The 53328-nt window shown below is 65.8% G+C and carries 62 protein-coding genes (2 of these 62 only partly in view); 26 read left to right on the top strand and 36 right to left on the bottom strand.

The features are described 5' to 3' along the window. The 3 genes from F7P65_RS14645 to tsaD form a co-directional block, all read right to left on the bottom strand. On the bottom strand, positions 1-211 hold the 5' end (the start) of the coding sequence (locus F7P65_RS14645; RefSeq protein ID WP_150292983.1) for a lipopolysaccharide biosynthesis protein. 1310 nt of this gene lie to the left of the window's left edge; 211 of the gene's 1521 nt are visible here — the first part of the coding sequence; it begins with the start codon at positions 209-211; the stop codon falls past the left edge of the window. 63 nt (positions 212-274) lie between these two features. Further along, positions 275-1246 (bottom strand): NAD(P)H-dependent glycerol-3-phosphate dehydrogenase, encoded by a 972-nt coding sequence (locus tag F7P65_RS14650; protein ID WP_150292986.1) that lies wholly within the window; start codon positions 1244-1246, stop codon positions 275-277. Further along, complete coding sequence (tsaD, locus tag F7P65_RS14655) at positions 1243-2277, bottom strand: tRNA (adenosine(37)-N6)-threonylcarbamoyltransferase complex transferase subunit TsaD (protein ID WP_150292988.1); 1035 nt, start codon at positions 2275-2277, stop codon at positions 1243-1245. The genes F7P65_RS14650 and tsaD overlap by 4 nt, the downstream gene beginning before the upstream one ends. Positions 2278-2322: 45 nt before the next feature. On the opposite strand from tsaD, the gene hemC reads away from it, so the two are divergent. From hemC to F7P65_RS14675, 4 genes are all read left to right on the top strand, one after another. Further along, positions 2323-3261: a hydroxymethylbilane synthase gene (gene hemC / locus F7P65_RS14660; RefSeq protein ID WP_150292990.1), complete on the top strand. Its 939-nt coding sequence runs from the start codon at positions 2323-2325 to the stop codon at positions 3259-3261. Next, positions 3258-3926, top strand: coding sequence for a uroporphyrinogen-III synthase (locus F7P65_RS14665; protein ID WP_150292992.1), 669 nt, complete (start codon positions 3258-3260; stop codon positions 3924-3926). The genes hemC and F7P65_RS14665 overlap by 4 nt, the downstream gene beginning before the upstream one ends. 10 nt (positions 3927-3936) lie before the next feature. After that, positions 3937-4824, top strand: a complete 888-nt coding sequence (locus tag F7P65_RS14670; protein ID WP_150292993.1) for a hypothetical protein — start codon at positions 3937-3939, stop codon at positions 4822-4824. 112 nt (positions 4825-4936) lie between these two features. Continuing rightward, a complete protein-coding gene (locus F7P65_RS14675) occupies positions 4937-5686 on the top strand; it encodes an esterase/lipase family protein (protein WP_150292995.1) in 750 nt (249 codons plus the stop codon). On the opposite strand, the gene gltX is transcribed toward F7P65_RS14675, so the two are convergent. Together gltX and F7P65_RS14685 are read right to left on the bottom strand one after the other, a co-directional pair. Next, a complete protein-coding gene (gene gltX / locus F7P65_RS14680; protein ID WP_150292997.1) occupies positions 5673-7004 on the bottom strand; it encodes a glutamate--tRNA ligase in 1332 nt (443 codons plus the stop codon). The two genes, F7P65_RS14675 and gltX, sit on opposite strands and share 14 nt — an antisense overlap. A gap of 5 nt (positions 7005-7009) precedes the next feature. Further along, positions 7010-8671, bottom strand: a complete 1662-nt coding sequence (locus F7P65_RS14685) for an NAD+ synthase (protein ID WP_150292999.1) — start codon at positions 8669-8671, stop codon at positions 7010-7012. 211 nt (positions 8672-8882) lie between these two features. Here F7P65_RS14685 and F7P65_RS14690 point away from each other — a divergent pair, with 211 nt between their 5' ends. Continuing rightward, positions 8883-9818 carry a ribose-phosphate pyrophosphokinase gene (locus F7P65_RS14690; protein WP_150293001.1) on the top strand — a complete coding sequence of 312 codons (936 nt, stop codon included), beginning with the start codon at positions 8883-8885 and terminating at the stop codon, positions 9816-9818. Between the two features lie 130 nt (positions 9819-9948). Here F7P65_RS14690 and F7P65_RS14695 read toward each other — a convergent pair whose 3' ends face one another. Together F7P65_RS14695 and F7P65_RS14700 are read right to left on the bottom strand one after the other, a co-directional pair. After that, entirely contained in the window at positions 9949-10185 is a 237-nt protein-coding gene (locus F7P65_RS14695) for a hypothetical protein (protein WP_150293003.1), read from the bottom strand. Between the two features lie 51 nt (positions 10186-10236). Then, entirely contained in the window at positions 10237-10659 is a 423-nt protein-coding gene (locus F7P65_RS14700) for a VOC family protein (RefSeq protein ID WP_150293005.1), read from the bottom strand. A gap of 80 nt (positions 10660-10739) precedes the next feature. On the opposite strand from F7P65_RS14700, the gene hisN reads away from it, so the two are divergent. Then, positions 10740-11525 carry a histidinol-phosphatase gene (gene hisN, locus F7P65_RS14705; protein WP_150293007.1) on the top strand — a complete coding sequence of 262 codons (786 nt, stop codon included), beginning with the start codon at positions 10740-10742 and terminating at the stop codon, positions 11523-11525. 26 nt (positions 11526-11551) lie between these two features. On the opposite strand, the gene F7P65_RS14710 is transcribed toward hisN, so the two are convergent. Next, positions 11552-12256, bottom strand: coding sequence for an SIMPL domain-containing protein (locus F7P65_RS14710; protein WP_150293009.1), 705 nt, complete (start codon positions 12254-12256; stop codon positions 11552-11554). A gap of 101 nt (positions 12257-12357) precedes the next feature. On the opposite strand from F7P65_RS14710, the gene F7P65_RS14715 reads away from it, so the two are divergent. Genes F7P65_RS14715 through F7P65_RS14725 form a run of 3 tightly spaced genes read left to right on the top strand, consistent with a single transcriptional unit; the run spans position 12358 to position 13977 of the window. Beyond that, positions 12358-12792 (top strand): VOC family protein, encoded by a 435-nt coding sequence (locus F7P65_RS14715; protein ID WP_150293011.1) that lies wholly within the window; start codon positions 12358-12360, stop codon positions 12790-12792. A 5-nt stretch (positions 12793-12797) separates the two neighbouring features. Next, the gene (gene gloB / locus F7P65_RS14720) at positions 12798-13520 is read left to right on the top strand and encodes a hydroxyacylglutathione hydrolase (protein WP_150293110.1); all 723 of its coding nucleotides are present in this window, start codon (positions 12798-12800) and stop codon (positions 13518-13520) included. A gap of 55 nt (positions 13521-13575) precedes the next feature. Further along, complete coding sequence (locus tag F7P65_RS14725) at positions 13576-13977, top strand: hypothetical protein (protein ID WP_150293014.1); 402 nt, start codon at positions 13576-13578, stop codon at positions 13975-13977. Positions 13978-13983: 6 nt separating this feature from the next. Here the strand turns inward: F7P65_RS14725 and F7P65_RS14730 are convergent, their stop codons facing one another. From F7P65_RS14730 to ruvA, 3 genes are all read right to left on the bottom strand, one after another. Next, positions 13984-15762, bottom strand: a complete 1779-nt coding sequence (locus F7P65_RS14730; protein WP_205452082.1) for an AMP-dependent synthetase/ligase — start codon at positions 15760-15762, stop codon at positions 13984-13986. Positions 15763-15868: 106 nt separating this feature from the next. Then, positions 15869-16888, bottom strand: coding sequence for a Holliday junction branch migration DNA helicase RuvB (gene ruvB, locus F7P65_RS14735; protein ID WP_150293016.1), 1020 nt, complete (start codon positions 16886-16888; stop codon positions 15869-15871). After that, positions 16885-17493 carry a Holliday junction branch migration protein RuvA gene (ruvA, locus tag F7P65_RS14740; protein ID WP_150293018.1) on the bottom strand — a complete coding sequence of 203 codons (609 nt, stop codon included), beginning with the start codon at positions 17491-17493 and terminating at the stop codon, positions 16885-16887. The genes ruvB and ruvA overlap by 4 nt, the downstream gene beginning before the upstream one ends. Positions 17494-17636: 143 nt before the next feature. Between ruvA and F7P65_RS14745 the strand changes: the two genes are divergently transcribed. Then, the gene (locus tag F7P65_RS14745) at positions 17637-18263 is read left to right on the top strand and encodes a DUF1345 domain-containing protein (RefSeq protein ID WP_150293020.1); all 627 of its coding nucleotides are present in this window, start codon (positions 17637-17639) and stop codon (positions 18261-18263) included. Positions 18264-18411: 148 nt separating this feature from the next. Here F7P65_RS14745 and pgeF read toward each other — a convergent pair whose 3' ends face one another. Then, positions 18412-19167 (bottom strand): peptidoglycan editing factor PgeF, encoded by a 756-nt coding sequence (gene pgeF / locus F7P65_RS14750; protein ID WP_150293022.1) that lies wholly within the window; start codon positions 19165-19167, stop codon positions 18412-18414. Positions 19168-19333: 166 nt separating this feature from the next. Between pgeF and F7P65_RS14755 the strand changes: the two genes are divergently transcribed. Continuing rightward, positions 19334-20950 (top strand): amino acid permease, encoded by a 1617-nt coding sequence (locus F7P65_RS14755; protein WP_150293024.1) that lies wholly within the window; start codon positions 19334-19336, stop codon positions 20948-20950. Positions 20951-20990: 40 nt separating this feature from the next. Here F7P65_RS14755 and F7P65_RS14760 read toward each other — a convergent pair whose 3' ends face one another. Further along, entirely contained in the window at positions 20991-22259 is a 1269-nt protein-coding gene (locus F7P65_RS14760) for a multidrug effflux MFS transporter (protein ID WP_150293026.1), read from the bottom strand. A gap of 199 nt (positions 22260-22458) precedes the next feature. Between F7P65_RS14760 and F7P65_RS14765 the strand changes: the two genes are divergently transcribed. Next, positions 22459-22755: an SEL1-like repeat protein gene (locus F7P65_RS14765; protein WP_150293028.1), complete on the top strand. Its 297-nt coding sequence runs from the start codon at positions 22459-22461 to the stop codon at positions 22753-22755. Positions 22756-22804: 49 nt separating this feature from the next. Here the strand turns inward: F7P65_RS14765 and F7P65_RS14770 are convergent, their stop codons facing one another. From F7P65_RS14770 to F7P65_RS14790, 5 genes are read right to left on the bottom strand one after another with little or no spacing between them, the layout of a single operon-like run. Beyond that, complete coding sequence (locus F7P65_RS14770) at positions 22805-23950, bottom strand: GNAT family N-acetyltransferase (RefSeq protein WP_150293030.1); 1146 nt, start codon at positions 23948-23950, stop codon at positions 22805-22807. Further along, positions 23947-24669 carry a glycerophosphodiester phosphodiesterase family protein gene (locus F7P65_RS14775; RefSeq protein WP_150293032.1) on the bottom strand — a complete coding sequence of 241 codons (723 nt, stop codon included), beginning with the start codon at positions 24667-24669 and terminating at the stop codon, positions 23947-23949. Before F7P65_RS14775 ends, F7P65_RS14770 begins: the two co-directional genes overlap by 4 nt. Then, complete coding sequence (locus tag F7P65_RS14780; protein WP_150293034.1) at positions 24653-25114, bottom strand: RidA family protein; 462 nt, start codon at positions 25112-25114, stop codon at positions 24653-24655. Before F7P65_RS14780 ends, F7P65_RS14775 begins: the two co-directional genes overlap by 17 nt. Beyond that, entirely contained in the window at positions 25111-25767 is a 657-nt protein-coding gene (locus F7P65_RS14785) for an HAD family hydrolase (RefSeq protein ID WP_150293036.1), read from the bottom strand. Before F7P65_RS14785 ends, F7P65_RS14780 begins: the two co-directional genes overlap by 4 nt. Continuing rightward, entirely contained in the window at positions 25764-26060 is a 297-nt protein-coding gene (locus F7P65_RS14790; RefSeq protein ID WP_150293038.1) for a DUF3572 domain-containing protein, read from the bottom strand. The genes F7P65_RS14785 and F7P65_RS14790 overlap by 4 nt, the downstream gene beginning before the upstream one ends. A 76-nt stretch (positions 26061-26136) precedes the next feature. Here F7P65_RS14790 and F7P65_RS14795 point away from each other — a divergent pair, with 76 nt between their 5' ends. Continuing rightward, positions 26137-26499 (top strand): response regulator, encoded by a 363-nt coding sequence (locus tag F7P65_RS14795; RefSeq protein ID WP_205452084.1) that lies wholly within the window; start codon positions 26137-26139, stop codon positions 26497-26499. A gap of 66 nt (positions 26500-26565) precedes the next feature. Beyond that, positions 26566-26763, top strand: coding sequence for a hypothetical protein (locus F7P65_RS14800; RefSeq protein ID WP_150293040.1), 198 nt, complete (start codon positions 26566-26568; stop codon positions 26761-26763). Between the two features lie 135 nt (positions 26764-26898). Here the strand turns inward: F7P65_RS14800 and rpmG are convergent, their stop codons facing one another. Further along, a complete protein-coding gene (gene rpmG, locus F7P65_RS14805) occupies positions 26899-27066 on the bottom strand; it encodes a 50S ribosomal protein L33 (protein WP_007687342.1) in 168 nt (55 codons plus the stop codon). Positions 27067-27284: 218 nt separating this feature from the next. On the opposite strand from rpmG, the gene F7P65_RS14810 reads away from it, so the two are divergent. From F7P65_RS14810 to F7P65_RS14820, 3 genes are all read left to right on the top strand, one after another. Continuing rightward, entirely contained in the window at positions 27285-27602 is a 318-nt protein-coding gene (locus F7P65_RS14810; RefSeq protein ID WP_150293042.1) for a hypothetical protein, read from the top strand. A 25-nt stretch (positions 27603-27627) separates the two neighbouring features. Next, positions 27628-28194 carry a TMEM165/GDT1 family protein gene (locus F7P65_RS14815; RefSeq protein WP_150293044.1) on the top strand — a complete coding sequence of 189 codons (567 nt, stop codon included), beginning with the start codon at positions 27628-27630 and terminating at the stop codon, positions 28192-28194. 119 nt (positions 28195-28313) lie between these two features. Then, positions 28314-28805, top strand: coding sequence for a Dps family protein (locus tag F7P65_RS14820; protein ID WP_150293046.1), 492 nt, complete (start codon positions 28314-28316; stop codon positions 28803-28805). Positions 28806-28860: 55 nt separating this feature from the next. On the opposite strand, the gene F7P65_RS14825 is transcribed toward F7P65_RS14820, so the two are convergent. The 7 genes from F7P65_RS14825 to F7P65_RS14855 form a co-directional block, all read right to left on the bottom strand. Further along, positions 28861-29331, bottom strand: coding sequence for a GreA/GreB family elongation factor (locus tag F7P65_RS14825; protein ID WP_150293048.1), 471 nt, complete (start codon positions 29329-29331; stop codon positions 28861-28863). Positions 29332-29444: 113 nt separating this feature from the next. After that, entirely contained in the window at positions 29445-31271 is a 1827-nt protein-coding gene (gene cobT / locus F7P65_RS14830; protein ID WP_150293050.1) for a cobaltochelatase subunit CobT, read from the bottom strand. Next, entirely contained in the window at positions 31271-32053 is a 783-nt protein-coding gene (locus tag F7P65_RS14835; RefSeq protein ID WP_150293052.1) for a tyrosine-protein phosphatase, read from the bottom strand. The genes cobT and F7P65_RS14835 overlap by 1 nt, the downstream gene beginning before the upstream one ends. Beyond that, positions 32050-32472 carry an OsmC family protein gene (locus F7P65_RS14840; protein ID WP_150293054.1) on the bottom strand — a complete coding sequence of 141 codons (423 nt, stop codon included), beginning with the start codon at positions 32470-32472 and terminating at the stop codon, positions 32050-32052. The genes F7P65_RS14835 and F7P65_RS14840 overlap by 4 nt, the downstream gene beginning before the upstream one ends. Before the next feature lie 21 nt (positions 32473-32493). Beyond that, positions 32494-33501, bottom strand: coding sequence for a cobaltochelatase subunit CobS (gene cobS, locus F7P65_RS14845; RefSeq protein ID WP_150293056.1), 1008 nt, complete (start codon positions 33499-33501; stop codon positions 32494-32496). Between the two features lie 88 nt (positions 33502-33589). Then, positions 33590-34879 (bottom strand): Hsp70 family protein, encoded by a 1290-nt coding sequence (locus tag F7P65_RS14850; RefSeq protein WP_150293058.1) that lies wholly within the window; start codon positions 34877-34879, stop codon positions 33590-33592. Positions 34880-34972: 93 nt separating this feature from the next. Continuing rightward, the gene (locus tag F7P65_RS14855) at positions 34973-35590 is read right to left on the bottom strand and encodes a J domain-containing protein (protein ID WP_150293060.1); all 618 of its coding nucleotides are present in this window, start codon (positions 35588-35590) and stop codon (positions 34973-34975) included. Between the two features lie 44 nt (positions 35591-35634). Between F7P65_RS14855 and F7P65_RS14860 the strand changes: the two genes are divergently transcribed. From F7P65_RS14860 to F7P65_RS14870, 3 genes are read left to right on the top strand one after another with little or no spacing between them, the layout of a single operon-like run. Further along, complete coding sequence (locus F7P65_RS14860) at positions 35635-35919, top strand: BolA family protein (RefSeq protein WP_150293062.1); 285 nt, start codon at positions 35635-35637, stop codon at positions 35917-35919. Between the two features lie 50 nt (positions 35920-35969). Continuing rightward, positions 35970-36677: a glutathione S-transferase gene (locus F7P65_RS14865; RefSeq protein WP_150293063.1), complete on the top strand. Its 708-nt coding sequence runs from the start codon at positions 35970-35972 to the stop codon at positions 36675-36677. Continuing rightward, a complete protein-coding gene (locus tag F7P65_RS14870) occupies positions 36674-37579 on the top strand; it encodes a pirin family protein (RefSeq protein ID WP_150293064.1) in 906 nt (301 codons plus the stop codon). Before F7P65_RS14865 ends, F7P65_RS14870 begins: the two co-directional genes overlap by 4 nt. A gap of 19 nt (positions 37580-37598) precedes the next feature. Here F7P65_RS14870 and F7P65_RS14875 read toward each other — a convergent pair whose 3' ends face one another. Next, the gene (locus F7P65_RS14875) at positions 37599-38423 is read right to left on the bottom strand and encodes an MJ0042-type zinc finger domain-containing protein (RefSeq protein ID WP_150293065.1); all 825 of its coding nucleotides are present in this window, start codon (positions 38421-38423) and stop codon (positions 37599-37601) included. Positions 38424-38591: 168 nt separating this feature from the next. Between F7P65_RS14875 and ftsE the strand changes: the two genes are divergently transcribed. Genes ftsE through F7P65_RS14895 form a run of 4 tightly spaced genes read left to right on the top strand, consistent with a single transcriptional unit; the run spans position 38592 to position 41463 of the window. After that, a complete protein-coding gene (gene ftsE / locus F7P65_RS14880; RefSeq protein WP_150293066.1) occupies positions 38592-39302 on the top strand; it encodes a cell division ATP-binding protein FtsE in 711 nt (236 codons plus the stop codon). Continuing rightward, positions 39302-40228 (top strand): cell division protein FtsX, encoded by a 927-nt coding sequence (locus F7P65_RS14885; RefSeq protein WP_150293067.1) that lies wholly within the window; start codon positions 39302-39304, stop codon positions 40226-40228. The genes ftsE and F7P65_RS14885 overlap by 1 nt, the downstream gene beginning before the upstream one ends. After that, a complete protein-coding gene (locus tag F7P65_RS14890) occupies positions 40225-40755 on the top strand; it encodes a YdcF family protein (RefSeq protein ID WP_150293068.1) in 531 nt (176 codons plus the stop codon). Before F7P65_RS14885 ends, F7P65_RS14890 begins: the two co-directional genes overlap by 4 nt. Before the next feature lie 12 nt (positions 40756-40767). Then, on the top strand, positions 40768-41463 hold the full coding sequence (locus tag F7P65_RS14895; protein ID WP_150293069.1) for a lysophospholipid acyltransferase family protein: 696 nt from the start codon (positions 40768-40770) through the stop codon (positions 41461-41463). On the opposite strand, the gene F7P65_RS14900 is transcribed toward F7P65_RS14895, so the two are convergent. From F7P65_RS14900 to F7P65_RS14920, 5 genes are read right to left on the bottom strand one after another with little or no spacing between them, the layout of a single operon-like run. After that, on the bottom strand, positions 41460-42365 hold the full coding sequence (locus F7P65_RS14900) for a prephenate/arogenate dehydrogenase family protein (protein ID WP_150293071.1): 906 nt from the start codon (positions 42363-42365) through the stop codon (positions 41460-41462). The genes F7P65_RS14895 and F7P65_RS14900 overlap by 4 nt on opposite strands. Continuing rightward, positions 42365-43462, bottom strand: coding sequence for a histidinol-phosphate transaminase (gene hisC / locus F7P65_RS14905; RefSeq protein WP_150293073.1), 1098 nt, complete (start codon positions 43460-43462; stop codon positions 42365-42367). Before hisC ends, F7P65_RS14900 begins: the two co-directional genes overlap by 1 nt. A gap of 50 nt (positions 43463-43512) precedes the next feature. Further along, positions 43513-44463 (bottom strand): 2-hydroxyacid dehydrogenase, encoded by a 951-nt coding sequence (locus F7P65_RS14910; RefSeq protein WP_150293075.1) that lies wholly within the window; start codon positions 44461-44463, stop codon positions 43513-43515. Between the two features lie 55 nt (positions 44464-44518). Beyond that, positions 44519-46096 carry a peptide chain release factor 3 gene (locus F7P65_RS14915; RefSeq protein ID WP_150293077.1) on the bottom strand — a complete coding sequence of 526 codons (1578 nt, stop codon included), beginning with the start codon at positions 46094-46096 and terminating at the stop codon, positions 44519-44521. Positions 46097-46140: 44 nt separating this feature from the next. After that, entirely contained in the window at positions 46141-47022 is an 882-nt protein-coding gene (locus tag F7P65_RS14920; protein ID WP_150293079.1) for an aldose 1-epimerase family protein, read from the bottom strand. A gap of 96 nt (positions 47023-47118) precedes the next feature. On the opposite strand from F7P65_RS14920, the gene F7P65_RS14925 reads away from it, so the two are divergent. Next, on the top strand, positions 47119-47646 hold the full coding sequence (locus tag F7P65_RS14925; RefSeq protein WP_150293081.1) for a hypothetical protein: 528 nt from the start codon (positions 47119-47121) through the stop codon (positions 47644-47646). Between the two features lie 13 nt (positions 47647-47659). Here the strand turns inward: F7P65_RS14925 and pheT are convergent, their stop codons facing one another. From pheT to rpmI, 4 genes are all read right to left on the bottom strand, one after another. Continuing rightward, positions 47660-50050, bottom strand: a complete 2391-nt coding sequence (gene pheT, locus F7P65_RS14930; RefSeq protein WP_150293083.1) for a phenylalanine--tRNA ligase subunit beta — start codon at positions 50048-50050, stop codon at positions 47660-47662. Continuing rightward, entirely contained in the window at positions 50047-51138 is a 1092-nt protein-coding gene (gene pheS / locus F7P65_RS14935; RefSeq protein WP_150293085.1) for a phenylalanine--tRNA ligase subunit alpha, read from the bottom strand. Before pheS ends, pheT begins: the two co-directional genes overlap by 4 nt. A 178-nt stretch (positions 51139-51316) precedes the next feature. Beyond that, positions 51317-51679 carry a 50S ribosomal protein L20 gene (rplT, locus tag F7P65_RS14940; protein ID WP_007689504.1) on the bottom strand — a complete coding sequence of 121 codons (363 nt, stop codon included), beginning with the start codon at positions 51677-51679 and terminating at the stop codon, positions 51317-51319. 13 nt (positions 51680-51692) lie between these two features. Further along, entirely contained in the window at positions 51693-51896 is a 204-nt protein-coding gene (rpmI, locus tag F7P65_RS14945) for a 50S ribosomal protein L35 (RefSeq protein ID WP_007689506.1), read from the bottom strand. A gap of 157 nt (positions 51897-52053) precedes the next feature. Here rpmI and F7P65_RS14950 point away from each other — a divergent pair, with 157 nt between their 5' ends. Beyond that, positions 52054-53328: the 5' portion of an AsmA family protein gene (locus F7P65_RS14950; protein WP_150293088.1), read on the top strand. The gene runs 894 nt beyond the window's last position; only the first 1275 of its 2169 coding nucleotides appear in the window; the start codon lies at positions 52054-52056; the stop codon falls past the right edge of the window.

Raw genomic sequence — 53328 nt, forward strand, 5'->3', positions numbered from 1 at the left:
ATTCCACCACCAGCACCGCATAGGCGAAACGGCCGAGCGCATCGGCGCCGTACCAGCGACCGGCGATGAACAGGAAGGGCAGGCGCGCGGCAAGGCGGAGCAGGAAGCCGAACACATTGGTCCGTCCACCCTTGGCAAGCGCCGCAATATCATCCTGCTGCGCGGGAGAGGCCCCTTCAACCGGCAACGAATTAAGATCCCCCTGTGGCATCAATGCTGTGGCGTCATTTTTACGGAGCCGGACTGTAGCAATATCTGGAAAGAGCGCGAGTTTTTATTCGGCGCGCAGCGGTCGGGCGAGCAGCGCGTCGATGACATCCGCCAGGGGCGCAGCGTCCTCGAGCAGGGCGCAGACGGCTTCGACCACCGGCATTTCGACCTTGGCGGCGCGGGCGGCTTCGCGCAGGACGGGGGCGGTAAAGGCCCCTTCCGCTACGGTTCGGCGGTTGGCGAGGAGGGCCTTGGCCGATTGGCCTTCGCCCAGCCCCTTGCCCAGCGAGAAGTTGCGGCTGTTGGTCGAGGAGCAGGTGAGGACGAGATCGCCCAGGCCCGAAAGCCCGCCAAGGGTTTCGGCGCGGGCGCCTCTTGCCAGGCCGAAGCGGGTCATTTCGGCGAAGCCCCGGCTGATGAGCGAGGCGCGGGCATTGAGGCCCAGGCCCGCGCCATCCGCAACGCCGCAGGCGATGGCGAGGACGTTTTTCACCGCGCCGCCAATCTCCGCACCGACCACATCGTCGGAAAGATAGGGGCGGAAGGCCGGGCGCGCGATGCGGGCGGCGATCTTCGCGGCGAGATCGGCATCGGCGCAGGCGAGCGTGATGGCAGTGGGGAGGCCCTTGGCCACCTCATGGGCGAAGGTCGGGCCGGAGAGGACGGCGATGGGGGAATGCGGCTGCGCCTGCGCCGCGACCTCGGACATGAGCAGGCTAGTGCCCGCTTCAATGCCCTTGGAGCAGAGGATGAGCGGGGTGCCTGCCGGGGCCTGCGAGACGACAGAACGGAGATGCTGGGCGGGGCTGACGATCAGCAGCAGGTCGCGGTCGGCCATGGCGGCCATCGCGCCCGTGGCTTCGATCGAGCCGCTCAAGGGGATATTGGGGAGGTACAGGGGATTTTGACGGTCCGTATTGACCGCCTCCACCACGTCGGGTTCCAGCGCCCAGAGGCGGACATGCTGGCCGCCCGCCGCGAGGGTTTGCGCCAGCGCGGTACCCCATGCCCCCGCTCCGATCACGCCAGCCTTCATGCTTTCACTCCTGCTCCACGCGCCTTTTCCGCGCTCGGGTCGAGCGGCCAGCGCGGGCGGGCCGGTACAGTCAAATCGTCGATCAGACCCGCCGCATAGCGCTCCGCGCCTGCCCAGGCGATCATCGCCGCATTGTCCGTGCACAGCCACAGCGGCGGAGCGACGAAGGGCAGGTCGTGCCGGGCAGCCAACGCTTCGAGCGCGGCGCGGATCGACTGGTTGGCGGCGACGCCCCCCGCGCCGACCAGGGCGGTGATGTCGGTGAGGTGGGACAGTTGCCGCTCTGTGCGATCGATCAGGCAGTCGATCACCGCTTGCTGGAAGCTGGCGGCGATGTCCTCGGTCGAATATTGGCCGGATTGGGCCGCACGCATGACGGCGCTTTTCAGACCCGCGAAGGAGAAATGCGGTTCCGCCGTGCCGACCAGCGGGCGCGGCAGGGGGACAGCCTTGGGATTGCCCTGCGCCGCGGCCTTTTCGACCGCCGGACCGCCGGGATAGCCGAGACCGAGCAGCTTGGCCGTCTTGTCGAAGGCTTCGCCGCTGGCATCGTCGATGGTGGTGGCGAGGCGGGCATAGTCGCCGGGGCCGCGCACATGAAGAAGCTGGCAATGACCGCCCGACACCAGCAGCAGCAGATAGGGGAATTTGAGACTGGGGTCTGCAAGGCGCGGCGAGAGGGCATGCCCTTCGAGATGGTTGACCGCGATCAGGGGCTTGTTCGCCGCATGGGCCAGCGCCTTGCCGGTGACAAGGCCGACCATCACCCCGCCGATCAGGCCGGGACCGGCAGTGGCGGCGATCACGTCGACGTCGCTAAGGGTCAGGTCCGCGTCCCTGAGCGCTGCCGCGATCAGGGGGGCAAGCGCCTCCACATGGGCGCGGGCGGCGATTTCGGGGACGACGCCGCCATAGGGGCGGTGCGCCTCCTCCTGCGTGGCGAGGCGATGGGCCAATATCCGACCCTCCGCCGTCACCAGCGCCGCCGCGGTTTCGTCGCAGCTTGATTCCAGGCCGAGGATGATCGTCATTGCTGCTTCCATCTAATGTCCGCGACCATTAGAGCAAGCGGGATCATGCAAAAGCCTTCCCGTCCCCCCCACACTCCTTTGCGCCTTGGCACCCGTGCTTCCCCTCTCGCGCTGGCGCAGGCGCATATGACGATGGCGGCGCTGCGCGCCCGCCATGGCTGGGACGAAAGCGCCATCGAGATCGTCACCGTGCAGACCAGCGGGGACCGGATACAGGACCGGGCGCTGGCCGAGATCGGCGGCAAGGCGCTGTGGACCAAGGAGCTGGACCGGGCGTTGCTGGCCGGCGAGATCGATTTCGCGGTCCATTCGTCCAAGGATGTGGAGACGATCCGTCCGGCCGAAATCCGGATCGCCGCCATGCTGCCGCGCGCCGACGTGCGGGATCGGCTGGTTGGCGCGGCGAGTTTCGAAGCTCTCCCGGAAAATCCGGTGATAGGGACCAGTTCGCCCCGGCGCGCCGCACAAGTGAAGCGCGTGCGTCCGGATGCCGAGACCGTGCTGTTTCGCGGCAATGTCGCGACGCGGCTGGCGAAGCTGGCGGCGGGAGAGGTTCACGCGACGCTGCTCGCGGCGGCGGGGCTGGACCGGCTGGGTCAGGGAGATGTGGGCGTCGCCATTCCGGTCGAGATCATGCTGCCCGCTCCGTCGCAGGGCGCGGTGGGCATCGAAACGTTGAGCGGCAATGCCGCGATGCTGGAATTGCTGGCGTCGATCAACGACGCAGACACATATGATTGCGTCCTGGCGGAGCGGGCCGTGCTGGTCGGGCTGGGCGGGACCTGCCATTCGCCCATCGCTGCGCTGGCGCGGCTGGAGGATGGGCAGATTTTTCTGCGTGCCGAGATCATCAGTCCTGACGGGCAGGAAACGGTCGGGGATGCGTTGCGGATCGCGCGGGGTGATGTTGCCGCCGCCGAGGCCATGGGACGCGGCCTGCTGGAGCGGGCAAGCCCGGCGCTACGCATACTGTTCGAGGCGTGAGGCCGCTTGTCATCCTGCGGCCCGAGCCGGGCGCGGGCAAGACGGCGGACCGGGCGACGCGACTGGGGCTGGAGGCGCAAATCATCCCGCTGTTCGCGCCGCAAGCGCTGCATTGGGAAGCCCCTGCCCCTGACCGATACGACGCGCTGCTGCTGACCAGCGCCCATGCCGCGCGGCTGGCCGGGGAGCGACTGGCCGATTATCGGGGCCTGCCCGCTTATGCCGTCGGGCGGGCCACCGCAAAGGCCATGCGGGAGGCCGGCTTCGCGCAGGTCGTGGCTGGGGACAGCGACGGGACGGCAATTGCCCGGCGGATAGCGGCGGACGGACATGGCACCGTGCTGCATCTTGGCGGGCGAACGGTTGCGTCGATCGATGCAGGGCCGCTGCGGATCGAGCGGATCGCCGTTTATGAGATGGTGCGCGCCGCCGATAACGGGTTGGCGGAACGACTGGAGGCAGGCAGCGTCCTGTTGATACACTCGCCCCGCGCCGGGGAAGTGCTGGCGCAGCTTGTGGGTCTGGAGCAGCGCGCAAGTCTGCATCTGATCGCAATCAGTCCCACCGCGCTGGCCGCCTGCGGCCCCGGCTGGGCCAGCGCCCAGGCGCCCGACAAGCCCGACGATGAGAGGATGCTGGCTCTTGCCGTCCGATTATGCGAATGAGTCGCCCACGATGGATGACAGGCCCTTGATAACCGACACGGACGGCGCGGCGAACGGCATGGCGACACCGGCACCCGCGCGTCGGCGGGGCCTCTGGCTGATGGTCGTGCTGGTGCTGCTCGCCTTTGCGGTCGGCGTCGTCATCACCGTGCTGGCGCTGCCCCGTATCCAGCGCTGGAACGCGCCGCAGCGGCAGGCGGCGATGACCGACCCGCTGCTGAACGGCATGCGACCGGGGACCGCAATGCGGCCGCTGACCGCCGATGCCGCGCAAATGCTGGATGCGCGGGTGGTGCAGCTGGAAGAACGGCTCAACCGCATCACCGTGGAGGCGCAGGCCGCGTCAGGCAATGCGGCGCGGGCCGAGGGCTTGCTGGTGGCTTTCGCGGCGCGCCGGGCGCTCGATAGCGGGGTGCCGCTTGGCTATATCGAGGGGCAGTTGCGGCTGCGCTTCGGTCAGGCGCAGCCGCGCGCCGTGGCGACGATCATCAATGCCGCGCGCGAGCCGGTGACGCTGGCCGATCTGCGCGCGGGGCTGACGGCGGTGGCCGACCGGGTGACGGTGCCGCCCGCCGACGCCAGCTGGTGGGATGCGCTGGAGCATGAGGCGCGCGAGATCATCACCATTCACAAGGCGTCCACCCCCTCCCCCCGGCCGCAGGCGGCGCTGGATCGGGCGCTCCGCTATATTGACGGATCGCGGGTCGGCGCGGCGCTGGCGGAGGTGGAGCAGATGCCGGGACGGGCGGCGGCGGACCGCTGGATGCAATATGCGCGGCGCTATCTGGAGGCGCGACGGGCGCTCGACCTCATCGAAACGGCAGCGATCCTGGAACCGCGCCCGGTCCGCGCGGCCGATGGCGGCGGCATGGCGCAGACGTCGCCTCTGGCGCCCTGAACCCCTGTCACAAACGACGAACCGTTGGCTCTGATGGATGAATGTCCATGGACTTGGCAACCGCTGTCATGAGAATGTCATTTTTCCATCTGGAAAGAGGAAAGACATTTTCGTGCCGCCTTATGCCGACGCCATTGCCAGCTTCTGGAAAGGCCGTTTAGCCAGCGGTCCACGCGCGGCCGAGCGGCCGTCGCTCCAGCATCTGCTGGGCAATGCATCGGTACCGTTCGACCTGGTGCGGACGCGGGCGCAGGCGCCTGCCCTCGCAAAGGCGATCAGGGGTGACGGGCGGCCGGTCTTGCTGATCCCGGGCCTGATGGCCTCCGAGCAGCGCATGGAGCCCTTGCGCGCGGTGCTGACCGCGGCGGGCTATGATGCCTTTGGCTGGGGCATGGGGCGCAATTTCGGGCCGAAGCCCGACAGCCTGGAGCAGATCGACCGGCGGGTGGACGCCATTCGCCGCAAGACCGGTGCTCCGGTAACATTGGTGGGCTGGAGCCTGGGTGGGCTGTTCGCGCGGGAATATGCCAAATTCGCGACGGAGAAGGTCGGCGGGGTGGTGACGATGGGCACGCCCTTTTCCGGCGATCCTCGCGCCAATCATGCCTGGCGGCTCTATCAGCTGATTTCCGGTTTTCCGGTGGATCGGCCGCCCTTCACGTGCCATCGCGAAGAAAAGCCGCCGGTGCCGACCGTCGCCCTGTGGTCGCAGCGCGACGGCGTGATCCTGCCGCAATGCGCCAAGGGGCGCGCGGGGGAGCGCGACCGGGCGATTGAGGTCGATTGCACCCATATGGGCTTTGCCGCATCGCCGGAGGGGATATTGGCGGTGGGCAAGGCGCTGGACGCTATCCGGCGCTGAGGCGCTTCAACGCTTCCTCTTTTCCGATCAAGGGAAGCATCTGGCCCATGTCGGGGCCGTGATCCATGCCGGTCAGCGCGCGGCGCAGGGGCAGGAACAGCGCCCTGCCCTTGCGGCCGGTTTGCGCCTTCAGCGCTTCCGTGAGGGTACGCCAGATGGCGGGGTCGAAATCCGCTTCCGACAAAAGGTCGTGGGCGCGGACGAGAAAGTCGCGGTCCTCTTCCGCCGGAGCGGGGGCGTCGATCGGGCCGGTGACGATTTGCCACCATTCTTCTGCGCCCGCGACGGTTTCCAGATTGGGGCGGATGGCGTCCCAGGCGGCTTCGTCCATGGCTTCGGGCAGGCGGTCGGACACCGCGCTGTACGGGAGGAGGTGGACGATCTTCTGGTTGAGGGTCGCCAGTTCCGCCTCATCGAAGCGCGCGGGGGCACGGCCGAAATGGGCAAAGTCGAAGCTGTCGATCAGCGGCTGCCTATCCGCGAACGGTTCGATGGGCATGGAACTGCCAAGGCGGGCGAGCAGCGAGGCGATGGCGGCGGGTTCAAGGCCGATTTCGCGGAAATGGGCGACGCCGAGGGAGCCGAGACGCTTGGAAAGCTTGCCTTCGCTGCCGGTCAGCAGGGCTTCGTGAGCGAAAGCGGGTAGATTCGCGCCGAGCGCGGTGAACATCTGAATCTGGGTCGCGGTATTGGACACATGATCCTCCCCGCGCAGGACATGGGTGACGCCCATGGCGATGTCGTCGATCACCGAGGGGAGCATGTAGAGCCAGCTTCCATCCGCGCGTCGGATCACCGGGTCGGAGAGCAGCTTCGGGTCGAAGCGCTGCTCGCCGCGGATAAGGTCGGTCCAGGCGATGGGCTGGTCGTGATCGAGCTTGAAGCGCCAATGGGGCCGGCGGCCTTCCGACTCATAGGCGGCGATCTGGTCCGGGGTCAGGGACAGGGCGGCGCGGTCGTAGACCGGGGGGAGGCCCCTCCCCAACAGGACCTTGCGGCGGAGGTCGAGTTCCTGCGCCGTTTCATAGGCGGGATAGACATGGCCCGAGGCTTTGAGGGCTTCGAACCGCGTTTCGTAGAGGGCGAAGCGATCGGACTGCTTCTCCTCCCCGTCCCATGGGAGGCCCAGCCATTGCAGGTCGGCCTTGATCGCCTCCGCATATTCGGGTCGCGAACGTTCGAGGTCGGTATCGTCGAGGCGCAGCAGGAACTGGCCGCCGCTCTTCCTCGCCCACAGCCAGTTGTGGAGCGCGGCGCGGATATTGCCGACATGCAGGTGGCCGGTCGGCGACGGGGCGAAGCGGGTGATGACGGTCATGGGGCTTACAACGTGCGGAAGGCGTTGGTGATCGGATAGCGGCGGTCGCGACCGAAATTGCGGATGCCGAGTTTCACGCCCGGAGGCGACTGGCGGCGCTTATATTCGGCGATGTAGAGCAGGCGCTCGATGCGGGCGACGGTGTCCTTGTCGAAACCGCGGGCGACCAGTTGCTCGACCGAAAGCTCCTCTTCCACCAGGCCGTAGAGGATGGGGTCCAGCACCTCATAGGGGGGCAGGCTGTCCTCATCCTTCTGATTGTCGCGCAGTTCGGCGCTCGGCGGCTTGGTGATGACGCGTTCGGGCATGACCGGGCCTCTGGGGCCGAATGCCTCGCCCAGCGACGGAACATTCTCGTTCCGCCAGCGGCAGAGGTCGAACACCGTCGTTTTATAGGCGTCCTTCAGCACCGAATAGCCGCCCGCCATGTCACCGTAGATGGTGGCGTAGCCCACCGACATCTCGCTCTTGTTGCCGGTGGTGAGCAGCATATGGCCGAATTTGTTGGAAAGGCCCATCAGCGTCACGCCCCGGATGCGCGACTGGATATTTTCTTCGGTGAGATCGCGCTGACGGCCGATGAAAACCTCCCCCAGCATGGAATCGAAAGCCTCAACCGCCGGTTCGATGGGGATGGTGTCGTAGCGGACGCCGAGCAGGCGGGCACATTCGACGGCATCGTCCAGACTCTCGTGACTGGTGAAGCGCGAAGGCATCATCACGCACCAGACGCGGTCGGCGCCCAGCGCATCGACGGCGACGGCGGCGGACAGGGCGGAATCGATGCCGCCCGACAGGCCCAGCACTACGCCGGGGAAGCGGTTCTTGTTCACATAATCGCGCAGGCCCAGCACCATGGCATTGTAGATGTCGGCCGGGCGCGGATCGAGTTCGTGGCGCTCGCCGGGCAGGCAGACCCACTGGCCGTCCCATTTCTCCCAACTCGTCAGCACCAGCGATTCTTCCCAGTCGGGGAGCTGCTGGGCGATGCTGAGGTCGGGGTTCATCACGAAGGAGGCGCCGTCGAACACCAGTTCATCCTGCCCGCCGACGCGGTTCAGATAGATGAGCGGCAGGCCGGTTTCGCGAACGCGGGTGCCGGCGACGGCGTTGATGCGGCGGTCGTCCTTGTCGACCTCGAACGGGCTGCCATTGGGGCTGATGAGGATTTCCGCGCCTTCCGCCCGCAGATGCGCGGTGACGAACGGGAACCAGATATCCTCGCAGATCGGGACGCCGATCTTCACGCCCCGGAAATCGATGGGCGCGGGCAGCGGTCCGGGAGCGAACAGGCGTTTTTCGTCGAAGGTGCCGTAATTGGGCAGTTCGCGCTTCTGGCGGATCGCGGTGACGGCGCCGTCTTCCAGCAGGGCGACGACGTTGAAGAGAACGCCCTGCGACGCGACGACCGTGCCGACCAGCATCGCCGGGCCGCCGTCCGCCGTGGCCTGGGCCAGACGGTCCAGTTCGTGATTGGCGCGGTCGACCAGCGCGGGCTTCAGCACCAGATCCTCGGGCGGATAGCCGATCAGCTGCAATTCGGGATAGACGATAAGGTCGGCATCCACGGCCCGCGCGCGCCATTCCAGCATCGCGTCGGCATTGGCCTGAAGATCGCCCACGCTCTGCGTCATCTGGGCAAGGGCTATCACGAGTTTGTCGGTCATAAGCTGCGCCCCTAGAGCATTTTGGCTGCGAGCCAAAATGCTCTATTATCTGTTGCCGCATTTTCAAACCGGAGACCCTTTTCACAGCCGTTCCGAAAATGCGTCGGTCGATTTTGTCCCAAGGCGCAAAAGCGCCTTTTCAGCGAAGGGTTGCGTCGCTAAAGGGGCCGCGTTCTCGCATCGTCATCAATTCGTCACGGGGGTTTTGGCCATGAAACTCATGACCGGCAATTCCAACAAGCCGCTTGCGGCCGCCATCGCCGACTATATCGAAATCCCCCTGACCGACGCCAGCGTCCGTCGCTTCGCGGATGAGGAAGTTTTCGTGGAAATCCATGAGAATGTCCGCGGTGAAGACGTGTTCGTGCTGCAATCGACCAGCTATCCGACGAACGACAATCTGATGGAGCTGCTGATCATGATCGATGCGCTGAAGCGCGCATCGGCCAAGCGAATCACAGCGGTCGTCCCTTATTTCGGCTATGCCCGACAGGACCGGAAGCCCGGCCCCCGCACCCCGATCTCGGCCAAGCTGGTCGCGAACCTGATCACCACGGCGGGCGCCGACCGCGTCCTGTCGGTCGATCTGCACGCCGGGCAGATCCAGGGCTTCTTCGACATTCCGACCGACAATCTGTTCGGGGCGCCGGTGATGTCGGCGGATATTCAGGCCCGCTTCGGCGACAAGAACATCATGGTGGTGTCGCCCGACGTCGGCGGCGTGGTGCGCGCCCGGGCGCTGGCCAAGCGGCTGGACAACGCCCCGCTCGCCATCGTCGATAAGCGGCGTGAGCGCGCCGGCGAATCGGAAGTCATGAACATCATCGGCGATGTGAAGGGCCGGTTCTGCGTGCTGATCGACGATATCGTCGATTCGGCGGGCACGCTCTGCAACGCCGCCGCCGCGCTGAAGGCGGCAGGCGCCGAGGACGTCGTCGCCTATGTCAGCCATGGCGTGCTGTCAGGCGGCGCGGTCGCGCGCGTCGAGGCGTCGGAACTGCGCGAGCTGGTCATCACCGACTCGATCCAGGGCACCGATGCGGTGAACGGCGCGAAGAGCATCCGTCATCTCCCCATCGCGCCGCTGCTGGGCGAAGCGATCAAGCGCATCGCGGACGAAAGCTCGGTGTCGAGCCTGTTCGACTGAGGCGAGCCGACCATAGTTTTCAAGAAACGCTGCCGGTGACATCACTGGCAGCGTTTTTTTTGGAAGTGGCGTAAAAACGGGCCTTCCGGACCGAAGTCGCGCGGCGCGACTTTCGGTCACAGGCGGGCGATCAGGCGGCGGGCAGCAGGATCAGAGGCGCGCAGAGCACGAGAATCAGGGCGACCATGATTCGCTGGCCGCGCGAAACACCCAGCGGTTTTTCGCGCCAGATCATCGGGCAACTCAGCAGCGCGAACAGGATCAGCAGGTTGGACAGCATCGCGGAACCGCCGACCGGCATGTCCTGCCGCAGCGCCAGGGCCGCGAACAGCGCCATGAAACTCAGTATCCAGCCGACCAGTGCCATGTGTAACTCCCGCGATTTCCAGGGAGAATAGACGGCGGGCGTTGCCGAAACTTAAACTTTCCAGGGGTCGTAGGTGCCGAAGCTCCAGACATTGCCCTCCGGGTCGAGCGCGTCATAACCGCGACCGGGATAGCCGATATTGTCATGCGGCTCATTGACCACGACCGCGCCCTCATTGCGGGCGTGCAGGCAATGGGCGTCGACATCGGGCACCACGACATAGATGCAGGTCGTGACCCCGCCCAGTTCGCGTGGCGTGGCCCAGGTGTAAAGCGATTCCCCCTCCCCGTCGCGACGGCTGCCGAGCATCACCATGCCCTCACCCAGCACCAGTTGCGCGTGATGAACGATATGGGGGTCCGCCTCATCCTCATAGGAAGCATGCACTTCAAAACCGAAAGCGTCGCAGAGAAATCGGATGGCGGCAGGCGCATCGACATAACGCAGGCCGGGGATGACGGGTGAGCCGGGCATCGGGTCCCTCCTTGTGGGATCGCGGAATCGGGATGGCGCAGCCTAGCGCGATCCCCGCTTTACCGCTAGGCGGGTAGATTATGACGACCCGCGACGATCTGGCCCTTGCCAACCGCCTAGCCGATGCCGCCGGCGCGGCGATCCGCCCCTTCTTCCGTGCCCGCTACGACATGGAATTCAAATCCGACAAGTCGCCCGTGACCGAAGCCGACCGCGCAGCGGAAGCGGCGATCCGGGCGATATTGGAAAAGGAACGACCGCAGGATGGCATTATCGGCGAGGAATATGGCGCGACCCGCGAGGATGCCGAGCGGGTGTGGATCCTCGACCCCATTGATGGCACCCGCAGCTTCATCGCCGGGCGGCCGATTTTCGGAACGCTGATCGCGCTGACGCAGGCGGGCTGGCCGACGGTCGGGATCATCGACCAACCGATTGCCAAGGAACGCTGGGCCGGGATGATGGGGCAGCCGACGACCTTCAACGGCAAGCCGGTGACGACACGGGCCTGCCGCGATCTGGACGAGGCTATTCTGGCGTCGACCGCGCCCCAGCTCTTCCCCGGCTGCACCGGTGAGCATTTCTCCCGGCTGGCCGGTCAGTGCCGCGATACGGTGTGGGGCGGCGACTGCTATAATTACGCACTCGTGGCGTCAGGCCATGTGGATATCGTGGTCGAGGCGGGGTTGAAGCTGCACGATCTCGCCGCGCTGGTGCCAGTGGTCGAGGGCGCGGGCGGGCGCATGTGCGACTGGACGGGCGAACCGATCACGGCGGACAGCGACGGGCGGGTGATCGCGCTGGGCGATCCGGCGCGGCTCGACGACGTGCTGGAGGCTCTGTCCGAAGGACATGACCATCATTAGGCTGCTTATTATTTCATCGATCAGGCTTAATTGAGGTAAAAGTCGACGGTCGTGACGACGCGGACCTTTTTGTAGGGCGTGTCGCTGGCGCCATCGGCTTCTCCGTCGCGCGGTTCGATCGAGAAATAGCCCTGGGTTGCACTCTTGATGCCGCCGACGCTGGCGCCGCTGTCGCGGGCGAACTGTTCGGCGGCAGCGCGGGCGTCTTTGGTGGCGGAGGCGACCATCGGCGGCTTCACATCATTGAGTTTGGTGAAGCTGTAGCGCATGCCCGATCCCTCCTGCAGCGTGACGCCGCGCCGGACGAGGTCGAATTGCTGCGCGACCGCGCGCTGGGCGCGGGCGATGTCGGTGGTGCGCAGCAGCATGCGCTGGGTGATGGTGATCGTGTTGACGCCATTGTTGATATATTGATTGACCCCCGCCCCGGTCGCGGTCAGCGCGTCGGGCCCGAATCCCAGACCGGCGAAATAGGCGCGCAATTCCTTCGTATTATCGTCGATCTGGGCGCGGACGGCGGGCAGGTCGAAACCCGTGGCGGAATAGCTGATCGACCAGGTGGCGAGGTCGGCGGTCACATCCTTTTCGGCAAGGCCGCGCACGGTCACGGATCGGTCGGCCGCCTTGGCGCGTTTCAGTCCGTCCCCCAGCAGATAGCCGCCGCCGAGTATCCCGACCGCCAGCAGGCCCGCGCAAGCCAGCAGGATTTTGTCACGATCGGCCAAAGCCATGGCAGTCCCCTTCCTTCCGGAGCCAACGCATCTTATCTTGGAAAGGTTCCTGCCATGGATGAGATGAACCGTTGCTTTATGGCGACGAATGGAGTGGAGAATTGCCCAAATATCTGCACACGATGATCCGCGTCGCGGATGTCGACAAGACGATCGCCTTTTTTGAGCTTCTGGGCGTGAAAGAGGTAAAGCGTTTCGACAGCGAACAGGGGCGCTTCACGCTGGTCTATCTGGCCGCGCCGGGGGACGAGGATGCGCAGGTCGAACTGACCTACAACTGGCCCCCCGCCGATGGCGGCCCAGCCGAAACCTATGATGGCGGGCGCAATTTCGGTCATATCGCCTATCAGGTCGAGAATATCTACGAAAGCTGCCAGCGGCTGATGGATGCGGGTGTGACCATCAACCGCCCGCCGCGCGACGGGCACATGGCCTTCATCCGGACGCCCGACAATATCTCCATCGAACTGTTGCAGGATGGGCGGCTGGACCCCGCCGAACCCTGGGCGTCCATGCCCAATGTCGGCGTCTGGTGAGCGCCATGCTGGAGGTGGTCCGCATCCCCGTCCTCAACGACAATTATGTCTGGCTGCTGCACGACGGGGCGAGCGGCGAGACGGTCGCTGTCGATCCCGCCGTCGCCGATCCGGTGCTGGAGGCGGCGGCGGCGCGGGGCTGGACGATCAGCCAGATCTGGAACACCCATTGGCATGGCGATCATGTCGGCGGCAATGCCGCGATCAAGGCGGCGACAGGCTGTGCCATCACCGGCCCCGCGGCGGAGGCGGAGAAGATCGGCACGCTCGACCGGACGGTGGCGGAGGGCGACAGGGTCAGGATCGGCGATCATGCGGCCGTGGTGCTGGAAGTGCCCGCGCATACCGCCGGGCACATCGCCTATCATCTGGCGCAGGATCGCATCCTGTTCGTGGGCGACACGCTGTTCGCCATGGGGTGCGGCCGGCTGTTCGAAGGGACGCCCGCGCAGATGTTCGCCAATATGCAGCGCCTTGCCGCGCTGCCGGACGATACGGCGGTCTATTGCGCGCATGAATATACGCAATCCAATGGCCGCTTCGCGCTGACCGTGGAGCCGGACAATGCAGCACTGCGCAGCCGCATGGCGCAGGTCGACGCGGCGCGCGCGCGCGGCGAGCCGACCGTCCCGACCAGCATCGGGTTGGAGCGGGCGACCAATATCTTCATGCGCGCGCGGGACGTCGCCCAACTGGCCGAGCGGCGGGCGGCCAAGGATGCCGCATGACGGACCGCGCGGCCTGTGGCCGTCTTATCAGCGGGGACGAATGAGGAGAGAGGTCATGCGTCCATGGATAGTTCTGGCGCCGCTGCTGATCGCGGGATGTTCGGGCAGCTATGAACCGCCCCGGCTGACCGAAAAGCAGACCGGCGAGCTGGAAAGGGCGCTGGCCGGCAAGGTCGCGGGCGAAAAGACGAGCTGCGTCAGCCGCCCGTCCCAGGCGACTCTGACCGCGATCAGCGGCAGCGTCCTGCTCTACCGGGTCAACGGACGGCTGGTGTACCGCAACGACCTGATCGGAAGCTGTCCCGGCCTGACGCGCGGCGACACGCTGATCATCAAGAGCTGGGGCTCGCAATATTGCCGGGGCGACATCGCGACCAGCGCCGACCTGCCGAGCGGCATGGTGACGGGCAGTTGCGCGCTGGGCGACTTCACACCCTATCGCACGCCGGGGAAATAGCCGCGATTAGCCCTTGTACAGCGCGTCCAGGCGATCCTGATAACGGGCGCGGATGACGTGGCGGCGAATCTTCATCGACGGCGTCATCTCGCTATTGTCGATGGTGAAAGGATCGTCGGCCAGCGCGAAGCGCCGCACCCGCTCGATCACCGAGAGATCGTCATTCACCCGGTCGACCGCCGCGCGGAGCGCCGCCTGATAGGCGGAATCGGCTTCGATCCCCTCGACCGGCCGCCCCTGCGCCTCCGCCCATTCCCGCGTCCATTCGGCATCGGGCACCAGCAGCCCGACCAGATGAGGACGGCGGTCGCCATAGACCATCGCCTGACCGATCTCCGGCTGGAGCGTCAGCATCCCCTCCACCTTCTGGGGCGAGACATTGTCGCCCTTGTCGTTGACGATCAGGTCCTTCTTGCGGTCGGTGATGCGGATGCGGCCCCTGTCATCGATCTCGCCAATGTCGCCGGTGTGCAGCCAGCCGTCTTGCAGCGCCTTCTCCGTTTCCGCCGGATTGCGCCAATAGCCGTGCATCACCAATTCCCCGCGCACGAGGATCTCGCCATCCTCGGCAATGCGGACCTCCACGCCGTCGAGCGGCGGACCGACCGTGTCCATCGCAATGCCGGCGCGCGGGCGGTTGCAACTGATCACCGGCCCGGCCTCGGTCTGGCCATAGCCCTGAAGCAGGGTCAGCCCCATCGCATCGAAGAACAGGCCGACGTCGGGATTGAGCGGCGCGCCGCCCGACACCAGCGCCTTCATCCGCCCGCCGAAGCGCGCCGCGATCTTGGGCTTCAGCGTCCGCGCCAGCAGCGCCTTCATCGGCAGGTCGAGCAGGGATTTGCGCCCGTCCTGTTCCTTCGCAGCGATGCGCATCGACTGGCCCAGCAGCCAGGTCGGGAATTTGCCCTGTTTCTCGATCGACTTGATGATGCGGGTGCGCAGCACTTCGAACAGGCGGGGGACCACGACCATGATCGTCGGCCGGGTTTCCTCGATATTGCTGGCGAGCTTTTCCAGCCCCTCCGCATAATAGATTTGCGCTGCCAGCATGATCGGCATGAACTGGCCGCCACTATGTTCATAGGCATGGGACAGGGGCAGGAAGGACAGGAACACTTCCTCGTCCCAGCCGAAATCCTGCTCAAGCAGCCGGCCCGCCCCCTCGATATTGCAGAGGATGGAACCATGGTGCTGCATCACCCCGCGCGGCGCGCCGCCGGTGCCGCTGGTGTAGATGATGCAGGCCAGATCGTCGCGCCGGGCCGTCTGGCCGGCGGCGCAGGCGTCGATGTCAGTGGGATAATGGGCGATCAGGTCGCTCCATACATGGCAGGCGATATGGCCCTGCGTGCCGCGCAAGGGCTCCATGCCGATCACGAAGCTCGCCTGCGACCGCAGCACCGCGGGCATCAGGGTCTGCGCCAGCTTGGCGGTGGAAACGATGACCGCGCGGGCGCCGCTGTCGGTCAGGATATGCTGGTGATCGCGGGTGGTGTTGGTGGTGTAGGTCGGCACCGTGACGCAGCCCGCCGCCATGATGGCGAGGTCCGCGATGCAGAATTCCGGCCGGTTTTCGCTGACCAGCATCACCGGATCGCCGGGCTTCAATCCCTGCGCCTGGAGCGCGCTGGCGAGCGAGGCGACTTCAAGGGCCACTTCGGTCCAGCTCAGCGACTGCCACTGGCCCGCCGTCTTGCGCCACAGGAAGGGCGTGTCGCCCATCGCCTTGGCACGGGCGAAGAACATGGTCACCAGATTGGGAAAACGCTCAATCGCCCTCAAAACGGCATCTCCTCACTTGTGGCGGGTCTGTATCGCCTGCCCGGCAGCCTATAGCCGGGCCATGCCGTAACGGCCACGGTTTTTCGGGGTTTTGCCGAGATTTGCCTTAGTCGAACAGCCCGTCCTGGACATTGGACGGCGGGTTGAGGCCAAGATGCTTCCAGCCCGGTCCATTGAGGCAACGGCCCCGCGCGGTGCGGGCGATCAGGCCGAGCTGGATGAGATAGGGTTCGATCACTTCCTCGATCGTGTCGCGGGCTTCGGACAGGCCCGCCGCCAGCGTTTCGACCCCCACCGGCCCGCCGCGATAAATATCCGCGATCATCATGAGGTAACGCCGGTCCATCAGGTCGAGGCCGAGATGGTCGACCTCCAGCCGGGTGAGCGCGGCGTCCGCCACCTTGGCGTCGACCGCCGGCGCGCCCGCGACATTGGCGAAATCACGCACCCGCCGCAGCAGGCGGCCGGAGATGCGCGGCGTGCCGCGCGACCGCCGGGCGATTTCAATGGCGCCGTCGGAGGTGATGGCAAGGTCGAGCAGCCGCGCGGCGCGGCGGACGACCAGTTCCAGTTCCTCGACGGTGTAGAATTGCAACCGCACCGGAATGCCGAAGCGGTCGCGCAACGGCGTGGTCAGCAGGCCCTGCCGCGTGGTCGCGCCGACCAGGGTGAAGGGCGGCAGGTCGATGCGCACCGACCGGGCGGAAGGCCCCTCGCCGATCATCAGGTCGAGCGCGCGGTCCTCCATGGCGGGATAGAGCACTTCCTCGACAGCGGGATTCAGGCGATGAATCTCATCGACGAAGAGCACGTCGCCTTCATCCAGATTGGTGAGCAGGGCGGCCAGATCGCCCGACTTGGCGATCACCGGGCCGGAAGTGGCACGGAACCCCACGCCCATTTCGCGGGCGACGATCTGGGCCAGTGTCGTCTTGCCGAGGCCGGGAGGGCCGAAGAAAAGGACATGGTCCAGCGCCTCGCCGCGCCCCTTGGCGGCCTCAATGAAGATGCGCAGATTTTCGCGCGCCGCCTGCTGACCGACAAATTCAGCCAGCGACTTGGGGCGCAGCGCGGCGTCGGCATCCTCGACCCGGCGGGTGGACGCAATCAGGCGGTCCTCGCTCACTTGGCGGCTTTCCGCAGGGCGAGACGGACAAGGGCATCCAGCGATGCGCCGTCACCCAGTTCCTCTTCGGCGGCGGCCACGGCCGAACTGGCTTCGGCAGGCCTGAAGCCGAGATTCTGGAGCGCCGACAGGGCATCGGCGCTAAAGCCGCCGCTGGGGACCGCCGTCAGCCCAATGCCGACCGCGCCGGCGGACGTGGGTACAGCGCCGATCTTGTCCTTCAGTTCATTGACGATGCGCTGGGCGAGTTTCGGGCCGACGCCATTGGCGCGCGCCACCATCGCCTTGTCGCCGGTCGCAACCGCGCGATGCAGTTCCGCCGGTTCCAGCGCGGAGAGAATGGCCAGCGCCACGCGCGATCCCACGCCCTGCACGCCGGTCAGCAGGCGGAACCAGTCCCTCTCCTCCGCCCGCGAGAAACCGACCAGCCGGATCGCATCGTCCGACACCAGCATTTCGGTGTGGACCGTCACCGCCTCCCCCACAGGCCCCAGCGCCGCCAGGGTGCGGGACGAGGCGCCGACCAGATAGCCGACCCCGCCGACATCGATGATGGCATGGTCCAGCCCCGTGCTGTCCAGCCGCCCTTTCAGTTTCGCGATCATGCCCCACGCCCTTTGGTCATGGTCTGTTCTTTAGGGGGCTTGTTCCGGGGGCGCCAGTCAAAAGCGATGCCCTTTGGCCTCATCGGTCGAAGGAGATGGGAAATGCCTTGTGAAAAGCCGATTTTGCCTTTTCTATGCACAGGATGAGCCGCCCGCAAATCTTCCCCTGGCGCTACGCCATGTTCCTGGCGTTGCTGGCCAGCATGGCGCCCTTTGCCCTGTTGCTGCCCTGGCATGAGGCGGTGATGGCGGGGTTCGACATAGCAGCGCTGGCCTTTTTGCTGTCGGCCTGGCCGCTGCTGGATTCCGACCCGGATTCGATGCGGCGCAAGGCGGCGGACAATGACGCCAACCGGCAATTGATGTTGCTGCTGACCGGGATTGTATCTCTGGTGATCCTGGTCGCTGTCGGCGTGGCGGTCAGCCAGCACGGCGGGCCTGGCGCGGCTTCGATCGCCCTGTTGCTGGCGACGCTAGCCCTGGCCTGGCTGTTCTCCAACCTCGTCTATGCCATGCATTATGCCCATATCTTCTATCTGGCGAACGAGGGGGGCGGGGACAGCGGCGGACTGGATTTTCCCGAAACGGATGAGCCGGGCTATTGGGATTTCGTCTATTTCGCCTTCACCCTGGGCATGACCTTTCAAACCTCCGACACAGCCGTGACGTCAACGGCGGTGCGGCAGACGGTGGTGTTCCATTGCCTGGCGGCCTTCGTCTTCAACCTCGGCATCCTCGCTTTCACGATCAACGTGCTGGGCGGGAGCTAATATCTTGGGGCGTGTAGGGATTTAGCCCATGGCGGGCTGCAAATGGCGGCTTTCTGCGCTTCCGGTGCTCACGTACTTTAAGTACGCTGCGCGCCGGTTCTCGAACGCCACCATTTTCGCCTCACCCTGAACTCAATCCCCACACACCCTAGAGCACGATCATCGAGATTTGCCGGCCATAATCCGGCTCGCTGCGATGGCATGAGCGCCGGTAGCTGTAAAAGCGATCAGGCTGGCTGTACGTGTCCTCATCCAGCATTTCGATCCGCCCGATGCCCGCCCCGGCCAACCGGGCCGCGACATAAGCGGCGATGTCGAACTGGCAATGGCCTTCTCGCCCCGCGGTGAAGAAGCGGTCATTTTCTCCATCTTCCGCCGTGAAGCGGGCGACGAAATCCAGCGTCACTTCATAAGAGGAGCGGCCGATGCACGGGCCGATGGCGGTGGCGATCCGGCTGCGGTCGGCGCCCAACGCCTCCATGGCGTCAATCGTGCGGTCGGTGACGCCGCCGATGGCGCCCTTCCACCCGGCATGAGCGGCCCCGACAATGCCCGCCCGCGCATCGGCGAACAGCACCGGCACGCAATCGGCCGTCAATATGCCCAAGATCAGCCCCGGACGATCCGTCACCATGGCGTCGGCGGCGGGCCGGTCGGTCTCGGGAATCGGCGCGGCGACGGTCACGACGTCGGGCGAATGCACCTGATGCACCGTCACCAGAGTCGCGCCGGGCAGCAGAGCGTCGCGCACCAGATCGCGGTTGCGCAAGACCGCTTCCCGTTCATCGGCCGAACCCAGGCCGACATTCAGCCCGGCATGAACACCCGTCGAAACACCTCCGCGCCGCCCGGCAAAGCCATGTTTTACATCGCTCAGGGCCGGCGTCCGCAGCAGTTCGATCATCCGTCACTCCTTTAGGGACCGGCTTGGAAAGCGTTATGGATCCATGTCTCAAATGCGCAACATACTTGCGCGCGCCAGATTAGGCGATAGTCTCCGCTTCATCACAAAAGGGGAGTGGCCGCAACGGTCGCCCGGGCAAAAGACATCGAAGATAAAGGGCTCCATCATGATTTTCGGGCGCATAAAGCCTTTGGATGCCATATTGGCCACGGCCGAGAAGAAATCGCTCGTCCGGACATTGGGGCCGATCCAACTGACATTATTGGGTGTCGGTGCCATCATCGGCACCGGCATTTTCGTTTTGACCGCCGCCGCCGCGCAAAAGGCCGGGCCGGGCATGATGTGGAGCTTCGTGATCGCGGGCGCGGTCTGCGCCTTCGCCGCGCTCTGCTATTCGGAAATCGCATCGATGGTGCCGGTTTCGGGGTCCGCCTATACCTATACCTATGCGGTGGTCGGCGAATTGCTGGCCTGGATGGTCGGCTGGGCGCTGATCCTGGAATATGCGGTCGCCGCCAGCGCCGTGTCGGTCGGGTGGTCCGGCTATTTCATGGGGCTTTTGAAAAGCATAACCGGGCTTGAATTACCACAGGCCCTGTCCGCCGGTCCGGTCTGGACGATGCATGGCCTGATCCCCCACGCCGATTTCGCCCATGGCGTCATCAATGTTCCCGCCATCGTCGTCGCGCTGGCCGTCACCGCGCTGCTGGTCATCGGCACCACCGAAAGCGCCCGCGTCAACGCGGTGCTGGTCGCGATCAAGGTGACGGCGCTCACCGCCTTCATCATCCTGACGCTGCCGGCGCTCAAGACCGGCAATTTCTCGCCCTTCGCGCCCAATGGCTGGTTCGGCCCGGAGGGCACGAGCGGCATGGGCATTGTCGGCGCCGCCGCTTCGATCTTCTTCGCCTATGTCGGCTTCGACGCAGTGTCGACCGCGGCGGAGGAAACCAAAAATCCCCAGCGCAACGTGCCCATCGGCCTGATCGGCAGCCTTGCGCTCTGCACCGTCTTCTACCTGCTGGTGGCCGCCGGCGCGGTCGGCGCGATCGGCGCGCAGCCCGTCCTGGGTCCCGACGGTTCGGTGGTCGCGCCCGGATCGCAGGGCTTTGCCGCCGCCTGCGCCACCGCCGCCCATGCCAAGGATCTGGTCTGCTCCAATGAGGCGCTGGCCCATGTGCTGCGCCAGATCAACTGGACGGTCGTGGGCAATGCGCTGGGCCTCGCGGCCAACCTCGCCCTGCCCTCGGTCATCCTGATGATGCTGTTCGGCCAGACCCGCATCTTCTTCGTGATGGCGCGCGACGGCCTGCTGCCCGAAAAGCTGGCCAGCATCCACCCGAAGTTCAAGACGCCGCATATCGTCACCATGCTCACCGGCGTCTTCGTCGCCATCGCCGCGGCGCTGCTGCCCGTCGGTCAGTTGGCCGACATCTCCAACTCCGGCACGCTCTTCGCCTTCTTCATGGTGTCGATCGCGGTGCTGGTGCTGCGCGTCAGGGAACCGGGCCGGGCGCGGCCGTTCCGCACCCCGGCGGTCTGGGTGATCGCCCCGGTCGCGGCCTGCGGTTGCGTGTTCCTCTTCCTCAACCTGCCTGTCGACGCGCAGATGGTGCTGCCGGTCTGGGGCGGCTTCGGCCTCGTGCTCTATTTCCTCTATGGCTATCGCAAGAGCCATGTCGGGCGCGGAATGATCGAAACCCACGAGCAGGATGTCGGCATTCCACCGCAGCCGGTTCCGCCCCTGCCGGGCGCCCACACGCCAGGCGGCCAGGACGCCTGATCGAACGCAAAACGGGGCGGGTCACACCGCCCCGTTTTTTTTAATGCATGCCTTCGAATTCGCGCAGCGCCGCATGATGCGGCCGGGTGAACAGCCGCCCCTTCTCCGCCCAGACCACGATCAGGAAGGAGATCGCACCGAAGCTCGCCAGCCCCAGCGTCAGCGGCATGGTCGTCCCGTCAAAGGCCCGGCCGACCATGCTGCCGAGCGCGCTCGACACCGCGGTGGTCAGGAACGACTGGAAGGAGGAAGCGACGCCCGCCCCCTTGGCGAAGGGCTCCATCGAGATCGCGCTGAAATTGGACGCGGTGAAGGCGACCGTCAGCATGGTCGCAGCCTGGAGGACCATGAAGGTGACGATCGTCTCATGCCCCGACAGGACCACCGACACATGGATCAGGTTGATCGCCACCAGCACCAGCAGCGCCGTCTGGCTCAGCCGCCGCGCACCGAAGCGGGAGACGAGGCGGCTGTTGAGCAGGCTGCCGATGCCCATGCTGCCCGCGATGCAGGCGAAGGCGATGGGAAAATATTTCTGCGCGTCGAAAATATCGAAGAAAATCTGCTGCACCGACAGGATAAAGCCGATCAGCCCGCCCATCACCACGCCGCTCGCCAGCATATAGCCGATGGAACTGCGCGTGCGGACGATCGTGCCGACCGCGCCGAAGATGGTTTTCGCGCTCATCCGAAGCCGGTTTTCCGGCAGCAGCGTCTCGGGCATCCGGCTCAGCATCCACAGCAGGACCAGCGTCGCCAGGATCGCCAGCGCCCAGAAGATCCAGCGCCACGGCGCGATCCACAGGATCGCCTGGCCGAAGGTCGGGGCCATCACCGGGATCAGCATGAACACCGCGAAGATCAGAGACATGACCCGCGCCATGGCGTCGCCCCGGAAGCGATCGCGGATGATGCCGACGGTGATGACGCGGCTGGCGCCCGCGAAGAATCCGGCACAGGCACGCCCGACCAGCATCATCGTGAAGCTCTGCGCCCCGGCGCAGGCAATGGAGGAGAGGATGAACAGCGCCATGGCGCTGCCCAGCACCCGCTTGCGCCCGAATCGGTCGGACAGCACGCCGAACAGCAGCGACCCGAAGCCCAGTCCGAGAAAATAGATGCTGATGATGAGCTGCCGGTCATTGGCATGGGGAATCGCCAGATCGCGCCCGATTTCCGGCAGAGCGGGCAGCATCGGGTCGATCGACAGCGCGTTCATCGCCATCAGGCAGGCGCAAAGCATCACGAATTCGCGAAAAGCTATGTCCTGTTTCGGGGGCGCCGCGGCGGTTTCGGGGCGAATGGTCATGGCAGGGGCTATGGGGATATTCGCGGGGCGGCGCCACCCCTTTAGTAGCCCCTGGAGGCCGTTAACCGTGTGAAACGCCCCATTTGCGTCATCCGACCTCCCCTTGCCGCGATCGGCGTTAACCATTTTTTATCCGCATTCGATGCACTCTGCCGCTCGTCGAAAACCATCATGACGATTCCACAGGGGGAATTGGGTTATGGCGAACAGTCTGAAGAGTGCGCAGTTTCTGATGGAAAGCCGGCTTTCGGGCGCGGCAAGCGAATCCGCGGAAGCCTGTTTCGATCTGGGCGTGGCCTATAGCTGCGGCACCGGCGGCGTCTCGGTCGATCTGATCGAAGCGCATAAATGGTTCAATCTCGCCGCGCTCAGGGGCAGCGAGGAAGGGCAGGCGATGCGCGCGGAAATCGCCGGGGAAATGTCGGCGCGCGAAATTGCCGAAGCCCAGCGCCAGGCCCGCGCGCTGATCGCGATGACGCCCTTGCGCGCGGCCTGAACCGGCCCAAAACCCGATCAGGCCCAAACCCGATTAGGCCCAAACCCGATCAGGAAAGCCGCGTCTCGCCCTTGCGGAACGGGGTGCGCGCGGTCAGCCAGTCGCGGTCGCGCTGCACGCCCTGTCGTTCGCTTTCCAGAAAATCGGCGACGGCGCGGCGGAAGCTCGCATTGGGAATGAAATGCGCGGAATAGGTCGGCTCGGGCGCATAGCCCCGCGCCAGCTTGTGCCCGCCCTGCGCTCCGGCTTCCACATGTTCGAGACCCCGGGCGATGGCGATGTCGATCGCCTGATAATAGCAAAGTTCGAAATGCAGATGGGGTACCTCTTCGGTGCAGCCCCAATAGCGGCCATAAAGCGTGTCCGCGCCGATCAGGTTCAGCGCCCCGGCAATCGGCCGGCCATGCCGCCGCGCCAGCACCAGCAGCACCCGGTCCGCCATGCTCTCGCCCAGCATCGAGAAAAAGGCGCGGGTCAGATAGGGCCGCCCCCATTTGCGCGCGCCGGTATCCTGATAGAAGGTCCAGAAGGCGTCCCACTGCGCTTCGGTCAGCGCATCGCCGGTCAGATGGACGATCTCCAGCCCCTCGACCGCGCGTTCGCGTTCCTTGCGGATATTCTTGCGCTTGGCGCTGGACAGATCGGCCAGGAAGTCGCTGAAATCGCCATAGCCGCGATTGGTCCAGTGGAACTGGCTGTCCTCCCGGATCAGCCAGCCCGCCGCCTCGAACAGCGGCACCTGTTCGGGCGCGATGAACGTCGCATGGGCGGAGGACAGCTCATTCTGCTCCACCACCGCCTCGATCCCCGCGATCAACGCCGGGGCAAGGCCCGCGTCGCGCAGCAGCAGGCGGGGCCCGGGGACCGGGGTAAAGGGCGCGGCGACCTGAATCTTGGGATAATAATGCCCGCCTGCCCGTTCCCAGGCGTCGGCCCAGCCATGGTCGAACACATATTCGCCCTGGCTGTGGGTCTTGCCGTAAAGCGGCGCGGCGGCGGCGATCCGCCCGTCCGGCCCATCGATGACCAGCGGCAAGGGCTGCCAGCCGCTATTGCCGCCGACGCTGCCCGACCGTTCCAGCGCGGTCAGGAAATCCCAGCAGACAAACGGATTGCCGGTCCCGGCGCAGGCGTCCCATTCCTCACGCGGCAGTTGCGCGACGCCCTGGGCCATGCGCGCCACGCATTCCGTCATGCGGTGCGCTCGAAAATGATCTGGTCCGCGTGCTGCGCCGCGCGGGCGCGCTCTGCCTCGCTGCGCACGGTCCAACTCAACACGGGCATGTTCCGTTGGCGCATGGACGCGGACAGGGGGGATGGCAGGTCGCGAATATCACAGGCGATAAAATCGGGTTGCACCGCCCAAAGTGCAAGGGCGCGCCCGATCTTCGCCCGCCAGCCCTTGCTGTTTTCCTCCGTGACGACCAGCCCGCGCACGACATCGGGGCGGCGGCGGGCGAACCAGCGCATCGCCGCGGGGTTGAAGGACATCACCGCCGCCAGCGTCTTGGGGCGCCGCGCCAGTTCCTCGGCCACCGCCGCGCAGATCGGGGCGACACGCCACCCGTCCACCTTGATCTCGATGAGCAGCGGCACATCGGTTCCGCACAGGTTGAGCAGGTCGCGCAGGCGCGGCACGCTGCCGCCATCGGGCAGCATCAGCCGGTCGATCGCCTGCGCCTCATGATCGCAGACGGCGCCGCTCGCCCCCGTCATGCGCTGGAGCGTGGCATCGTGAAAGACAATGGCCACGCCGTCGCGGCTGAGCCGGACGTCGCATTCGATGCCGAAACGGCCGGCAATGGCGGCCGCGAAGGCCGCCATGCCGTTTTCACTGACCCCGCCCCCATGCAGCCCACGATGGGCGAAGGGGCGCGACGTCAAAGCCGCAAGGACGTCAGGCCGGACGGACAAGGACGATGGCGTCGATTTCGACCACCGCGCCCAGCGGCAACACCGGCACGCCCACGGCGCTGCGGGCATGTTTCCCGGCTTCGCCAAAGACCTCGACCATCAGTTCGGAGGCGCCATTGGCGACCTTGGGCTGGTCGGTGAATTCGGGTGTGCTGCTGATGAAGGCACCCAGCTTCACGATCCGCTCGACCCGGTCGAGGCTGCCAAGCGCCGCCTTCATCTGGGCGATGAGGTTGAGGCCGCAAGCCCGCGCCGCCTTGACGCCATAGTCGAGATCGCGGTCCTCGCCCAGCCGCCCGGTCATCAACTGGCCGTCGGACAGGGAGATCTGCCCGGAAATATGCAGCAGGCCATTGGCCTCGACCGCCGCGACATAAGCGGCGACCGGCGCGGCGGCGGCGGGCAAAGCGATGCCCAGTTCGGTGAGGCGGGCTTCGATGCTCATGCGGAGACTCCTTGAATGGTCGGAAAAGTTTCAGGCGCCGGTCCTTCGGCCAGCCGGGCAGCGATCCAGGCTTCGGCGGCGGCCCAGTCGTCGATCCGGGCGTGGGCCAGCGGCGCGGCGGCGACATCGGCGGCGATTTCCGGCTCGCCCACCATATGGAGCCGCCAGACGCCGGGCGCATGGTCCGCCACGGAGGCATGATGCTCCGCCAGGTCGTCAATGAACAGCGCGGCGCTGGGTTGGCGTTCCGCAAGGATGGCGGCCAGCGGCCGACCCTTGCCACCCTGGTTCCAGTGGACCGGGAAGGAAAGGCCATGAGAGGCCAGCTGCTCCTCCCGCAGACGATGATGGCGTTCGGTGATGTTGGTGAGGACGACGATGTCGGCGATGGCGCTGAGCCGGCCAAGCGCCTCCACCGCGCCGGCGATCGGCATCTGGCGATGCATCTGCGTGTCGAAAAAGCCGAGCAGCAATTCCCACACCAGCGCCCGCTCCAGCGGCAATCCGCTATCCTTGTGCCGCAATGCCTCTGCAAAACCGCGCTCGCGCATGTCGAAATGCACGTCATGGGTCGCATCCAGCCACTCCCGGAACGGCACGACCATGTGCAGCAGGACTTCATCGCAATCGGTGATGATCAGCGGGCGGTTCATGCGGCGAGGGTCTCCTTTGCGGCGATCAGGGCTTCGGGCGTGCTCTCGATGCTCTCCGCGCAGGCGATCAGGTCCGGCTCATGATCGGCCAGGAAGCCCAGCACCGCCCCCAGCACCGCAGGATCGCCCACGCCCGTCCGCAGCGTTTCAGCGTCCAGCCCGGTCAGCGCCAGCAGCCGGTCGGCGCGGCGGTCGTCCGCCAAGGTCCAGGCCAGCGCCATCAGCGCGAGGACGGATGGCTCTCTGTCCTCGCTTGGGCTATGCTGCTTGCCATGGTTAATGTCGGGACGCATGATTGATCTCTATGGGGGGCGGGCTTAGGGCACGCGCTTGACGAATTGGCGCATCTTCTTGAAACGCGGGTGAGTGGTGGCAAAGCGCGTGCTCGTTGTCGAGGACAACGAACTTAATCTCAAACTTTTTTGCGACCTGCTGCGCGCGCACGGGCGTGAGGTGCTGCCGCTGCGCGACGGGCGCGACCTGTTGGCGCAAGCGCGGGAGTTTCACCCCGATCTGGTGATCACCGACATCCACCTGCCGCATATCAACGGGCTGGACCTGATCGTCTCACTGAAGGGCGACGCGCAACTGTCCTCCGTCCCGATCATGGCCGTCACCGCCTATGCGGGGCATGGCGATGAGGAGCGGATTCGCGGCGCCGGGGCGCAAGCCTATGTGTCCAAACCGATTTCCGTGCTCCGCTTCGTCGAACAGGTGAACGCGCTGCTGTAACGTCCCGGCCATGACCGTCATTCCGACGTCATCAAGCCTTCATGCCCCTGTCGCACGGACGCAGCCTTGGCGTCATCTGCCTCTGCCAGCCAGCCGGGCGCAAGGGCGCGGCGTCCCGCCGACAGCCCGCATGGCATACAGGGTCTGAAGAGTTTCTTCGTCACCATCCAGCATCCGACCGGCAACGGGCCGGTATCGGGTCAGCCGCCGCGTTCCTCGACCATCGTGGTCCGCCGCACCGACGGCCAGCCGGTCGGCACCTGATTCTCATCCTTCCTCCCCTTCGGGCCGGGAAGGAAAGCAACAAGGAAAGGCCCGTTCCCTCCAGGGGACGGGCCTCTTCGTTCCGGCATGCGCCGCGAACCCAAATGCCGTCGGGCGGCCGGAGCCGCCATCAGATCACTTGATCTTGGCTTCCTTGAACTCGACATGCTTGCGCACGACGGGGTCGTACTTCCGGAAGCTCAGCTTCTCGGTCTTGGTGCGCGGATTCTTCTTGGTGACATAGAAGAAGCCGGTGTCAGCCGAGCTGACGAGGCGAATCTTGACGGTTGCTGGCTTGGCCATGGCCTTAGTCCCTGGTCGTGAATATCATGAAAAAGAAGAGCGGCCCCCCAACCTCTTTCAAGGAAGGAACCGCCCCGTTTCAGCGGCGGCTCATGAGGGAGATTCGGATCGATGTCAAGGCTCGTGGCTGAAACCCTGCATGCATGCTACACTTTACGCGGCCTTAACCAGCACCGGTCCATGATCGAGTCGGCGCTAAAGGACGGGGGAGTCACGCCATGCGACATGATCCGATGTTGGCCATTCTTGCCGATCTGCTGCGGCGCGTCGACGGACTTGCGGGAGCGCGGGGGCATGTGCCCGTGCCACGCCTGCGCGATGAAATCGACCAGATCCGCCATGTCGCGCGCGCCTTCCACATCGATTCGGTGGAGGGATTGGCGGGCACGCTGCAATCGGCGCTCTCCGTCCAGGGCGCAGGGCCGGTGGTCATGTCCTATCTCGACCTGATGCGCGAAGCCATCACGGCCGAATTGCCCGACGCGCAGGTCATCCCCATGCCGGTCTCGGCCTCCGTCACACATCTGTCCGCCTGACACCGAATCAGACGACGCCCGCTGAATGGACGCATTGCTGATCGCGCTGCTCGGCTGCCTGTTGGGGGAGATCGGGGACAAGGGGCAGTTGCTTGCCTTGGCTCTGGCCACCCGCTTCCAGCGGGACAGGGCGATAGTCGCGGGCATCGCCGTCGCCGCCATCGCCAATGCCGCCATTGGGGCAGCGGCGGGCGCCTTCGTCGCACCCATGCTGGGGTCCGATGCGCGCCTGCTGTTTCTGGCGCTGGCCCTGATCTTCCTGGCCATCGCCATACTCTGGCCCGTCAAGCGGCCCGATCCGCTGGCGAACTGGCGGTTGGGGCCGTTTCTCACGACCACGCTCGGGCTTTTCATCCTCGGCTTTGGGGATGGCGCGCAATTCCTGATCCTGGGAATCGCCACGCGGACCGCCGATCCCGTGCTGGCCGCGACCGGCGGCGCCATCGGCATCATCGCCGCGACCGTGCCCGTGGTCCTGCTGCGCGACCGATTGTTCAAGATGTTCCCGCTCCGGGCCATCCGCCTTGGCGGTGGGGCATCGATGCTCCTGATCGGCCTCAGCGTGGCGGTGTCGGCGCTGCATCTCGTCTGATCGAGCTTTTCCATCAGACTGACCGAAACTTTCGGCTCAAAATTCGGCGGTGATCATGGCACCTTATCGGCAACGGATCATTATATGTGCGAAACCAAGTCACTTAGCAGGAGCCAGGCATGACCTCCCCCGACCTCAAGACCCCAACGGACCTTCGCAGCAACGCGACCAAGTCGGTCGCACAGGCGTTGAACGGCGTGCTCGCGGACAGCTATGCGCTGTATTTCAAGACCAAGAATTTCCACTGGCACGTCTCCGGCCCGCATTTCCGCGACTATCACCTGATGTTCGATGATCAAGCGACGCAAATCCTGGCCACCACGGACCAGATCGCGGAGCGCGTGCGCAAGACCGGCAACACCACGCTGCGTTCGATCGGCGACATCGGGCGGCATCAGACGGTCAAGGACAATGACGCCGACTATGTTAGTCCCGGCGACATGTTGAAGGAGTTGCGCGAGGATAATCTGAAGCTGGTCGAGGCCCTGCGCGCGGCCAAGGCCGCCGCCACCGAAGCCGGCGACAACGCGACCGAAGGCATTATCGACGACTGGACCGATCAGGCCGAGGAACGCGCCTGGTTCCTGTTCGAGGCTGGTCGTAACGGTTGATCGAGGAAAAGCCCTCCAGCGCGAACTGGAGGGCTTTTTCCATCCATGGGAGGGATTATGCCTCCAATATCGGTTCAATCCCGAGAATCGTCAGCGCCCCCGGCTTGCCCCCGAAATCGACGGCCTCGCCTTCTTCCGCATCCATCATCGCGCGGGCGAGCGGCGCGGAAAAGGCGATGCGCCCCTCCGCCGGCTCCGCCTCATCATCGCCGACGATAGCGATCTGTTTCTCCTTGCCGTTCAGCCGATAGGTCACGCGCGATCCGAAGGCCACGGCCTCCCCATCCGGCACCGGCCGCACCTCCGCCGTCGCCAGCCGGGTCCGCCAGTAGCGCAGTTCGCGCTTCAGCTTCTTGGCATCCTCCTCGGCCATGCCGTCGGTCTCGACCGCCTCCAGCGCGTCCACCTTCTCCCGCGTCAGCCGCAGACCACGCGCCGTCACCCAATTGGGACCGGGCGGCAGGGGTATCTCGAAACTGGGTTCCAGATGCTCCTCGTCGCTCTCGCGACGAAAGGCGACACTCATTGCACTCTCCTGTTAAAACGCTCGTTCGCGCCAACATGAGGTCGAAATTTCCGTGCTTCTTTTCAAGGGAAGGCCGGGCCTCGACATCGTGAAAGCCCGAAAAAGCAGGGCTTCTAATCTTCGTCGAACAGTCCGGCGAGTTGCTCCACCATGGTGCCGCCCAGCTGTTCGGCGTCCATGATCGTGACCGCGCGGCGATAATAGCGCGTCACGTCATGGCCGATGCCGATGGCGACGAGCTGCACGGGCGAGCGGTTCTCGATCCATTCGATCACCTGCCGCAAATGCCGCTCCAGATAGGTGCCGCTGTTCACCGACAGGGTGGAATCGTCGACCGGCGCGCCGTCCGAGATCACCATCAGGATGCGGCGTTCCTCATGGCGCGCCAGCAGGCGACTATGCGCCCAGAGCAGCGCCTCCCCGTCGATATTTTCCTTGAGCAGCCCCTCACGCATCATCAGACCGAGATTCTTGCGCGCCCGGCGCCAGGGTTCGTCGGCCTTCTTGTAGACGATGTGGCGCAGGTCGTTGAGGCGCCCCGGCATGGGCGGACGCCCGGCGGCCAGCCAGTCCTCGCGGCTCTGCCCCCCCTTCCACGCGCGGGTGGTGAAGCCCAATATCTCGGTCTTGACCCCGCAACGCTCCAGCGTGCGCGCCATAATGTCGGCGCTGATCGCCGCGATGCTGATCGGCCGCCCGCGCATCGAGCCGCTATTGTCGATCAACAGCGTGACCACCGTATCGCGGAACTCGGTATCCCGCTCGATCTTGTAGGAGAGCGAGCGCGTCGGATCGATCACGATCCGCGCCAGCCGCGCCGCGTCGAGCAGCCCTTCTTCCTGATCGAAGTCCCAGCTTCGCGACTGCTGCGCCATCAACCGCCGTTGCAAGCGGTTGGCGAGCTTCGTCACCGCGCCCTGCAAACTGACCAACTGCTGATCCAGGAAACCGCGCAGGCGCAGCAGTTCGTCCTCGTCGCACAGATCCTCGGCGGTCACGACCTCATCATGCAGCACCGTGTAGGGCTTATAGTCGAAGCCCGGCGGCAGGTCGCCCATCGGCCGGTTGGGGCGAACCGGCATCATGCCTTCCTCGCCCATGTCGTCGACGCCTTCATCGCTGGCGGCGTCGAAATCGTCGCTATATTCGGTTTCGCCGTCCTCGGTGTCGCCGCCCTGATCCTCCGCGCGGGCTTCGGCAAAGGCGTCGCTGTCGCCGGCTTCGTCCTCGCCGCTGTCGCCGTCCTCCTGCTGCTGCTCCTCGTCCTCGCCCTCGTCCTGCGGCTCGGAATCGTCGGTTTCAGGCGGGGTATCGGCGTCGACAAGCTGGAGATGCTCCAGCATGGCGGACGTCAGCTTTTGAAAGGCCCGCTGGTCGTCCAAGGCCATGGCCAGCGCATCGAGATCGGCTCCCGCCTTGTCCTCGATCCATTGATCCACCATCGCCATGCCCGAAGCGACATCCTTGGGGATGGCCTGCCCGGTCAGCCGCTCGCGCACCTTGAGCGCCAGTGCCGTCGACAGAGGCACTTCATCGGCGGAGCGCGCCCGGCGGAGGGGATCGGACTTCAGCCGCAGGTCGAGCGCATGGTTGAGGTTCGCCCGGACTCCCTCCATCGACCGCGAGCCGATGGCTTCCACCCGTGCCTGCTCGACCGCATCATAGACCGCCCGCGCCACCGCGTCGGAGGGAGCGGCGGCATTATGCACCTTCGCATTATGATGCCGCAATTTCAGCGCATTGGCATCGGTAAAGCCGCGCGCCAGCGCCACCTGATCGGCGGGCAGGTTGCGTCCCGGCGTCGGCACCTTGATCGCCTTGCCCGCCATATGCGGCGTGTCGGCGGTGAAGTTCACCTCCACCTCCGCGTCGCGCGCAATCGACCGCGCCGCGCCGGACAGCACGTCCTTGAAAGCATCGAGGGGCGAACGGTCAGCCATCAGTTCAGCAGCATCCCACGCATGGCCTCGCGCGCCGCCGCATCCACGCCCAGCACATCGGTCAGATAGCCGTCGATACCGCCATGCGCGTCATCCAGCGTCGCAAACAGGGCGTCCAGATAGGCCGCGTCAGCCTTCAACAACGGGTCCAGCACATCGGCCCTGGTTCCGCGCGCCCGCGCCACCAATGTGTCGCGCTGCGCCAGCAACCAATCCCAATTGGCATGATCGTTGGTCGCCAGATAATCCGCGATAATCGTAGCCCTGGGCACGCCCAGCGCCGCCAGAACCAGCGCGGCGCCGACCCCGGTGCGGTCCTTGCCCGCCGAACAGTTGATGAGCAACGGCAACCGCCCGCCCGCGATCCGCGCGAACATGGCGGAAAAGGATTCGGCATGGTCGACCGGAATCACCCGGTACATGGCGATCATCGTCTCGCGCATGTCGCTCGCCGTTGCGCCGTCGCGCTTCAATATCTCGCCCAGCAGGCCGCTGCTCTCGCTATAGTCGCGGCAGAAATAATCGACCTCCGCCCCGTGCCAGAGCGTGGGTTCGGCCGTCCGCTCATTGGGCCGACGAAAATCGCAGATCGCCTTGATCCCGAAGGAGCGCAGATGGTCCGCATCGGCATCGGTCAAGAGCGCCATAGTCCCCGACCGATAGAGCATCCCGCGTTTCACGCAGCGCCCGTCGGCCGTCGCATAGCCGCCAAAGTCGCGCAGATTGAACGCGCTCTCCAGCGGCAGGCAGCCTTCCGGCGTCAGGACAATGGGTTCGCTCACGGCCGCTCGCCTTCCCCGACATAGGGCACGGCGATGGTTTCGATCTGCGTCTCGACCTCGCTCATCAGCTTGTGCACTGGGCATTTCGCCGCCACCGCGATCAGCCGATCATGCTGCTCCTCGCTCAGCGGGCCGGTCAGCGCGATGCGCGTGGTCAGCTTGTAGACGCCCTTGCGCTCCTGGCTGTTGTCGCGGACCACGCCGACATGGATGCCCTCGACCGGAATGCCGTTGCGCTGGGCGTACCAGAGCATGGTCATCGCCTTGCACGCGCCCAAAGCCGAATCGTACAGGTCATGCGGGTCCGGCCCGGCATCATCGCCGTCCGGCGCCGACATATCGGCGATCAGTTCATGCCCGCGAATGCTGATCCGATGGGCCGTTCCACCCGCGGGATCGATCCGTTCGACGACGATCATGGCTTTTCCTCCCTGCGGGACTCAGGCCGCGCGGTGGGCGACGCTTTCGGGCAGATCCTTGCCGAAGACGCGCTGATAATATTCGGCCACCAGCGGCCGTTCCGCCTCATCGCATTTGTTGAGGAAGGACAGGCGGAAGGCGAAGCCGATATTCTTGAAGATCAGGGCATTCTGCGCCCAGCTGATCACGGTACGGGGCGACATGACGGTCGAAATGTCGCCGTTGATAAACCCTTGGCGAGTCAACTCCGCCACCTTGATCATATTCTCGACTTCCTTGCGGCCGCCCTCATGATCATATTCGCCCGACTTGGCGAGCACCACCTGCGCCTCGGTCGCGGCGGGAAGGTAATTCAGCGCCACGACGAGGTTCCAGCGATCCATCTGGCCCTGGTTGATCTGCTGCGTGCCGTGATAGAGGCCGGTCGTGTCGCCCAGACCCACGGTATTGGCGGTCGCGAACAGGCGGAACCAGGGGTTCGGGCGGATGACCCGGTTCTGGTCGAGCAGCGTCATCTTGCCGTCGGTTTCCAGCACGCGCTGGATCACGAACATCACGTCCGGGCGGCCGGCGTCATATTCGTCGAACACCAGCGCGACAGGCCGCTGCAAGGCCCAGGGAAGCAGGCCCTCGCGGAATTCCGTCACCTGCTGCCCGTCCTTGAGGACAATGGCGTCGCGACCGACCAGATCGATACGGCTGATATGCGCGTCCAGATTGATGCGGATGCACGGCCAGCGCAGGCGGGCGGCGACCTGCTCGATATGGCTCGACTTGCCGGTGCCGTGATAGCCCTGCACCATCACGCGGCGGTTAAAGGCAAAGCCCGCCAGGATCGCGAGCGTGGTGTCCGGGTCGAACACATAAGCGGGATCGAGATCGGGCACCCGTTCATCCGCCTCCGAAAAGGCCGGAATCTTCATGTCGACATCGATGCCGAAAACTTCGCGCGCATCCACTTCGCGGTCGGGCGAAGCCAACAGCGTTTCGGCGCGGGTATCGGGCTGGACGTTGGGGATGTCGGTCATGATCTTGTCTCTTCGAGCGGTCTTGTCATCCATGCCCTAGCCATCGGGGACGGGCATGTCGATAGAGTGGGGCTTGTCGCCCGCCCAATCAAGCAGCCCATTCGGCCAAATTGGCCTCCTGCCCGATCAGCGCCAGTCCATGGGCGATCGAGGTCAATTCGCCGCCGGTGGCGATATGCTCCTTCCCGAAGCGCCGGTCGAAGATTCGCCGGATCGCCGGGATCAGCGATGTTCCGCCCGTCAGGAACACCCGATCGATGGCTTCGGGCGACACATTCGCCTTGGCCAGCGCCTTGTCCACCGTGGCCTCGATCTGCGCGATGTCCGGCGCGATCCAGCCTTCGAAATCGGCCCGCGTCACTTCCGCCTCGATGGCAAGGCCGCCGCCTTCGAAGGCGAAGGTCGCGCTTTCCACCTCCGACAACCGCCGCTTGAGCGACCCCACCGCGTCATAGAGCGGATAGCCCAGCTCCTTCTCGATCACCGTCATCATCCGGCCAATGGCGTCGGGATCGTTGGCCGTTTTCTGGAGCCGGGCCAGTTCCTCCATCGTCCGCCGGTTGCGCATCAGCGCCAGCCGCGACCAGTCGGCGAAATCCGCAAAATAGCTGCGCGGAATCTCCAGTTCCTTGCCGAAGCTCTGATAGCTGCCGCCCTTGCCCAGCATCGGCAGCACCAGCCGGTCGACAATGCGATAGTCGAACCGGTCCCCGGCCAGACCGATGCCCGCCGACCCGAGCGGCACGCAGCGGCGCGCCGCCCCCGGCGCCTCGACCCGCACGATGGAAAAGTCGCTGGTGCCGCCGCCGAAGTCCGCGACCAGGATGGTCGCCGCTTCGGTCAAGCGGCTGGCATAGCTGAACGCGGCGCCCAGCGGCTCATAGACATAATGAATCTCGTCGCCAAAGCCGCCGAACATGGCGTCATAGCGCCGCCGGGCCAGCGCTTCATCAGGCCGCGACCCGGCATATTCCACCGGCCGCCCGACCACGATCCGCTCCGGTCGCCGGTCCAGCGTCCCACCCGCATGACCGACCATGCGCGACAGGAACATCTGTCCCAGTTCCTCGAAGCGGAAACGCTTCTCAAACACGCTGGCGCTTTCGAAGATCGGGCTGGCCGCCACCGATTTGAAGCTTTGCAGGAAGCGGCTGTCCTCGGGAAATTCGAGATATTCGGCAATCGCCCACGGCCCGGCCTCATGCGCCATGCCGCCCTTCGCATCGCCATCATGCCAGAAGCAGAGCGCCGACCGGAACACGGCGCCGGCCGCCTGCTTGCCCGCAAATTCGACCAGTTCCGAACCGCCGTCTCCGGCAAGCGCGGCCACGCTGTTGGTCGTGCCGAAATCAAGGCCCAGGGCGCGGGGCGTCGTCATGAAATTCTCCGGGAGATAGGGGGTCGGCGCCTATGGCAGCGCCCATGGGTTATCACAACCCTTCATCTCATCTCCGCGCAGACGCGATCGCCTTCAGGCGAAAACTTCTGCCTTCCGCAACAATTGGTACGCCTCGATCACGTCTTGCAGGGCGGCTTCATGGCTCCGATCCCCGCCATTATGGTCGGGATGATAGCGGCGGAGCAATTCGGTGTAGCGCTGCCGCAAAGCCTTGCGGTCGGCATCGATCGGCAGCCCCATGACATCCAGCGCCCGTCGATCGTCCTTCGACAGGAACTTCCCGTCCTGCCGCATCTGATTGTCCGCCCGCGCCTTCGCGACCCGTTCCTTGAACTTCGCGCCGATGGCATCGAGCGGGTCCTGAAAATCCGACCATTTGGGCGGCGGGCTGGCGGCATTGGAGGAAAAGGCCCGCGTCTCCCGTTCCCACCCGGCATAGGGACGCTGGGCGGCGTTGATCTCCTCCGGGCTCATGCCGGTGAAGAAATTATAGCCCTGGTTGAATTCCCGCACATGATCGAGGCACAGCCAGCGCCAGCGCGGCCCCTCCTGGTTCGACCGCCCCCCCTCCAGCGGCGGCGCGCGGAACTCGCCCGGTTCGGAACAGCCGGGGACCGCACAGGCACGGTCGCTTTCCACGCGGCCATGGAAACGGTTGAACCGCCGGGTCGAGAAGGGATCGCTAGCCAAGATTGTCCTGATGCAACTGCGGGCAAAGGGCCTATATAGGCGCCATGACCGATGTTGCAAAAGGCCCGGTGGCCACTGAAATCGAAGCCCGGCTGCGCGCCGCCCTTTCCCCCGAACGGCTCGCCGTGATCGACGACAGCGAGATGCATCGCGGCCATGCCGGACATGACGGATCGGGCGAAAGCCATTTCACCGTGGACATCGTCTCCAGCCGCTTCACCGGCCAGAACCGCGTCGCCCGCCAGCGGCTCGTCAATGCGGCCCTCGCCGACCTGCTGCGCGACAAGGTCCATGCCCTCGCCATCAAGGCGCGCGCGCCCGGCGAATGAGACCTTGAGCCGGCCCATGCGTTGTCCCGCCGTCAAAGGAGGCGCAGCGCATGGCCTATGATTTCTGGTACTGGTCCACCATCCCCGGCCGGGGCGAATTCGCCCGGCTGACGCTGGAGGCGTGCGGCATCGCCTATCGCGACCGCGCCCGCATCGATGGCGACGACGCGCTGATGGCCGACATGGAGCGGCATGACGCAGGCCCCGCCTTTGCCCCGCCCTATCTGGTGACGGACGGCCGGACGGTGGCGCAGACCGCCAACATCCTGTTCTACCTTGCCGAACGGCATGAATGCGGTCCCTCCGGCATGAAGCCGCGTTACTGGCTGGCGCAGGTGCAACTCACCATCATGGACATGGTGGCCGAAGCCCATGACGTGCATCATCCCATCGGCCCGAACCTCTATTATGAGGAGCAGAAAGCCGAAGCCCTGCGCACCGCCCATGGTTTCCGTTCGGGCCGCATCCCCAAATATCTGACCTATTTCGAACATGCGTTGAGCGCGGAGCCGGGCGACTGGCTGGCAGGCGGGCGCTGGAGCTATGCCGACCTTTCGCTGTTCCACCTGATCGCGGGGCTGCGCTATGCCTTTCCGCTGCGCATGGCGACACTGACGCCATCCTTCCCGCGCCTTGCCGATCTTCACGAGCGGGTTGCGGTGCTGCCCGAATTGCGGGACTATCTGGCGAGCGACCGGCGCCTGCCCTTCACCCGGGAAGACGTCTTCCGCCACTATCCCGAACTGGACGCAGCATGACCCTGACCGACCCGATCATCCAGACCATCACGCCCACCACCCATAATCTGGGCGATTTTCGGGTCCATCGCTCCCTTCCAGCCAAGGAGCGCACCATGGTCGGCCCGTTCATCTTCTTCGACCAGGCCGGCCCGGCCCGCATCGCTCCGGGCCAGGGGGTGGACGTGCGCCCGCACCCGCATATCAACCTCGCCACCGTCACCTATATGTATGAGGGCAGCTTCCTCCACCGCGACTCCCTGGGCACGGAACAGTTGATCGAGCCGGGCGCGGTGAACCTGATGACGGCGGGCAAGGGCATCGTCCATAGCGAGCGGTCGCCCGATGAGGACCGGGCGAAATTGTCCAAGCTCTCAGCCATCCAGACCTGGCTCGCGCTGCCCGACCGCCATGAGGAAATGGACCCGGCCTTCGAGCATGTCAGCGAAGGGGGGCTGCCGATCATCGATTGCGGCCAGGCCCGCGCGCGGGTCATCATGGGCAGCCTCTGGGGCGAGACCTCGCCCGTCACCACCTATGCGAAGACGATCTACGCCGACATCCAGCTTTCCCCCGGCGGCTCGGTCCCCATCGATGCCGAAGCCGAGGAGCGCGCCATCTATGTTTCCGGCGGCGATGCGGCCTTGGACGGAATGATGCTCCAGCCGCAGACGCTCTATGTCCTGCGTCCCGGCATCCGCGCGACGCTGATGAGCGTCGATGGCGGCCGCGTCGTGCTGTGCGGCGGCGAGGCGTTCCGGACACCGCGCCATGTCTGGTGGAATTTCGTGTCCTCGACCAAGGACCGGCTGATGCAGGCCCGCGACGACTGGGAAGCCATGCGCTTCCCGCTGATCCCCGGCGACGACAAGGAATTCATCCCGATCCCTCAGGGCCGCCCGAAGACGGTAAGCTATCCCTGAATCAAGCCGTCATTTCCGATCACTGCACGAAGGTCAACGACAGATTCTCGGCATTTTTCGGAATGTCGATCCGGCTTTCGTTGATCGACGCTTCCTCGCCGGGTTTCAGGCTGGTCCGATCCGCCTTGGTGGTCCAGCTGAACACCAGCCGGTTCTGCCGGTCACGCAGCTGCACCAGCACCGGCGGCACCGGCAACTGCTGCTTGCCGCTGTTCACGATCCGCGCGCCGAAGGCGAAATATTCCTCCCCGGTCGGCAATTTGCGCCGCTCGGCAGGCTTGGACAGGTAGAAAAGCAGATCCGGGTCGCCCTCTTCAGCCACCAGCCCCAGGTTGATCGCCCAGCTCGGCGTGCCGAAATACCAGAGCGCCCCGCCCGCGGCCGCCACCAGCAGGCAGAAGCCCGCCGCGGCATAGGTCCACATCTTCAATCGGTTGCGGCGCGGCTTGAGCGGCGCTGCGGGCGCCTCCGGCTCCGACGCACGGCCGTAAACATCGTCGAACCGATAATCGGGCGCCGTCACCTCTGGCGCAGGCGGCACGGGCGGCACGGGCACAGCATCGCCAACGGGTTGGGGCGCCTGCGCCATCGCGGCCACCGGCTCGGGCTCGGACGGCGGAGGTGATGGTGGCGGAGGAGGAGGTGATGGCGGAGGCGGCGGCGGCGCGGCCATCGGCTCGGCGGCGCCCACGGTCGCCAGCGCCTCTTCCCGGGGCGCCAATTGGGCACCTTCCTGGAACCAGCTATGTTTGCAGGAGGCGCAGCGAACCTGGCGGCCGTTCGGGCCGACGGCGCTGTCCGGCACAATATAGCGCGTGGCGCAGTTGGGACACACCAGGATCATGACGCTTCATAGGCATGAGTTGGATTCGAGGGCAAGCGGCTTCAACATGCCGATGAAACAGGGTGCGACTCGCGGGAAGAGGCCGCATGGGCTTTACGGCCGCCCGTCCGCTGTGCCATGGCTGCATGTCAGGGGAAGCAGCGAGCGCAGGGGCGCAGTCATTCATTCATGTCCGCCATCGTCCAGTTCGAAAATGTCGGCCTGCGCTATGGTCTGGATAGCGAGACGCTGTCCGATGTCAGCTTTTCGCTGGCGGGCGGCGGCTTTTATTTCCTGACCGGCGCGTCCGGCGCGGGCAAGACCTCGCTGCTGAAGCTCCTCTACCTCGCCCAGCGACCCAGCCGGGGCGTCATCCGCCTGTTCGGCGAGGATGTGGTGACACTGCCCCGCAAGCGCCTGCCCGGATTCCGGCGCCGCATCGGCGTGGTGTTTCAGGATTTCCGGCTGGTCCCGCATCTGTCGGTCTATGACAACATCGCCTTGCCCCTGCGCGTCGCGGGAATGCAGGAAGCGGACATCGACGCTCCGGTCAGCGAGATGCTGAACTGGGTGGGGCTGGGCGACCGGGGGCAGGCGCGTCCCGCGACCCTCTCGGGCGGCGAACAACAGCGCGTCGCCATCGCCCGCGCCGTCATCGGACGCCCGGAAATATTGGTGGCGGACGAACCCACCGGCAACGTCGACGCGGACATGGCCCGGCGGCTGCTGACCCTGTTCGAAGCGCTCAATCGCCTGGGTACCACCATCGTCGTCGCCACCCACGACCTGCCGCTGATCGCGCAGGTGTCGGGCGCGCAGATGATGAAGCTGGACAAGGGCCGCCTGTCCGACCCAACCGGATCGCTGCGCTATCCGCCCAAGCCGCAGGTGAACGGCTGATGACCTCCGCTTCCCGCATGTCCGACCGTCGCGCTGCGGCCGCCGCGCGCCATCGGCTGCTCCCGGAAGGACGCGTGGCAGGCCCGATGCCCTGGATCATCGCGATCATGATGTTCCTGACGGTGCTGGCGGCGGCCACGGGCCTCAGCCTCGGCGCGGCCGTGGAGGCGATGGGCGCCGACCTTGCCGGGCGCGCCACGGTCCAGATTGTTGAGGCCAATGCGGAGCAGCGCGACCGGCTGAGCGCCATTGTCGCCCAGACCCTGCGCAAGGACGGCACCGTCCGCGCCGTTCGCCCGGTCGCGGCCGCCGCACTGGCCGACCAGATCCGCCCGTGGCTGGGGCAGGACGCGGCGAGCGGCGACCTGCCGATCCCGGCGCTGATCGACATAGAACTGACTCCCGGCCAGACCCCCGATCAAATTGGCGCGAAGGTCGAGCGCCTGCGCCACCAGTTGAACGCCGTCTCGCCCAAAATCCGCATCGAACCCCATGCCGCCTTTCTGGCGCCACTGGCCGGGCTGCTTTCGGCGCTCGGCTGGCTGGCGGCGGGCATCGTGCTGCTGATGACGCTGGCGACCGGCGCGGTGGTGGTGCTGGCTGCCCGCGCCGCGCATGACAGCCACCGGTCGACCATCGATGTGCTGCACCTGATGGGCGCGACCGATGTGCAGATCGCCCGGCTGTTCCAGCGCCGTATCGGCCTGGACGCGCTGTTCGGCGGGGTCCTGGGCTTTACCGTTGCGCTGCTGGTCATCGTGCTGCTGGGCACGCGGCTGCTGGCGACCGGCTCCGAATTGCTGAGCGCCATTCATCTGCCCTGGACGAACTGGGCGATCCTGGCGGCTTTGCCGGTCGGCGGCGTGCTGCTGGCAACGTTGGCCGCGCGCTGGACCGTGCTGCGGTCGCTGGGGCGGCTGCTGTGATCGTCCGCTTCATCGCCGTCACGCTGCTGGCGTGGATGCTGGGCTTCGCGTGGTTCGCGATCTTCCTGCCCCAGCCGCTGGACGGGCGCGAGACCGACGCCATCGTCGTGCTGACCGGCGGGGCGGGACGGATCGATCGCGGCCTGTCCCTGTTGCAGGACGGCGCGGCGAAACGGATGCTGATCTCCGGCGTCGACCGTTCGGTCCGCCCGTCCGAGCTGGCGGCGCAATATCACGCGCCCGAACGCCTTTTCACCTGCTGCATCACATTGGGTCGCGAGGCCATCGACACCCGTTCCAACGCCATCGAAACCGCGCATTGGCTGGAACGGCGCGACTTCAAGACGGTGCGCCTCATCACCACCGACTGGCATATGCGTCGCTCCGCGCTCGAACTGCGCCAAGCCTTGCCGGGGCGGGTCACGCTGGTCTACGACGCCGTACCCAGCCGCCCCAGCCTCACCATGCTGGCGCGGGAATATAATAAATATCTGCTGCGCCGGGCTGCGGCGCTGATCGGTATCTGACGGTTTTCCCCCATGCTCACCGCCCTGCGATCCCTGGTTTTCATGCTGGCCTTCTATATCGGCTCGGCGCTGTTCGTGCTGGCGGCGATGGCGGCGAATCTGGTCACGCCCCGCTCGATCCCGGCCGTGGCCACGCAATGGAGCCGCTTTCACCGCGCCTGCGTTATCTGGCTGCTCGGGCAGAAAATCCGCGTCGAAGGGGATTTGCCCAAAGGCCCCTATCTCTACATCCTCAAACATGAATCGATGTTCGAGACGATCGACCTGCTCTGCCTGCTCGATCGTCCGGCCATCGCTGCCAAGCGCGAACTGTTCGACATCCCGTTCTGGGGCGGCATTGCCCGCCGCTATGGCCTGATCCCGATCGAACGCAGCGCGGGGGCCACCGCCCTGCGCGCGCTGCGCGCCGCCGCCCGGGCCACGACGGCGCAAGGCCGCGCCGTCTGCCTTTTCCCGGAAGGCACCCGCGTTCCCCATGGCGAAAGCCCACCGCTGCTGTCCGGTTTCGCCGGCCTTTACGCGCTGCTCGGCCTGCCGGTGGTGCCGATCGCGATCGACAGCGGCCGCGTCTCCCCACGCGGCAAGTTCATGAAGCGCGCCGGCACCATCACCTACAAGGTCGGCGAGATCGTCCCTCCCGGCCTCGACCGCCGCGAAGCCGAAGCCCGCGTCCATGCGGCAATCAATGCACTGAACAAACCCGCTTAGTGCGAGCGGCCGAAGTCGGGCTTGGGATCGTCCTGTCCCTGTTCGATGATCGACCGGCGGATCGCCCGCGTCCGGGTGAACAGGTTGAACAGCGCATCCCCGTCATTCCACCGGATCGCCCGCTGCAACGCCGACAAATCCTCGGAAAAGCGCTGGAGCATTTCCAGCACCGCTTCCTTGTTGGCCAGGAACACGTCCCGCCACATGGTCGGATCGGACGCGGCAATGCGGGTGAAGTCGCGAAAGCCGCCAGCGGAATATTTGATGACCTCCGACTGGGTGACATCCTCCAGATCGCTGGCCGTGCCGACGATGGTATAGGCGATCAAGTGCGGCAAGTGGCTGGTCACCGCCAGCACCAGATCATGGTGCGCCGGGTCCATCATCTCGACATCGGCGCCCACGCGCCGCCACAGTTCAGCGACGCGCTCGACGGCGGCCGGATCGGCCTCCGCAGGCGGCGTCACGATGCACCAGCGTCCCCGGAACAGCGAGGCGAAGCCCGACTCCGGCCCGCTATTCTCGGTCCCCGCCACCGGATGCGCCGGAATGACGGTCCGGCCGGGCAACGCCGCGCTCAATTGCGCCAGCACATCGCCCTTGCACGATCCCACGTCGCTGACGATCGCCTCGGTGGGCAAATCATCGGCGATCTCCGTCGCTGCCACGCCCATGGCCCGCACCGGCACGCACAGCACGACCAGATCGGCGTCGGTCACGCTCGCGCCCGCCGTGTCGGTCACGTCGTCGCACAGATCGATCGCCCGCGCGATCTCCCGGACCCGTGCGTCGGCGTCATAGCCGGTCACCCGCACGGTCGGCATGGTCTCGCGGATCGCCCGCGCCAGCGAAGAGCCGATCAGGCCCAGCCCGATGATCGTGACCCGCGCGAAGGGCAGCATCAGGCCGCTTCCGCCATGGCGCGCAGCCGGGCGGCGACGCGGCGCATCTGATCCTCGCTGCCGATGGTGATGCGCAGGCCGTTGGGCAGGCCCTGTCCGGGCAGCCAGCGGGTGGCGAAGCCCTCATCCCACAGGCCCTTCATCGCCGCCTCGGCGCTCAGCTTGCCGTCGAACAGGATGAGGAGGAAATTCGCCTTGCTCGGCACGGCGCGCAGGCCATGGTTGGATAGCGCGGCGACTTCGCCCGCCAGCCATTCGCGCCACTGGCGGTTATGCACCCGGCTCGCCTCGACCCAGGCGGTATCGTTCACCGCCGCCACCGCCGCCGCCTGTCCGGCCGTGGTCACGTTGAACGGCGCCCGGATGCGATGCAGCACGTCGATCACATCGGCGCTGGCATAGCCCCAGCCGATCCGCTCGGCGGCGAGGCCGTAAATCTTGGAGAAGGTCCGCGTCACGAACACATTGGATGCCGTCCGCGCCAGTTCCAGCCCGCCATCATCCTCATCCGCGTCCAGATATTCGGCATAGGCCTGATCCAGCACGAACAGGATGTCGGGCCGCAGCCCCGCATGCAGCCGCGCAATCTCCGCGCGCGAGGTCATGGTGCCGGTCGGATTGTTTGGATTGGCGAGGAAGACGACCTTGGTCTTGTCCGTCACCGCCGCCAGCAGCGCATCGACATCGGTGGCATAATCCTGGTCCGGCGCGATCACGGGCGTGGCCCCCACGCGCCGCGCCGCGATGTCATAGACCGAAAATCCGTAGCGGACGTAGAGAATCTCATCCCCCGGCCCGGCATAGGCGCTCGCCGCGATATGCAGCAGTTCGTCCGATCCGGTGCCGTAGATCACCCGCGCCGGGTCCAGCCCATGCACGGTCGCAATCGCCTCGCGCAGCTTGGCTGCGCCGGGATCGGGATAGGTGGCAAGGTCCGCCGTCGCCGCCACCAGAGCGGCCCGCGCCGCCTCCCCCGTGCCCAGCGGATTTTCATTGGCGGACAGCTTCACCAGCACGCGGCCGTCATCGGCGGCCGACTTGCCCGGCACATAGGGCGAAATACCGAGAATCCAGTCTTTGGGGGCAGGCTTTGTCATGGCCCGCGCTTTAGCGTCATCGAAGCGAAACGCAAAGTGCCAGCATGTCCCTACACCACCGGGGTCAGCAACGGCTCCCCCGCCGCCCACGCATCCAGATTCGCCAGCACCAGATCGGCCATCCCCTTGCGCGTCTCGATCGTGGCGCTGCCCTGATGCGGTTGCAGCACGACATGATCCATGGCGAACAGCGCCTCAGGCACATGCGGTTCATCCGCGAACACGTCGAGGCCCGCGCCCGCGATCCGCCGGTCCGCCAGCGCCGCCACCAGCGCGTCCTCATCGATCACGCTGCCTCGGCTGATATTGACGATGAACCCCGCCGGCCCCAGCGCGTCGAGCATGGCGGCATCGACGAGTCTCCGTGCTTCCGGCCCGCCGGAGGTCGCGACGATGATGACATCGCTCTGCGCCGCGAAATCCAGCGCATCAGCGACATAGCGATAGGCGGTATCCGCCGCCGGCCGCCGGTTATGATAAAGGATCTCGCCTGCCACCGGCTCCAGCCGCCGGGCGATGGCGCGCCCGATCCTGCCCAGCCCCAATATCCCGATCCGCTTGCCCGTCACGCGGCCGCACAGCGCCGGCCTGACGCCCCGCGCCCAGTCGCCCGCCCGCACCATCCGGTCATGGGCGGCGATATGGCGCACCGTCGCATAAAGCAGGCCCACCGCCAGATCGGCCACATCGTCGGTCAGCACGTCGGGCGTGTTGGTGACACGGATACCCTTGGCCCGGGCATGATCGACATCGACCTTGTCATAGCCGACCGAAAAGAGGCCGATCATCTCCAGACGGGGCAAGGCATCCATGATCGCTGCGGAGGCGCCGACCGACCCGAAGGAAACCAGCGCCCACGCCTCCCGCACCTGCGGCGGCAGTGCGGCCGGATCGGCATCCGCCGCCACGGCATGGACGATAAAGCGCCGGGCCAGCGCGTCATCGAGATAGGGATAGAGCGGGCCAAGGACGACAATGGGGATGGGGGCGTTATCGGTCATGCCCGGCCTGTAGGATAAAGGACCTCCGGTTGACAGACGTCAGCCCGGCCCCGGCCTATCTTTCCTTGGTCGCGCTGAACCTGACCTTGGGATGGCGCTCCTGCTGGTAGCTAATGTCCCAGGCGCTCTTTGCCATGAAGACGAGGTTGCCGTCGCGATCCTTGGCCATATTGGCGCTGTTGAACGCGACCAGATCCTTGACCGCCGCGTCGTCCCCCGAAACCCAGCGCGCGGTATCGAAGGGCGACTGTTCCAGCCCCGCCGCGACCTTATATTCCGCGTCCAGCCGCGAAATCAGCACCTCCAGCTGCAACTGGCCGACGACGCCGACGATCCAGTTCGACCCGATTTCGGGATAGAAAACCTGAATCACGCCCTCTTCGGAAAGGTCGTCCAGCGCCTTGCGAAGCTGCTTGGTCTTGGTCGGGTCCTTGAGCGCCACGCGGCGCAGGATTTCCGGCGCGAAATTGGGCAAGCCCGTGAAGCGCAGGCCCGGCTTTTCGGACAGCGTGTCGCCCACGCGCAGCGCGCCATGATTGGGAATGCCGATGATGTCGCCGGGAAAGGCTTCGTCCGCCAACTCACGATCCTGCGCGAAAAACAGGATCGGGGAGTGGACGGCCAGCGGCTTGCCGCTGCCCGACGGAGTTAGCTTCATGCCGCGCCGGAACTTGCCTGAAACCAGCCGCATGAAGGCGATGCGGTCGCGATGCATCGGGTCCATATTGGCCTGCACCTTGAAGATGAAGCCGGTGACTTCATTCTGCTCCGGCTCGACGGCGGCGGGTTCGGCGGGCTGGGCACGGGGCGGCGGAGCGTGCTGGCCCAGCGCGTCGATCAGTTCGGTCACCCCGAACAGCTTCAGCGCCGATCCGAAATAGACGGGGGTCAGGTCGCCCGCCCGGTACCGTTCAAGGTCAAATTCGGCATAGCCGCCCTGCGCGAGTTCCGCTTCCTCGCGCAGCTTCTCCAGCGCGCGGGGGGACAGATAATCGGCCAGCCTGGGGTCATCGACACCGCTGAACTGATGCCGCGTGCCGTCAAATTCCTTGGATGGCCCGCTGGGCTGCATCAGCCGGTTGGTGGCGAAGTCGTAAATGCCCTCAAACTCGCCGCCCATGCCGACCGGCCAGCTCATCGGGCAGACGTCGAGCTGCAACTGGTCCGCCACTTCGTCGAGCAGGCCGAAAGTCTCGCGGCCTTCGCGGTCCACCTTGTTGACGAAGGTGATGATGGGCACGTTGCGCAGGCGGCAGACCTCGAACAGCTTGCGGGTCTGCGGCTCGATGCCCTTGGCCGCGTCGATCACCATCACGGCGCTGTCCACGGCGGTCAGCGTGCGATAGGTATCCTCGCTGAAATCCTCGTGGCCCGGTGTGTCGAGCAGGTTGAAGGTGATCGTGTCGCCATCGCGCGTTCGCTCGAAGGTCATGACCGAGCTGGTCACGGAAATCCCGCGCTGCTGTTCGATCTTCATCCAGTCCGACCGGGCGCGCCGGTTCGCGCCGCGCGCCTTCACCTCGCCGGCCAGGTGGATCGCGCCGCCCTCCAGCAGCAGCTTTTCGGTCAGCGTGGTCTTGCCCGCGTCAGGGTGCGAGATGATGGCAAAGGTGCGGCGGGAAGGAATGCTCATGGGCGGCCCATATAGCGAGTCCTTCCGGATTCGCCAGCCGTGCCTCAGCCGGCGATGCCAACATCCATGCGGAACCGCCGCTCCCCGCCGGGGGCGAGCCGCATGATGCCCTGCTTTTCCCACACATCGCCGGTAAAACCGACCGGATCGGCCATCCCGGCCCAAGGCTCGACGCAGAGATAGGGCGCGCCCGGCTTCTGCCACAGCCCAAGCCAGGGCGTGTCGGGAAAGTCGATCCGAAGCCCGGTCCGCCCCGGCACGCCCCAGAACAGGCTGCGGCTCTCCAGCCGGTTCCAGATCAGCGCGTCCCCCTCGAACATGGCATGGGTCGGCGCCAATATCTTGCCCTCGACCGGCGACGGCGCGCTTTCCAGCGCGATCAGGCCCGGCTCATCGCCCACCTTGCGGATCGGCGCGGGCTCGGCCTTCTCGAACAGCACCCGATGCTCTTCCGCCGTCCCGCCATAGGGGAGAGGCCAGGCAAAGGCGGGGTGGTAGCCAAAGGAAAAGGGCATGTCGGTGCCGCCCCGATTGGCGACCGTCGCGGTCATCCGCAATGTCCGCCCCTCGACCAAGAAACGCATGTCCAGCCGAAAATCGAAGGGATAGGCCGCGCGCGTCTCCGCATCCGCCTCCAGCCGGAAGGTCACGGCATCGGCGCTGCGTTCTGCCACGGCAAACTTCTCTCGCCGCGCAAAGCCATGCTGCGGCATCGGATATTCCCGGCCCTCGAAACGATAGGCATCATTCCGCGACCGCCCGACAAAGGGAAAGAGCAAGGGCGCATGCCCCGTCCACCAGCGCGGATCGGCATCGGTCATCAATTCACGCCCGTCCGCATCCTTGAACGACCACAGCTCCGCGCCCAGCGGATGGATGCTGGCGCTCAGGCCGTTCGAAGCGATGCTGATGAAATCGTCCGCCATGGGCTCAAATCTCCTTGGGCACCGGCATAACGATGAAGCCGGCAAGGAACCACGCCCTATCTCAAGCGGTTGCAGAAGCAACACGGAGAAAAATGAATGAAATGGATCGGGGTAGCTGCGCTACTGTTCTTGTCGACCTCCGCCATCGCGCAGGAGCAGGGGAAAAAAGACGACACTCTCAAAAAAGCCGGCAACATCGCCACCCAACCGGCCCGGGACGTCGGCATCGACAAGGGCAAGATTCCGCAAGTCCTGCAAGATGCGGTGGAGAATCCTTACAGGCGCCCGCCGTCGCGGACCTGCAAGGGGCTGAAATCCTCGCTCGATGAACTGGACGCCGTCCTTGGCCCGGATTTCACCGTCAGCCAGAAGGCCAATGAGAACCGCACCGGCAAGATCGCGGAAGCGGTCGGCAAGACGATCGTCAATTCGATCATCCCCTTTCGCGGCCTGGTGCGGGAGATCAGCGGCGCCGCGCCTGCCGAGCGTCGCCTGCAAGCCGCCGTCACCGCCGGCATCGCCCGGCGCGGCTATCTGCGCGGGCTGGCGGCGGACAAGGGCTGCAAGATCATGAGTCCGCCGCCGACCCCGCAGGAAAAGGCAGAGGGCGCCGCCGGAAAATAGGCGCCCCCCAACCTCAAGCCCGGAGCGTGCCGCCCAGCTTCCCGGCGGCCGTGACCACCGCCGCGCTGATCGCGTCCAGCTCCTCCTGGGAGAAGCTTTTGTCACCCGGCTGAAGCGTGATTTCGATGGCCAGGCTCTTCTTGCCATCCTCCACGCCCGGACCGACGAAGACGTCGAACAGCCGCGCATCGACAATCGCCTTCTTGTCCGCGCCCTTGACCGCGCGGACCAGCGCATCGGCCTCGACCGACGGGTCGACGAGGAAGGCAAAGTCGCGCTTCACCGCCTGCAAGGCGGGCGGCGCATAGGGCGCGCGCATGAAGCCGCTGGCCCGCTTGGCCGGAATCGCGTCGAGGAATATCTCGCCTGCGACGACCGTACCGGCCAGCCCGAATTGCTTGGCAAGGCTGGGGTGCAGCACGCCAAATTCGGCCAGCACCATCTTCGGCCCCAGCCGCAGCGTGCCCGACTGGCCCGGATGATAGGCGCTGGATGCATCGCCGAAGCTTTGAAGGTTCGCCACCGGCGCACCGGCGGCCGCCAGCAGGGCGATCACCTCGCCCTTGGCGTCGAAGGCGGAGAAAGCCTGTGCCTTGCCCGTCTGCCAGCCGCGCGCGACCTTCTCGCCCGCCAGTACGAAACCGACCGTCGCCCGCTCCCAACTCCCATCATCCTGGCCGGCAAAATAACGCCGCCCCAGTTCGAACAGCCGCACCGCAACCGCCCCGCGATCCATGTTCCGCCGCGTGGCCGACAGCAGGCCGGGCAGCAGCGAGGGCCGCATGACCTTGAGGTCTTCGGAGATCGGATTGGCCAGCGTCCAGTCGCCGCCGCCCACGGAGGCGGCTTCCTTGTCCGACAGGAAGGACCAGTTGATCGCCTCGGCCAGCCCACGCGCCGCCGCGGTGCGACGCACGCGCCGCTCGACCAGTTGCTCCGTGGTCGCGGTCGGCTTGGCCACGCCCGGCATGCGGGGCAGCGGGGTGGAGGGCACCTGATCCAGCCCGACGATGCGCACCACTTCCTCGACAATATCGGGCCAGCCGTCGACATCGCGGCGCCAGCTCGGCACGGTTACAGTCCAGTTCGCGGAGAAGCTCTCCTCGACCCCGAAGCCAAGCCGCTCCAGAATCCGCTTCTGCTCGGCTTCCGCTACATCGACGCCGGCGAGCGCCAGACATCGCGCCGGGTCGTAGCTGACGGTTTTGCTGGCCACCGGCGGCGTACCCGCCCGCGTCGCCTCGCTCGCCGTGCCGCCGCACAGCTTCACCACCAGATCGGTCGCGATCGACAGGCCATCGTCCAGGAAGGCCGGGTCCACCCCACGCTCGAACCGCCCGCGCGCGTCGCTGGTCAGCGCCAGCTTCTGCCCCGTCACTGCGATCCGTTCCGGCGTGAAATAGGCGCATTCGATCAGCACGTCCGTCGTGCCGTCCTGCGCGCCGGAATGTTCGCCGCCCATGATGCCGCCAATGTCGTGCACCGCTTCATCGTCGGCGATGACGGTCATCGTCTCGTCCACGGCGTAGGTCTTGCCGTTGAGCGCCAGCACCTCTTCACCGGTGCGCCCTTTGCGCGCCACCAGTCCGCCCTTCAGCGTCGCCATGTCGTAGACATGCAGCGGCCGCCCCAGATCGATCATGATATAGTTGGTGATGTCGACCAGGGTGCTGATCGGCTTCTGCCCGATGGCCTTCAGCCGTTTCGCCATCCACGCGGGCGATGCGCCGTTCATCACGCCCTTCACGGTCCGGGCGAAGAAAGCCGGGCAGCCATCGGCGTCCTCGACCCGCACATCCGGTCCCGGCCCGACGCCCTCGACAGTCGGCACGACAATCGCGTTCAGCGTGCCAAGGCCCGCCGCCGCCAGGTCGCGCGCGATGCCGCGCACGCCCATGCAATCCTGCCGGTTGGGCGTGATCGACACGTCGATGACCGGATCGTCCAGCCCGGCCCATTGCGCATAGACCTGCCCGACCGGCGCATCGGCGCCCAGTTCGATGATCCCGTCATGATCCTCGCCCAGTTCCAGTTCGCGGAACGAGCACATCATGCCGTTGGATTCGACCCCGCGAATGGCGGTCTTCTTGAGCACCATGCCATTGACCGGCACCACCGCGCCCTCGGTCCCGAACACGCCGACCAGACCGGCCCGCGCATTGGGCGCACCGCAGACGACCTGCAACGCGCCATCGCCCGCATCCACGGTCAGCACCTGCAACTTGTCCGCCTGCGGATGGGGCTCCGCGGTCAGCACCTTGGCGATGCGGAAGGGGGCGAGCTTCTCCGCCGGATTTTCCACGCCCTCGACCTCCAGGCCGATATTGGTGAGGCCCTTGAGGATCGTCGGCAGGTCGGCGTCGGTCGCCAGATGCGTCTTGAGCCAGCTCAGCGTGAACTTCATGCGCCCACTCCTCCGCTCAGCGTGGGCACATCCAGCGCCGAGAAGCCATAATGTTTCAGCCAGCGCAGATCGCCGTCGAAGAAAGCGCGCAAGTCGTTCATCCCATATTTCAGCATGGCGAGCCGGTCGACGCCGGTGCCGAAGGCAAAGCCCTGCCACTCATCCGGGTCGAGGCCGCACGCCTCGATCACCCGGCGGTTGACCATGCCGCTGCCCAGCACTTCCAGCCAGCCGCCGCCCGGCGCGTCGCCGTCGCCGCCGATCACCCGCTGGCCGTTGGTGAGGGTGTAGCCGACATCGACCTCGACCGAAGGCTCGGTGAAGGGGAAATAGCTCGGCCGCAGCCGCAGCACGATGTCGTCGCGCTCGAAAAAGGCCTTGAGGAAGGTTTCCAGCGTCCACTTCAGATGCCCAAGGGTGATGCCCTTGTCGATCACCAGCCCCTCGATCTGATGGAACATCGGCGTATGCGTCGCGTCGCTGTCCGACCGATAGACGCGGCCCGGCGCGATGATGCGGATCGGCGGCTCCCCGTTCATCATCGTGCGGATCTGCACCGGCGAGGTGTGGGTGCGCAGCAGCATCTTTTTGCCCGATTCAGCATCGGGGAAGTAGAATGTGTCGTGCATCGCCCGCGCCGGATGCGTTTCCGGAATGTTGAGCGCGGTGAAATTATGCCAGTCGTCCTCGATCTCCGGCCCGGTGGCAACGGAAAAGCCGAGATCCGCGAAAATCTCCGCCAGTTCGTCCATCACCTGGGACACCGGATGCACGGACCCCTGCGCACCCGGATCGGCGGGCAAGGTCATGTCGATCTTCTCGGCCGCGAGCCTGGCGTCGAGCGCCGCCTGCTCCAGCGCCGCTTTCCTGTCGGCCAGCGCCGCCGTCACGCTCTCTCGCAAATCCTGGATCGGTGGGCCTTTTTCCAGCCGTTCCTCGGGACTCATGCCGCCAAGGGTCTTGAGCAACCCCGTCACCACGCCATTCTTGCCCATGGCGCCGACGCGCAGCGCTTCCAGCGCGTCGAGCGTATCGGCCGCGGCAATGTCGGCGATCAGGCCGGCTTTCAGATTGGCAATTTCACTCATTCCAGTGTCGTTCCCGATAAGGCGGAAATATGGGCGCGCCTTAGCGGGCCGCGCCGCGCAAGGAAAGGGGCGGGCGGCGTTGGATGCACGCCGGGACCCGTCCCTTGCCGCATAAGCAAAAGGGCGCCGAAGGCTTATGCCCCGGCGCCCCTTTGACGATCTTGCGACCGGTCTAGGCTCAAGCTGCGGGCAGCGCAGCCTTCGCCTGGGCGATGATGGCGCTAAACGCCTCGCCTTCGTGCATCGCAATGTCGGCCAGAACCTTGCGGTCCAGCTCCACGCCGGCCAGCTTCAGGCCGTGCATGAACTGCGAATAGGTCAGGCCCTCGGCGCGGACGCCGGCGTTGATGCGCTGAATCCACAGACCACGGAAGGTCCGCTTCTTGACCTTGCGGTCGCGATAAGCGTACTGGCCGGCCTTTTCGACAGCCTGACGGGCGATGCGGATCGTATTCTTGCGACGGCCATAATAGCCCTTCGCCTGATCCAGAATCCTCTTATGCTTCGCCTTGGTGGTCGTACCACGTTTTACGCGTGCCATGTGCCTCTACTCCTTACTTCAGGCCGTAGGGCGCCCAGAGGCGCACATGAGCCACGTCGGCGTCGGACATGACCGAGGTGCCGCGATTCTGGCGGATATACTTTGCGTTGTGGCTGATCAGGCGGTGACGCTTGCCAGCGACGCCGTGCTTGACCTTGCCGGAAGCGGTGAACTTGAAGCGCTTCTTCACACCGCTCTTGGTCTTGAGCTTGGGCATTTTCGTCTCCTTTTTCAGCGCGACGATTACGGACAGCCACGGCAGCCCTGGTTAGCCGGGCAGTCCTTCCGAATATCGCGAAGGGCGGCCCATAGTCGGAAGCATCCCCGAACGCAAGCGATTCGGACCCAAAATACGCGCACGGCGTTGAGCCGTCATGGCCGATGCCGATCCTCCCCGGCCGGACCGTCCGGCGCAGGCGGTGCCGCACCCCGGCGGCGCGCGCCAGCATTTCCACCGCGCCCGCGAGCGTTGGCGCGGACTGCCCCTGCCGATCCGCATCCTGCTCTGGATGGTCGGGATCATCGTCGCGCTCTGGCTGATCCTGTTCATCACCAAGGGCCGATTCCTGAAACATCCGTTCGAACGCTTCCTGACCCACCGCCTGGAGCGCTCCGTCCTCGTCGGCGGCGATTTTCAGCTCTATTTCGATCCCTTCCTCATCAAGTTCCGCGCCGAACGGATGACGATCGCCAACACGCCCTGGGCCACCCGCCCCCACGTCTTCCGCGCCGACCTGATCGACAGCCGCATCGCCCCGTTCAGCCTGCTCTTCGGCGCCAAATACAAGATTCGCTGGCTCAACCTGCGCAACGCCGCCGCCGATCTCGAATGGTCGCGCGACGGCAAAAGCAATACATGGACCTTCGGCGATCCCAACAGGAAGGGCGAACCGCTCGACCTGCCGTTGATCCGCCGCGCCCTGCTGGCGGGCACGACCCTGCGCTATCGCGATCCCCGGATGCAACTCGCCACCGACATCGGCTTCGAAACGGTGACGACGCAGGACACCCGCTTCGCGAGCGACGTGCGCTTCTCCGGCAACGGCACCATGCGGGGCCGCCCCTTCAGCCTGCGCGGCGGCCTGCTTTCCCCCAATGAAACGGTGACAGGGGGCAAGAACAGTCTTGCCCTGCACGCTCAGGCCGGCGCCACCATGCTGGAGGTCAGCGGCACCCTTCCCGGCGCGACCGAGATCGAGGGCGCGGACCTGCGCCTCATCACGGGCGGCCCCAATCTGGCCCTGTTGTTCGACTTCCTGGGCGTCGCTATCCCCGAAACCCGCACTTATCGCCTGACCTCCGCGCTCACCAAACAGGATGGCGAATGGCGCTTCACCCATCTCAAGGGCCATTTCGGCGACAGCGACCTTGCCGGGCGGCTGACCGTTTCGCTCCCCGACAACCGCCTGCTGCTGAACGCCGACCTGACGACGCAGACGCTCGACATCGTCGATATCGGTCCCGTCATCGGCTATGATCCGCAAAGGCTGGAGGCGCAGGGCGCGAAAGGCGCGATCACCACCGTCAATGGCACGCCGCGCATCCTGCCCGATGCGCCGCTCCGGGTCGAAGCCCTGCGCAATTTCGATGCCCGGCTCAAATATGAGGTGCGCCGCGTCCGGGCGGAGCATGTCCCGATCTCCAATATC

The organism is Sphingobium estronivorans (assembly GCF_008692605.1).
GTDB classification, from domain to species: Bacteria; Pseudomonadota; Alphaproteobacteria; order Sphingomonadales; family Sphingomonadaceae; genus Sphingobium; species Sphingobium estronivorans.

What these genes read in the sequence shown, in the direction of transcription:
- F7P65_RS14865 (WP_150293063.1), top strand. Translation starts at nt 35,970, where the DNA reads ATGGCCTATGATTTCTGGTACTGGTCCACCATCCCCGGCCGGGGCGAA.
- F7P65_RS14710 (WP_150293009.1), bottom strand. Translation starts at nt 12,256, where the DNA reads ATGGCTTTGGCCGATCGTGACAAAATCCTGCTGGCTTGCGCGGGCCTG.
- F7P65_RS14850 (WP_150293058.1), bottom strand. Translation starts at nt 34,879, where the DNA reads ATGACGACGCCCCGCGCCCTGGGCCTTGATTTCGGCACGACCAACAGC.
- F7P65_RS14760 (WP_150293026.1), bottom strand. Translation starts at nt 22,259, where the DNA reads ATGACCATTCGCCCCGAAACCGCCGCGGCGCCCCCGAAACAGGACATA.
- F7P65_RS14695 (WP_150293003.1), bottom strand. Translation starts at nt 10,185, where the DNA reads ATGGCACTGGTCGGCTGGATACTGAGTTTCATGGCGCTGTTCGCGGCC.
- F7P65_RS14700 (WP_150293005.1), bottom strand. Translation starts at nt 10,659, where the DNA reads ATGCCCGGCTCACCCGTCATCCCCGGCCTGCGTTATGTCGATGCGCCT.
- tsaD (WP_150292988.1), bottom strand. Translation starts at nt 2,277, where the DNA reads ATGACGATCATCCTCGGCCTGGAATCAAGCTGCGACGAAACCGCGGCG.
- rpmG (WP_007687342.1), bottom strand. Translation starts at nt 27,066, where the DNA reads ATGGCCAAGCCAGCAACCGTCAAGATTCGCCTCGTCAGCTCGGCTGAC.
- F7P65_RS14650 (WP_150292986.1), bottom strand. Translation starts at nt 1,246, where the DNA reads ATGAAGGCTGGCGTGATCGGAGCGGGGGCATGGGGTACCGCGCTGGCG.
- rpmI (WP_007689506.1), bottom strand. Translation starts at nt 51,896, where the DNA reads ATGCCCAAGCTCAAGACCAAGAGCGGTGTGAAGAAGCGCTTCAAGTTC.
- F7P65_RS14725 (WP_150293014.1), top strand. Translation starts at nt 13,576, where the DNA reads ATGCGTCCATGGATAGTTCTGGCGCCGCTGCTGATCGCGGGATGTTCG.
- F7P65_RS14885 (WP_150293067.1), top strand. Translation starts at nt 39,302, where the DNA reads ATGACCTCCGCTTCCCGCATGTCCGACCGTCGCGCTGCGGCCGCCGCG.
- F7P65_RS14780 (WP_150293034.1), bottom strand. Translation starts at nt 25,114, where the DNA reads ATGAGCATCGAAGCCCGCCTCACCGAACTGGGCATCGCTTTGCCCGCC.
- hemC (WP_150292990.1), top strand. Translation starts at nt 2,323, where the DNA reads ATGCAAAAGCCTTCCCGTCCCCCCCACACTCCTTTGCGCCTTGGCACC.
- F7P65_RS14810 (WP_150293042.1), top strand. Translation starts at nt 27,285, where the DNA reads ATGCGACATGATCCGATGTTGGCCATTCTTGCCGATCTGCTGCGGCGC.
- F7P65_RS14875 (WP_150293065.1), bottom strand. Translation starts at nt 38,423, where the DNA reads ATGATCCTGGTGTGTCCCAACTGCGCCACGCGCTATATTGTGCCGGAC.
- F7P65_RS14765 (WP_150293028.1), top strand. Translation starts at nt 22,459, where the DNA reads ATGGCGAACAGTCTGAAGAGTGCGCAGTTTCTGATGGAAAGCCGGCTT.
- F7P65_RS14770 (WP_150293030.1), bottom strand. Translation starts at nt 23,950, where the DNA reads ATGACGGAATGCGTGGCGCGCATGGCCCAGGGCGTCGCGCAACTGCCG.
- pheS (WP_150293085.1), bottom strand. Translation starts at nt 51,138, where the DNA reads ATGAGTGAAATTGCCAATCTGAAAGCCGGCCTGATCGCCGACATTGCC.
- pgeF (WP_150293022.1), bottom strand. Translation starts at nt 19,167, where the DNA reads ATGATCGAACTGCTGCGGACGCCGGCCCTGAGCGATGTAAAACATGGC.
- F7P65_RS14690 (WP_150293001.1), top strand. Translation starts at nt 8,883, where the DNA reads ATGAAACTCATGACCGGCAATTCCAACAAGCCGCTTGCGGCCGCCATC.
- hisN (WP_150293007.1), top strand. Translation starts at nt 10,740, where the DNA reads ATGACGACCCGCGACGATCTGGCCCTTGCCAACCGCCTAGCCGATGCC.
- F7P65_RS14790 (WP_150293038.1), bottom strand. Translation starts at nt 26,060, where the DNA reads ATGCGTCCCGACATTAACCATGGCAAGCAGCATAGCCCAAGCGAGGAC.
- gltX (WP_150292997.1), bottom strand. Translation starts at nt 7,004, where the DNA reads ATGACCGTCATCACCCGCTTCGCCCCGTCGCCGACCGGCCACCTGCAT.
- F7P65_RS14820 (WP_150293046.1), top strand. Translation starts at nt 28,314, where the DNA reads ATGACCTCCCCCGACCTCAAGACCCCAACGGACCTTCGCAGCAACGCG.
- F7P65_RS14670 (WP_150292993.1), top strand. Translation starts at nt 3,937, where the DNA reads ATGGATGACAGGCCCTTGATAACCGACACGGACGGCGCGGCGAACGGC.
- F7P65_RS14815 (WP_150293044.1), top strand. Translation starts at nt 27,628, where the DNA reads ATGGACGCATTGCTGATCGCGCTGCTCGGCTGCCTGTTGGGGGAGATC.
- F7P65_RS14870 (WP_150293064.1), top strand. Translation starts at nt 36,674, where the DNA reads ATGACCCTGACCGACCCGATCATCCAGACCATCACGCCCACCACCCAT.
- F7P65_RS14685 (WP_150292999.1), bottom strand. Translation starts at nt 8,671, where the DNA reads ATGACCGACAAACTCGTGATAGCCCTTGCCCAGATGACGCAGAGCGTG.
- gloB (WP_150293110.1), top strand. Translation starts at nt 12,798, where the DNA reads ATGCTGGAGGTGGTCCGCATCCCCGTCCTCAACGACAATTATGTCTGG.
- F7P65_RS14900 (WP_150293071.1), bottom strand. Translation starts at nt 42,365, where the DNA reads ATGCTGCCCTTCGCGCGGGTCACGATCATCGGGCTGGGCCTGATCGGC.
- pheT (WP_150293083.1), bottom strand. Translation starts at nt 50,050, where the DNA reads ATGAAGTTCACGCTGAGCTGGCTCAAGACGCATCTGGCGACCGACGCC.
- F7P65_RS14785 (WP_150293036.1), bottom strand. Translation starts at nt 25,767, where the DNA reads ATGAACCGCCCGCTGATCATCACCGATTGCGATGAAGTCCTGCTGCAC.
- cobS (WP_150293056.1), bottom strand. Translation starts at nt 33,501, where the DNA reads ATGACCGACATCCCCAACGTCCAGCCCGATACCCGCGCCGAAACGCTG.
- F7P65_RS14895 (WP_150293069.1), top strand. Translation starts at nt 40,768, where the DNA reads ATGCTCACCGCCCTGCGATCCCTGGTTTTCATGCTGGCCTTCTATATC.
- ftsE (WP_150293066.1), top strand. Translation starts at nt 38,592, where the DNA reads ATGTCCGCCATCGTCCAGTTCGAAAATGTCGGCCTGCGCTATGGTCTG.
- F7P65_RS14925 (WP_150293081.1), top strand. Translation starts at nt 47,119, where the DNA reads ATGAAATGGATCGGGGTAGCTGCGCTACTGTTCTTGTCGACCTCCGCC.
- F7P65_RS14910 (WP_150293075.1), bottom strand. Translation starts at nt 44,463, where the DNA reads ATGACCGATAACGCCCCCATCCCCATTGTCGTCCTTGGCCCGCTCTAT.
- F7P65_RS14915 (WP_150293077.1), bottom strand. Translation starts at nt 46,096, where the DNA reads ATGAGCATTCCTTCCCGCCGCACCTTTGCCATCATCTCGCACCCTGAC.
- F7P65_RS14745 (WP_150293020.1), top strand. Translation starts at nt 17,637, where the DNA reads ATGAGCCGCCCGCAAATCTTCCCCTGGCGCTACGCCATGTTCCTGGCG.
- hisC (WP_150293073.1), bottom strand. Translation starts at nt 43,462, where the DNA reads ATGACAAAGCCTGCCCCCAAAGACTGGATTCTCGGTATTTCGCCCTAT.
- F7P65_RS14920 (WP_150293079.1), bottom strand. Translation starts at nt 47,022, where the DNA reads ATGGCGGACGATTTCATCAGCATCGCTTCGAACGGCCTGAGCGCCAGC.
- F7P65_RS14825 (WP_150293048.1), bottom strand. Translation starts at nt 29,331, where the DNA reads ATGAGTGTCGCCTTTCGTCGCGAGAGCGACGAGGAGCATCTGGAACCC.
- F7P65_RS14860 (WP_150293062.1), top strand. Translation starts at nt 35,635, where the DNA reads ATGACCGATGTTGCAAAAGGCCCGGTGGCCACTGAAATCGAAGCCCGG.
- F7P65_RS14755 (WP_150293024.1), top strand. Translation starts at nt 19,334, where the DNA reads ATGATTTTCGGGCGCATAAAGCCTTTGGATGCCATATTGGCCACGGCC.
- cobT (WP_150293050.1), bottom strand. Translation starts at nt 31,271, where the DNA reads ATGGCTGACCGTTCGCCCCTCGATGCTTTCAAGGACGTGCTGTCCGGC.
- rplT (WP_007689504.1), bottom strand. Translation starts at nt 51,679, where the DNA reads ATGGCACGCGTAAAACGTGGTACGACCACCAAGGCGAAGCATAAGAGG.
- ruvA (WP_150293018.1), bottom strand. Translation starts at nt 17,493, where the DNA reads ATGATCGCGAAACTGAAAGGGCGGCTGGACAGCACGGGGCTGGACCAT.
- F7P65_RS14840 (WP_150293054.1), bottom strand. Translation starts at nt 32,472, where the DNA reads ATGATCGTCGTCGAACGGATCGATCCCGCGGGTGGAACGGCCCATCGG.